58 protein-coding genes and 2 tRNA genes (2 of these 60 only partly in view) are annotated in these 54,431 nt (G+C 58.9%); 36 read left to right on the top strand and 24 right to left on the bottom strand.

The features are described from left to right. A protein-coding gene (gene fbp, locus ACSBQS_RS16140) for a class 1 fructose-bisphosphatase (RefSeq protein WP_004933587.1) crosses the window boundary here: on the bottom strand, positions 1 to 436 show its start. Its footprint begins 569 nt before the window's first position; the window shows 436 of its 1,005 coding nt (coding positions 1-436); it begins with the start codon at positions 434 to 436; its stop codon lies off the left edge, out of view. A 169-nt stretch (positions 437 to 605) separates the two neighbouring features. On the opposite strand from fbp, the gene mpl reads away from it, so the two are divergent. Beyond that, on the top strand, positions 606 to 1,985 hold the full coding sequence (gene mpl / locus ACSBQS_RS16135; protein ID WP_033651482.1) for a UDP-N-acetylmuramate:L-alanyl-gamma-D-glutamyl-meso-diaminopimelate ligase: 1,380 nt from the start codon (positions 606 to 608) through the stop codon (positions 1,983 to 1,985). A gap of 197 nt (positions 1,986 to 2,182) precedes the next feature. On the opposite strand, the gene yhcN (ACSBQS_RS16130) is transcribed toward mpl, so the two are convergent. The 3 genes from yhcN (ACSBQS_RS16130) to argR all read right to left on the bottom strand — a co-directional run bounded on the left by yhcN (ACSBQS_RS16130) (position 2,183) and on the right by argR (position 3,704). Then, positions 2,183 to 2,446, bottom strand: coding sequence for a peroxide/acid stress response protein YhcN (yhcN, locus tag ACSBQS_RS16130; RefSeq protein WP_025305042.1), 264 nt, complete (start codon positions 2,444 to 2,446; stop codon positions 2,183 to 2,185). A gap of 120 nt (positions 2,447 to 2,566) precedes the next feature. Continuing rightward, the gene (yhcN, locus tag ACSBQS_RS16125) at positions 2,567 to 2,830 is read right to left on the bottom strand and encodes a peroxide/acid stress response protein YhcN (protein WP_004933574.1); all 264 of its coding nucleotides are present in this window, start codon (positions 2,828 to 2,830) and stop codon (positions 2,567 to 2,569) included. Positions 2,831 to 3,233: 403 nt separating this feature from the next. After that, on the bottom strand, positions 3,234 to 3,704 hold the full coding sequence (gene argR, locus ACSBQS_RS16120) for a transcriptional regulator ArgR (RefSeq protein WP_016929335.1): 471 nt from the start codon (positions 3,702 to 3,704) through the stop codon (positions 3,234 to 3,236). A gap of 464 nt (positions 3,705 to 4,168) precedes the next feature. Between argR and mdh the strand changes: the two genes are divergently transcribed. Continuing rightward, positions 4,169 to 5,107: a malate dehydrogenase gene (gene mdh, locus ACSBQS_RS16115; protein WP_033636811.1), complete on the top strand. Its 939-nt coding sequence runs from the start codon at positions 4,169 to 4,171 to the stop codon at positions 5,105 to 5,107. 66 nt (positions 5,108 to 5,173) lie between these two features. On the opposite strand, the gene ACSBQS_RS16110 is transcribed toward mdh, so the two are convergent. Next, complete coding sequence (locus tag ACSBQS_RS16110; RefSeq protein ID WP_004933567.1) at positions 5,174 to 5,434, bottom strand: helix-turn-helix domain-containing protein; 261 nt, start codon at positions 5,432 to 5,434, stop codon at positions 5,174 to 5,176. A 180-nt stretch (positions 5,435 to 5,614) separates the two neighbouring features. Between ACSBQS_RS16110 and ACSBQS_RS16105 the strand changes: the two genes are divergently transcribed. Then, positions 5,615 to 5,971, top strand: coding sequence for a DNA-binding protein (locus ACSBQS_RS16105; protein ID WP_033651481.1), 357 nt, complete (start codon positions 5,615 to 5,617; stop codon positions 5,969 to 5,971). A gap of 50 nt (positions 5,972 to 6,021) precedes the next feature. Here ACSBQS_RS16105 and ispB read toward each other — a convergent pair whose 3' ends face one another. Next, positions 6,022 to 6,993 (bottom strand): octaprenyl diphosphate synthase, encoded by a 972-nt coding sequence (ispB, locus tag ACSBQS_RS16100; RefSeq protein WP_033641648.1) that lies wholly within the window; start codon positions 6,991 to 6,993, stop codon positions 6,022 to 6,024. A gap of 270 nt (positions 6,994 to 7,263) precedes the next feature. Here ispB and rplU point away from each other — a divergent pair, with 270 nt between their 5' ends. The 4 genes from rplU (at position 7,264) to cgtA (ending at position 10,116) form a co-directional block, all read left to right on the top strand. Then, positions 7,264 to 7,575, top strand: coding sequence for a 50S ribosomal protein L21 (gene rplU / locus ACSBQS_RS16095; RefSeq protein WP_004933561.1), 312 nt, complete (start codon positions 7,264 to 7,266; stop codon positions 7,573 to 7,575). Between the two features lie 17 nt (positions 7,576 to 7,592). Continuing rightward, a complete protein-coding gene (gene rpmA / locus ACSBQS_RS16090; RefSeq protein WP_004933559.1) occupies positions 7,593 to 7,850 on the top strand; it encodes a 50S ribosomal protein L27 in 258 nt (85 codons plus the stop codon). 105 nt (positions 7,851 to 7,955) lie between these two features. After that, positions 7,956 to 8,927 (top strand): DMT family transporter, encoded by a 972-nt coding sequence (locus ACSBQS_RS16085; protein ID WP_033651479.1) that lies wholly within the window; start codon positions 7,956 to 7,958, stop codon positions 8,925 to 8,927. A gap of 16 nt (positions 8,928 to 8,943) precedes the next feature. Further along, a complete protein-coding gene (gene cgtA / locus ACSBQS_RS16080; protein ID WP_033641651.1) occupies positions 8,944 to 10,116 on the top strand; it encodes an Obg family GTPase CgtA in 1,173 nt (390 codons plus the stop codon). A gap of 36 nt (positions 10,117 to 10,152) precedes the next feature. Here cgtA and pmrB read toward each other — a convergent pair whose 3' ends face one another. From pmrB to dacB, 3 genes are read right to left on the bottom strand one after another with little or no spacing between them, the layout of a single operon-like run. Further along, complete coding sequence (gene pmrB / locus ACSBQS_RS16075) at positions 10,153 to 11,214, bottom strand: two-component system sensor histidine kinase PmrB (RefSeq protein ID WP_033641653.1); 1,062 nt, start codon at positions 11,212 to 11,214, stop codon at positions 10,153 to 10,155. After that, entirely contained in the window at positions 11,211 to 11,873 is a 663-nt protein-coding gene (gene pmrA, locus ACSBQS_RS16070) for a two-component system response regulator PmrA (protein WP_033641655.1), read from the bottom strand. The genes pmrB and pmrA overlap by 4 nt, the downstream gene beginning before the upstream one ends. Positions 11,874 to 11,881: 8 nt before the next feature. After that, positions 11,882 to 13,315, bottom strand: a complete 1,434-nt coding sequence (gene dacB / locus ACSBQS_RS16065) for a serine-type D-Ala-D-Ala carboxypeptidase (protein WP_025159591.1) — start codon at positions 13,313 to 13,315, stop codon at positions 11,882 to 11,884. A gap of 256 nt (positions 13,316 to 13,571) precedes the next feature. Between dacB and greA the strand changes: the two genes are divergently transcribed. After that, complete coding sequence (gene greA, locus ACSBQS_RS16060; protein ID WP_004933539.1) at positions 13,572 to 14,048, top strand: transcription elongation factor GreA; 477 nt, start codon at positions 13,572 to 13,574, stop codon at positions 14,046 to 14,048. A gap of 112 nt (positions 14,049 to 14,160) precedes the next feature. On the opposite strand, the gene yhbY is transcribed toward greA, so the two are convergent. Further along, the gene (gene yhbY / locus ACSBQS_RS16055) at positions 14,161 to 14,454 is read right to left on the bottom strand and encodes a ribosome assembly RNA-binding protein YhbY (RefSeq protein WP_004933536.1); all 294 of its coding nucleotides are present in this window, start codon (positions 14,452 to 14,454) and stop codon (positions 14,161 to 14,163) included. Positions 14,455 to 14,597: 143 nt separating this feature from the next. Here yhbY and rlmE point away from each other — a divergent pair, with 143 nt between their 5' ends. The 19 genes from rlmE (at position 14,598) to yedF (ending at position 34,160) form a co-directional block, all read left to right on the top strand. After that, a complete protein-coding gene (gene rlmE, locus ACSBQS_RS16050) occupies positions 14,598 to 15,227 on the top strand; it encodes a 23S rRNA (uridine(2552)-2'-O)-methyltransferase RlmE (protein WP_004933533.1) in 630 nt (209 codons plus the stop codon). Between the two features lie 56 nt (positions 15,228 to 15,283). Then, positions 15,284 to 17,215 carry an ATP-dependent zinc metalloprotease FtsH gene (ftsH, locus tag ACSBQS_RS16045; RefSeq protein ID WP_004933529.1) on the top strand — a complete coding sequence of 644 codons (1,932 nt, stop codon included), beginning with the start codon at positions 15,284 to 15,286 and terminating at the stop codon, positions 17,213 to 17,215. 91 nt (positions 17,216 to 17,306) lie between these two features. Next, complete coding sequence (gene folP / locus ACSBQS_RS16040; protein WP_042783532.1) at positions 17,307 to 18,143, top strand: dihydropteroate synthase; 837 nt, start codon at positions 17,307 to 17,309, stop codon at positions 18,141 to 18,143. Positions 18,144 to 18,147: 4 nt separating this feature from the next. After that, positions 18,148 to 19,485, top strand: a complete 1,338-nt coding sequence (gene glmM, locus ACSBQS_RS16035; protein WP_033641659.1) for a phosphoglucosamine mutase — start codon at positions 18,148 to 18,150, stop codon at positions 19,483 to 19,485. Between the two features lie 220 nt (positions 19,486 to 19,705). After that, a complete protein-coding gene (gene secG, locus ACSBQS_RS16030; protein WP_004933519.1) occupies positions 19,706 to 20,041 on the top strand; it encodes a preprotein translocase subunit SecG in 336 nt (111 codons plus the stop codon). Positions 20,042 to 20,111: 70 nt separating this feature from the next. After that, a tRNA-Leu gene (locus ACSBQS_RS16025) sits at positions 20,112 to 20,198 on the top strand. A gap of 60 nt (positions 20,199 to 20,258) precedes the next feature. Beyond that, positions 20,259 to 20,335 (top strand) — tRNA-Met (locus ACSBQS_RS16020). A 217-nt stretch (positions 20,336 to 20,552) separates the two neighbouring features. Further along, positions 20,553 to 21,005 (top strand): ribosome maturation factor RimP, encoded by a 453-nt coding sequence (gene rimP / locus ACSBQS_RS16015; protein ID WP_033644179.1) that lies wholly within the window; start codon positions 20,553 to 20,555, stop codon positions 21,003 to 21,005. A gap of 21 nt (positions 21,006 to 21,026) precedes the next feature. Then, on the top strand, positions 21,027 to 22,535 hold the full coding sequence (gene nusA, locus ACSBQS_RS16010) for a transcription termination factor NusA (protein WP_004933514.1): 1,509 nt from the start codon (positions 21,027 to 21,029) through the stop codon (positions 22,533 to 22,535). A gap of 23 nt (positions 22,536 to 22,558) precedes the next feature. Further along, on the top strand, positions 22,559 to 25,249 hold the full coding sequence (infB, locus tag ACSBQS_RS16005; RefSeq protein WP_019453339.1) for a translation initiation factor IF-2: 2,691 nt from the start codon (positions 22,559 to 22,561) through the stop codon (positions 25,247 to 25,249). 70 nt (positions 25,250 to 25,319) lie between these two features. Continuing rightward, complete coding sequence (gene rbfA / locus ACSBQS_RS16000) at positions 25,320 to 25,730, top strand: 30S ribosome-binding factor RbfA (RefSeq protein ID WP_004933508.1); 411 nt, start codon at positions 25,320 to 25,322, stop codon at positions 25,728 to 25,730. Further along, entirely contained in the window at positions 25,730 to 26,674 is a 945-nt protein-coding gene (gene truB / locus ACSBQS_RS15995) for a tRNA pseudouridine(55) synthase TruB (RefSeq protein ID WP_033641660.1), read from the top strand. Before rbfA ends, truB begins: the two co-directional genes overlap by 1 nt. 124 nt (positions 26,675 to 26,798) lie before the next feature. After that, positions 26,799 to 27,068: a 30S ribosomal protein S15 gene (gene rpsO, locus ACSBQS_RS15990; protein WP_004933502.1), complete on the top strand. Its 270-nt coding sequence runs from the start codon at positions 26,799 to 26,801 to the stop codon at positions 27,066 to 27,068. A 256-nt stretch (positions 27,069 to 27,324) separates the two neighbouring features. After that, positions 27,325 to 29,442: a polyribonucleotide nucleotidyltransferase gene (gene pnp / locus ACSBQS_RS15985; protein ID WP_016929321.1), complete on the top strand. Its 2,118-nt coding sequence runs from the start codon at positions 27,325 to 27,327 to the stop codon at positions 29,440 to 29,442. 128 nt (positions 29,443 to 29,570) lie between these two features. Then, the gene (nlpI, locus tag ACSBQS_RS15980) at positions 29,571 to 30,455 is read left to right on the top strand and encodes a lipoprotein NlpI (protein ID WP_004933495.1); all 885 of its coding nucleotides are present in this window, start codon (positions 29,571 to 29,573) and stop codon (positions 30,453 to 30,455) included. Positions 30,456 to 30,571: 116 nt separating this feature from the next. After that, the gene (yrbN, locus tag ACSBQS_RS15975) at positions 30,572 to 30,652 is read left to right on the top strand and encodes a protein YrbN (protein WP_099032700.1); all 81 of its coding nucleotides are present in this window, start codon (positions 30,572 to 30,574) and stop codon (positions 30,650 to 30,652) included. Beyond that, positions 30,642 to 32,564 carry a DEAD/DEAH family ATP-dependent RNA helicase gene (locus ACSBQS_RS15970; RefSeq protein WP_170852973.1) on the top strand — a complete coding sequence of 641 codons (1,923 nt, stop codon included), beginning with the start codon at positions 30,642 to 30,644 and terminating at the stop codon, positions 32,562 to 32,564. Before yrbN ends, ACSBQS_RS15970 begins: the two co-directional genes overlap by 11 nt. A 145-nt stretch (positions 32,565 to 32,709) precedes the next feature. Next, positions 32,710 to 33,924 carry a selenium metabolism membrane protein YedE/FdhT gene (gene yedE, locus ACSBQS_RS15965; RefSeq protein WP_434991138.1) on the top strand — a complete coding sequence of 405 codons (1,215 nt, stop codon included), beginning with the start codon at positions 32,710 to 32,712 and terminating at the stop codon, positions 33,922 to 33,924. After that, entirely contained in the window at positions 33,921 to 34,160 is a 240-nt protein-coding gene (gene yedF, locus ACSBQS_RS15960; protein ID WP_033641662.1) for a sulfurtransferase-like selenium metabolism protein YedF, read from the top strand. The genes yedE and yedF overlap by 4 nt, the downstream gene beginning before the upstream one ends. Positions 34,161 to 34,197: 37 nt before the next feature. On the opposite strand, the gene ACSBQS_RS15955 is transcribed toward yedF, so the two are convergent. Then, positions 34,198 to 35,211: a luciferase-like monooxygenase gene (locus ACSBQS_RS15955; RefSeq protein ID WP_047575412.1), complete on the bottom strand. Its 1,014-nt coding sequence runs from the start codon at positions 35,209 to 35,211 to the stop codon at positions 34,198 to 34,200. Positions 35,212 to 35,443: 232 nt separating this feature from the next. Here ACSBQS_RS15955 and ACSBQS_RS15950 point away from each other — a divergent pair, with 232 nt between their 5' ends. The 5 genes from ACSBQS_RS15950 to ACSBQS_RS15930 all read left to right on the top strand — a co-directional run bounded on the left by ACSBQS_RS15950 (position 35,444) and on the right by ACSBQS_RS15930 (position 40,600). Then, positions 35,444 to 36,415 carry an HlyD family secretion protein gene (locus ACSBQS_RS15950; protein WP_033638900.1) on the top strand — a complete coding sequence of 324 codons (972 nt, stop codon included), beginning with the start codon at positions 35,444 to 35,446 and terminating at the stop codon, positions 36,413 to 36,415. Further along, positions 36,397 to 37,551: an ABC transporter permease gene (locus tag ACSBQS_RS15945; RefSeq protein ID WP_033651473.1), complete on the top strand. Its 1,155-nt coding sequence runs from the start codon at positions 36,397 to 36,399 to the stop codon at positions 37,549 to 37,551. The genes ACSBQS_RS15950 and ACSBQS_RS15945 overlap by 19 nt, the downstream gene beginning before the upstream one ends. Next, positions 37,548 to 38,687, top strand: coding sequence for an ABC transporter permease (locus ACSBQS_RS15940; protein ID WP_016929316.1), 1,140 nt, complete (start codon positions 37,548 to 37,550; stop codon positions 38,685 to 38,687). Before ACSBQS_RS15945 ends, ACSBQS_RS15940 begins: the two co-directional genes overlap by 4 nt. Before the next feature lie 568 nt (positions 38,688 to 39,255). Continuing rightward, on the top strand, positions 39,256 to 40,044 hold the full coding sequence (locus ACSBQS_RS15935; RefSeq protein ID WP_047025094.1) for an alpha/beta hydrolase: 789 nt from the start codon (positions 39,256 to 39,258) through the stop codon (positions 40,042 to 40,044). Between the two features lie 13 nt (positions 40,045 to 40,057). Then, a complete protein-coding gene (locus ACSBQS_RS15930) occupies positions 40,058 to 40,600 on the top strand; it encodes a chorismate mutase (RefSeq protein WP_033641664.1) in 543 nt (180 codons plus the stop codon). 128 nt (positions 40,601 to 40,728) lie between these two features. On the opposite strand, the gene ACSBQS_RS15925 is transcribed toward ACSBQS_RS15930, so the two are convergent. After that, positions 40,729 to 41,607 (bottom strand): U32 family peptidase, encoded by an 879-nt coding sequence (locus ACSBQS_RS15925; RefSeq protein ID WP_033641665.1) that lies wholly within the window; start codon positions 41,605 to 41,607, stop codon positions 40,729 to 40,731. Between the two features lie 11 nt (positions 41,608 to 41,618). Then, positions 41,619 to 42,614, bottom strand: coding sequence for a ubiquinone anaerobic biosynthesis protein UbiU (ubiU, locus tag ACSBQS_RS15920; protein ID WP_033641666.1), 996 nt, complete (start codon positions 42,612 to 42,614; stop codon positions 41,619 to 41,621). Positions 42,615 to 42,872: 258 nt separating this feature from the next. Here ubiU and ubiT point away from each other — a divergent pair, with 258 nt between their 5' ends. Together ubiT and ACSBQS_RS15910 are read left to right on the top strand one after the other, a co-directional pair. Then, positions 42,873 to 43,394, top strand: a complete 522-nt coding sequence (ubiT, locus tag ACSBQS_RS15915) for a ubiquinone anaerobic biosynthesis accessory factor UbiT (protein ID WP_033644181.1) — start codon at positions 42,873 to 42,875, stop codon at positions 43,392 to 43,394. Next, positions 43,388 to 43,891, top strand: coding sequence for a GNAT family N-acetyltransferase (locus ACSBQS_RS15910; protein ID WP_021504238.1), 504 nt, complete (start codon positions 43,388 to 43,390; stop codon positions 43,889 to 43,891). Before ubiT ends, ACSBQS_RS15910 begins: the two co-directional genes overlap by 7 nt. Here the strand turns inward: ACSBQS_RS15910 and ACSBQS_RS15905 are convergent. The 4 genes from ACSBQS_RS15905 to speFL form a co-directional block, all read right to left on the bottom strand. Continuing rightward, positions 43,878 to 44,183, bottom strand: a complete 306-nt coding sequence (locus ACSBQS_RS15905) for a GIY-YIG nuclease family protein (RefSeq protein ID WP_139120340.1) — start codon at positions 44,181 to 44,183, stop codon at positions 43,878 to 43,880. The genes ACSBQS_RS15910 and ACSBQS_RS15905 overlap by 14 nt on opposite strands. Before the next feature lie 86 nt (positions 44,184 to 44,269). After that, positions 44,270 to 45,586, bottom strand: coding sequence for a putrescine-ornithine antiporter (gene potE / locus ACSBQS_RS15900; protein ID WP_033648789.1), 1,317 nt, complete (start codon positions 45,584 to 45,586; stop codon positions 44,270 to 44,272). A gap of 62 nt (positions 45,587 to 45,648) precedes the next feature. Continuing rightward, positions 45,649 to 47,811 (bottom strand): ornithine decarboxylase SpeF, encoded by a 2,163-nt coding sequence (gene speF, locus ACSBQS_RS15895; protein ID WP_033651471.1) that lies wholly within the window; start codon positions 47,809 to 47,811, stop codon positions 45,649 to 45,651. Positions 47,812 to 48,086: 275 nt separating this feature from the next. Continuing rightward, positions 48,087 to 48,191 carry a leader peptide SpeFL gene (gene speFL / locus ACSBQS_RS15890; RefSeq protein ID WP_004933443.1) on the bottom strand — a complete coding sequence of 35 codons (105 nt, stop codon included), beginning with the start codon at positions 48,189 to 48,191 and terminating at the stop codon, positions 48,087 to 48,089. Between the two features lie 433 nt (positions 48,192 to 48,624). On the opposite strand from speFL, the gene ACSBQS_RS15885 reads away from it, so the two are divergent. After that, positions 48,625 to 49,065, top strand: a complete 441-nt coding sequence (locus ACSBQS_RS15885; protein WP_047025104.1) for a YhbP family protein — start codon at positions 48,625 to 48,627, stop codon at positions 49,063 to 49,065. 30 nt (positions 49,066 to 49,095) lie between these two features. Continuing rightward, positions 49,096 to 49,728, top strand: a complete 633-nt coding sequence (locus ACSBQS_RS15880) for an NAD(P)H-binding protein (protein WP_434991130.1) — start codon at positions 49,096 to 49,098, stop codon at positions 49,726 to 49,728. Here the strand turns inward: ACSBQS_RS15880 and phnP are convergent. The 7 genes in view from phnP to ACSBQS_RS15845 are tightly spaced (at most 16 nt apart) and all read right to left on the bottom strand, a layout consistent with a single transcriptional unit that may run on beyond the window. Beyond that, positions 49,685 to 50,467, bottom strand: coding sequence for a phosphonate metabolism protein PhnP (gene phnP / locus ACSBQS_RS15875; protein WP_434991127.1), 783 nt, complete (start codon positions 50,465 to 50,467; stop codon positions 49,685 to 49,687). The two genes, ACSBQS_RS15880 and phnP, sit on opposite strands and share 44 nt — an antisense overlap. Before the next feature lie 13 nt (positions 50,468 to 50,480). Beyond that, a complete protein-coding gene (locus ACSBQS_RS15870; RefSeq protein ID WP_015376431.1) occupies positions 50,481 to 51,083 on the bottom strand; it encodes a DapH/DapD/GlmU-related protein in 603 nt (200 codons plus the stop codon). Beyond that, positions 51,080 to 51,649 carry a ribose 1,5-bisphosphokinase gene (gene phnN / locus ACSBQS_RS15865; RefSeq protein WP_016929305.1) on the bottom strand — a complete coding sequence of 190 codons (570 nt, stop codon included), beginning with the start codon at positions 51,647 to 51,649 and terminating at the stop codon, positions 51,080 to 51,082. The genes ACSBQS_RS15870 and phnN overlap by 4 nt, the downstream gene beginning before the upstream one ends. Continuing rightward, the gene (phnM, locus tag ACSBQS_RS15860) at positions 51,649 to 52,785 is read right to left on the bottom strand and encodes an alpha-D-ribose 1-methylphosphonate 5-triphosphate diphosphatase (protein ID WP_434991123.1); all 1,137 of its coding nucleotides are present in this window, start codon (positions 52,783 to 52,785) and stop codon (positions 51,649 to 51,651) included. Before phnM ends, phnN begins: the two co-directional genes overlap by 1 nt. Further along, the gene (phnL, locus tag ACSBQS_RS15855; protein WP_033652772.1) at positions 52,785 to 53,489 is read right to left on the bottom strand and encodes a phosphonate C-P lyase system protein PhnL; all 705 of its coding nucleotides are present in this window, start codon (positions 53,487 to 53,489) and stop codon (positions 52,785 to 52,787) included. Before phnL ends, phnM begins: the two co-directional genes overlap by 1 nt. Positions 53,490 to 53,505: 16 nt before the next feature. Continuing rightward, positions 53,506 to 54,294 carry a phosphonate C-P lyase system protein PhnK gene (gene phnK / locus ACSBQS_RS15850; RefSeq protein WP_033651464.1) on the bottom strand — a complete coding sequence of 263 codons (789 nt, stop codon included), beginning with the start codon at positions 54,292 to 54,294 and terminating at the stop codon, positions 53,506 to 53,508. Continuing rightward, positions 54,294 to 54,431, bottom strand: partial view of an alpha-D-ribose 1-methylphosphonate 5-phosphate C-P-lyase PhnJ gene (locus ACSBQS_RS15845; RefSeq protein ID WP_004933420.1) — the 3' portion only. It continues 723 nt past the right edge of the window; 138 of the gene's 861 nt are visible here — the last part of the coding sequence; its start codon lies off the right edge, out of view — the gene reads right to left on this strand; it ends in the stop codon at positions 54,294 to 54,296. The genes phnK and ACSBQS_RS15845 overlap by 1 nt, the downstream gene beginning before the upstream one ends.

The raw sequence follows: 54,431 nt of genomic DNA, 5'->3' as shown, positions 1-54,431 counted from the left end.
CTTCGGTCACCGGCGTGCCGACCGGCGTGATGCGACGATAGATAGAGAAAATCGTACCGACCGAGACGTTGACATCAATGTTGGACGAACCGTCCAACGGATCCATCAATACGACATACTTGGCATTTTCAGCTCGCTCGCCGTCGAATATCACGATTTCATCTTCTTCTTCGGAAGCGATACCCGCAACTTCACCACGCGCTTTCAACGCCGCTTTCAGTTTTTCGTTCGCGTACAGGTCCAGTTTCATCTGAACTTCGCCCTGTACGTTGGACACCCCGCTGGTCCCCAGAATATCAACCAGGCCGGCCTTGTTGATGTCGCGGTGAATGATTTTGGCGCCCAGTTTAATGGCAGAAAGTAACGCGGTCAGCTCGCCGGTGGCGTGCGAGAAGTCGTGCTGTTTCTCGACGATAAATTCGCCTAACGTTTTCATGACACAATCCCTGAATCTACGGATGGATAGCGGCCTGTTAACAAACCGCCAACGTTTTCGCGAGCAGTGTAGCCCAAAGATGCGCGCCATTCATAGGCAAATCCATTTCTTCTGGACGATTCTGAGCGTTAGAATATGCCGACATTCGATGCACTCACATGAGAAACCTATGCGCATTCACATTCTTGGGATCTGTGGCACCTTTATGGGCGGGCTGGCGATGCTGGCGCGCTCACTGGGGCATGACGTCACCGGTTCGGACGCCAACGTCTATCCGCCGATGAGCACGCTGCTGGAGAACCAGGGGATCGATCTTATTCAGGGTTATGATCCGGCCCAGCTGGATCCGGCGCCGGATCTGGTGATCATCGGCAACGCCATGACGCGCGGCAACCCGTGCGTGGAGGCGGTGCTGGAGCGTGGTATCCCTTACGTTTCCGGCCCGCAGTGGCTGCACGACGCCGTGTTGCGCGATCGCTGGGTACTGGCGGTCGCCGGCACCCACGGCAAAACCACCACCGCCGGCATGGCGACCTGGATCCTCGAAGCCTGCGGCTACCAGCCGGGCTTCGTCATCGGCGGCGTGCCGGGCAACTTCGACGTCTCGGCTCGCCTCGGCGGCAGCCCGTTCTTCGTGATCGAGGCCGACGAGTATGACTGCGCGTTCTTCGACAAGCGCTCCAAGTTCGTGCACTACAGCCCGCGCACGCTGATCATGAACAACCTGGAGTTCGACCACGCCGATATCTTCGACGATCTGAAAGCCATTCAGAAACAATTCCACCACCTGGTGCGCCTGGTGCCGGGCAAAGGCAAGATCATCCTGCCGGACAACGACAGCCACCTGAAGCAGGTGATGGCGATGGGCTGCTGGAGCGAACAGGAGCTGGTGGGCGAAGAGGGCACCTGGCGCGCGCAGAAGCTGACGCCGGACGCCAGTCATTACGCGGTGTTCCTCGACGGCGAGCAGGTTGGCGAAGTGAACTGGGCGCTGGTGGGCGAGCACAACATGCATAACGGCCTGATGGCCATCGCGGCGACCCGTCACGTTGGCGTGCAGCCGGCGGACGCCTGCCGCGCCTTGGGCGACTTCATCAACGCCCGTCGCCGCCTGGAGCTGCGTGGCGAAGCCAACGGCGTCACGGTCTACGACGATTTCGCGCACCACCCGACGGCGATCCTGGCCACTCTGGCCGCGCTGCGCGGCAAGGTAGGCGGCACGGCGCGCATTCTGGCGGTGCTGGAGCCGCGATCCAACACCATGAAAATGGGCATCAGCAAAAACGATCTGGCGCCTTCGCTCGGCCGTGCCGATGAAGTGTTCCTGTTCCAGCCGCATCACATTCCGTGGCAGGTTGCGGAAGTGGCGGATGCCTGCGTGCAGCCGGCGCACTGGAGCGCGGATCTCGACACGCTGGTGGAGATGGTGGTGAAAACCGCACAGCCGGGCGACCACATTCTGGTGATGAGCAACGGCGGTTTCGGCGGCATTCACGATCGCCTGTTGGACGCGTTGGCGAAAAAGCAGGAACCGAAGGTGACCTACTGATTGTTCAGCCGCATAAGCCAACCTAAGGGCCGCATTCGCGGCCTTTTTTACGCCCATAAAAAAGCCCTCGCGAGCGAGGGCAACGGGGTTCGTCGGATAGGACGACGAGAGGGTCTCTGGGAAATCGGCGTTTGCGTCAGAACTCGGCAGTGGCAGTGACGAGGGTAATCAGCTCTGCAAAGCCGTTCCCAGAGTTGTTATTTGTAAATCTCGGCGGTGGCGTGGTAGTTGCCTTCGTTACGCGCTTCGATCACGCGGTAGGCGGTCGCGCCTTTAGCATCGGCTTTCTCCGACAGCGCCTGGCGAATGTCGGTCGGTGCGCCGTCGATACCGCTGACGGTAATGGTGCCGATAGATTGCAGATTGGCGGTCTGATCGTTAGTCACCAACTGGGCGGCAGACGCGCCAAAGGAGATGACAGACAGCAAACCGAGTGCAGCGAGAGTAGTTTTCATGTTCATGATAGCGATCCTTGGTCATAACAGCCTGGAAGGGCTTGGCAGCGATTTTTATTCTTGAAGGCCGTTATGACAGCGTTTGATTCCAGAGATGTATTGCCCGTTGCCGGGTAATGCCGGTACTTATTTGTAGATTTCAGCGGTCGCGTGGAAGTTGCCGTCGTTGCGCGCTTCGATCACGCGGTAAGCGGTCGCCCCTTTGGCGTCGGCTTTATCGGACAGCGCCTGACGAATGTCGGAAGGCGCAGCGGCGACGCCGCTCACGGTGATCACACCGGCGGGCTGCAGTTTTGCGGCCTGGGTTGCGTCAACAGATTGTGCTGCGAATGCGCCAAAGGAAAGCATGGACAGAACGCTCAGGGTTGCAACGGTAGCTTTAATTTTCATCATCTCACCTCATCTTATTCTTTTATCAGTTCCAACTAACTGTGATTCAGTTCACGAAAATGAGTATACAGCTAGTAACGCCAAAAATTAATAGTTCGCTAACAGTTGCTAGTGAAACTTTAAACCGATGAACCTTATTTTTTATAACTACAAGGAATAAAAAACGCTCATAAAACGATCTTTCGATGTTAAATTTATGTAATTTCAATAAGGTAAGTGCTTTTGACCAAAAGTGCGGAAGATCACAGTGGGTACTGCTGGTTACATGGATATGTCATGGAAATGTGTTGTTGCGGGATAAAAAAGCAGTGTTAAACGCGGTTGAAGGCCGGAAAGGTAACGCGAGGGTTAAAGAAGCGCTAACAAAATGCGGGCGGTAGCCGCACTTTGTTAGCGCCAGGTTTCACAGCTCTTGCTCGAACACGCCCAGGATCGCTTCATGCAGCTTCTGAGCGGTAAAGCCGCTGGACGGCGTGACGAAAATCGTGTCGTCGCCGGCGATAGTGCCGAGGATGCCCTGGGATTTGCCCAAGGAGTCAAGCAGGCGGGCGATCAGCTGTGCGGCGCCCGGACTGGTGTGGATCACCACGACGGCGTCGTTATGGTCGACGTCCAGCACCAGGTTCTTCAGCGGGCTGGTGGTGGTCGGCACGCCGAGTTCGGCAGGAAGGCAATACACCATTTCCATTTTGGCATTGCGCGTACGTACCGCACCGAACTTGGTCAGCATGCGCGATACTTTGGATTGGTTAATGTTTTCGAAGCCTTCTTCTTGCAGCGCCAAAACGATCTCGCCTTGAGAACTGAATTTTTCTTCTTTCAATAACGCTTTGAACGTCTTGATCAGATCTTCCTGTTTTGCGGGATTACGCATTTTGCACCGTGGAATGTTGATAATGGAAGTCATGATTATGCATATAGATGAATTTTTATGCAACAAAGGCCGACCCAAAGAAAATAAACATGACCGGGCGGCGAGGAAAGGGCGGCATTTTAACAAAATCCGGCCGTGATGAATATGCCCTTTTGACGTCGGAAAATCGGCCTGCGCTGGTAAATAAAATGTTATTAAAATGATGTTGTTCTGATGTTGCGTAAGGGTGTAATGTAACGGCCGGTTAACTTGCTCGTGAATAACCTCGCACTATTTTTGATTAGTGTGCGCTATGCCCTTCATGCGTAAGCGATTTAATCTAAAATGGGCGCGACAGCGGTCATTTTATTGCACCTGCAGGCAACAATTAGCTAATTTATTGTTTTTAAAGGTGTAATAATTTAAGGTCCGTCACCAACACATTCACGGCGCTTTATATATTTAAGACAATAAAGGAGTATAGGATGAAAGTTGCAGTTCTCGGTGCTGCTGGCGGTATCGGCCAGGCCCTCGCCCTTCTACTCAAAACCCAGCTTCCTTCAGGTTCTGAACTCTCTCTCTACGACATTGCCCCCGTTACCCCAGGCGTTGCCGTCGACTTAAGCCACATCCCAACCGCAGTTAAAATCAAAGGCTTCAGCGGCGAAGACGCGACCCCGGCTCTGCAGGGTGCGGACGTGGTGCTGATTTCCGCCGGCGTGGCCCGTAAGCCAGGCATGGATCGCTCTGACCTGTTCAACGTTAACGCCGGCATCGTGCGTAACCTGATTGAGCAAGTGGCGAAAACCTGCCCGAAAGCCTGCATCGGCATCATCACCAACCCGGTTAACACCACGGTCGCCATCGCGGCGGAAGTGTTGAAAAAAGCCGGCGTTTACGACAAGAACAAACTGTTCGGCGTGACTTCGCTGGATATCATCCGTTCCAACACCTTCGTGGCCGAGCTGAAAGGCAAGCAGCCGGAAGAGCTGAATGTGCCGGTCATCGGCGGCCACTCTGGCGTGACTATCCTGCCTCTGCTGTCGCAGATCCCTGGCGTGAGCTTCACCGATCAGGAAGTAGCGGATCTGACCAAACGCATTCAGAACGCCGGCACCGAAGTGGTGGAAGCCAAAGCCGGTGGCGGGTCTGCTACGCTGTCCATGGGCCAGGCGGCCGCGCGTTTCGGTCTGTCTCTGGTGCGCGCACTGCAGGGCGAGAAAGGCGTTGTGGAATGCGCTTACGTTGAAGGCGACGGCAAATACGCTCGCTTCTTCGCACAGCCGCTGGTGCTGGGTAAAAACGGCGTTGAAGAACGCAAGGATATCGGCACGCTAAGCGCCTTCGAACAGAAAGCGCTGAATGAGATGCTGGACGTGCTGCACAAAGATATCGAACTGGGCGAGAAGTTCATCAATAACTGATCGTCGCCGATAGTCAGCCGATAAACGCCGCCGGACGCTGTTCCGGCGGTTTTTTTTGCCCCGCGTTCACGATTTGATGCGGGCTTTTCGATCCAGCAGGCAATCGCTGTGCGGATCATAATAGCGGCTTGGCCAGATCTCCGATGGGTGGATGCCGATTGCTTCGGCGATCAGCCATTCCCCCTTCGGCCAGGGACGCGACAGCGCGTTGGCCAGCGTTGATGAGCTTAATCCGGCCTTGCGCGACACCGCCGCCAGCGTGGTGCCCTGTTTGCGTAACGCCGCGATGATATCTGCCGGATGCCAATCTGGGTTCCTTGAATTCATGTTTACATTCCTTTTCTGATTAGCCAAAGTTGCGTTAGTGGTATAACTAACGGATCAGGGTTAGGCGTTTGAACAACGTGAAACGCTTATTCGGAAACAAGAATACCATTAAATTTCCTAAAAAATACCCAAGTAATTTCCAAAAATGACTTTGCCCACTATTGCCCAGAGATGATGGCTATGAAAAACGAGTGGTTTGCCGCCAAGGAACTGACAGGCATCGCAGGATTACCTTCCTCACCACAGGGAATCAATCTGATGGCCCGGCGCGAAGGCTGGATAAGCCGCAGGCGTAAAGGCGTGCAGGGAAAAGCGTTGGAGTATCATATCGACAGCCTGCCGCCTGGCGCGCGCAACCTGCTGATGCTGAAAGAAGATGGGGCGGCGTATGACGTAGAACGCCAGGATCCGTTAGCGGTATGGATCGAGTATTACTACCATTTGACGGAGAGCGAGCGCGAGAAAATGGTGGCTTTCCTGATGCGGGAAGGGATAGGCGGCCTGCTGGCACGCATTGACGAAGAGAACAATACCTAGACAGGCCCGCATCAGCGGGCCTGATAAGAACGTTAAGAAATTTTTGTTTCTTAAAAGTCGCGTTGCACTGCCAGATGCGCCAGGCCTTCCAGCGCCGTGCGGTGCTCCGAGGCCGGCAAGACCTGCAGCGCGGCGATCGCCTTGTCGGCTTCTTCCTCGGCGCGTTGGCGAGTGTATTCCAGCGAACCGCATTGTTGCATCGCCTGCAATACCGGCTCCAGCAGATGACGACCGTTGCCTTGCTCAATCGCGCCGCGGATCATCTCACGCTGTGCGTCGTCGCCGTTGTGCATCGCGTGCAGCAGCGGCAGGGTCGGTTTCCCTTCATTCAGATCGTCACCGGTGTTTTTGCCCAGGGTGCTGCCGTCGGCGCTGTAGTCGAGCAGATCGTCGATCAGCTGGAAAGCGGTGCCGAGGTAGCGGCCATAATCTTGCAGCGCCTTCTCTTGCTCGGCGTTGGCGCCGGACAGGATCGCCGACGATTGCGCCGCCGCCTCAAACAGACGGGCGGTTTTGCTGTAGATCACCCGCATATAGCTTTCTTCGCTGATGTCAGGATCGTGCACATTCATCAACTGCAGCACTTCGCCTTCGGCGATGACGTTGACCGCCTCCGACATCAGCGCCAGCACGCGCAGCGATTCCAGGCTGGTCATCATCTGGAAGGCGCGGGTATAGATAAAGTCGCCGACCAGCACGCTGGCGGCGTTGCCGAACGCGGCGTTGGCGGTGGCTTTGCCGCGGCGCATGTCCGATTCGTCGACGACGTCGTCATGCAGCAGCGTGGCGGTATGGATGAATTCGATCAGGGCGGCGACGGTGACGTGCTTGTTGCCTTCATAGCCCAACGCTCGCGCCGCCAGGACGGCGATCATCGGCCGGATGCGTTTACCGCCACCGCTGATAATGTAATAGCCAAGCTGATTGATGAGCGTGACATCGGAATTCAGCTGTTCGAGAATTGTTGCGTTCACGGCCGCCATATCTTGCGCGGTTAACTCGGTAATTTGCTCTAGGTTCATTGTGTTTTTTTCAGCTGTGTTTCTCTTCACCGCGTTGAGATCGCTGCTCACATCGGTACATGGCGGTAACTGTCCCTATGATTGTACTTGAAAAACGGTTCAGATAAACGCCACGAAAGAAACTGTGTTTTTTTTCTTCTTTTTTGTACATCTGGTCTTATTCTGCTCTTGTCATGCGCCGCTTTTTTGCGTAGAATTCGCGCCCTATTGTGAATATTTATAGCGCGCTCTGAACTAACACAGTCGGGCACGCGGAAAGCGGAGTTTTATATGTACGCGGTTTTCCAAAGTGGTGGTAAACAACACCGAGTAAGCGAAGGTCAGACCGTTCGCTTGGAAAAGCTGGACATCGCAACTGGTGAAGCGGTTGAGTTTGACCAGATTCTGATGATCGCTAATGGCGAAGATATCAAAATCGGCGTTCCTTTCGTCGATGGCGGCAAGATCAAAGCTGAAGTCGTTGCTCACGGTCGTGGCGAGAAAATTAAAATTGTTAAGTTTCGTCGTCGTAAACACCACCGTAAGCAGCAGGGCCACCGTCAGTGGTTCACTGACGTTAAAATCACCGGCATCAGCGCTTAAGTTAGGAGAGCGGATTAATGGCACACAAAAAGGCTGGCGGCTCGACTCGTAACGGTCGCGATTCAGAAGCTAAACGTCTGGGCGTAAAACGCTTTGGCGGCGAAGCAGTACTGGCAGGCAGCATCATCGTTCGTCAGCGCGGCACCAAATTCCACGCTGGTACCAACGTGGGTTGCGGCAAAGACCACACTCTGTTTGCTTTGAAAGACGGTAAAGTCAAATTCGAAGTTAAAGGCCCGAGCAATCGTAAATTCATCAGCATCGAAGCTGAATAATTTTTCGAGCCTTACGAAATAGATGTAAGCCCCGCAATTCGTTGCGGGGCTTTTTACATTTATGGGTTGCCTGCGGGCAGCCCCGTCAGCGTTGGCGAAGGTAATATGGATACGAAGCAGCAGGTCGGCGTGGGTATTTCCCTGGCGTTAACCACGGCGGTTTGCTGGGGCGCGTTGCCGATCGCGATGAAAGAAGTGTTGGCGGTGATGGAGCCGTTTACCGTCGTTTGGTATCGCTTTACCATGGCCGCCATCGGTTTGGGCGTGATCCTCGCGGTGCGCGGCAAGCTGCCGCCGCTGAAGATGTTCCGTCAACCGCGTTGGCTGCTGCTGTTGGCGATCGCCACGGCGGGGCTGTTGGGCAACTTTGTGTTCTTCAGTTCCTCGCTGCAATACCTGAGCCCGACGGCGTCGCAGGTGATTGGCCAGCTGTCGCCGGTGGGCATGATGTTCGCCAGCGTGCTGATTTTAAAAGAGCGCATGCGCATCACCCAGGTCATTGGCGCCTTGATGCTGATTTGTGGACTGATGTTGTTTTTCAACGTCAGTCTGATAGAGATCTTTACCCGGCTGACGGACTACACGCTGGGCGTCATGCTGGGCGTGTGTGCGGCGATGGTCTGGGTGAGCTACGGCGTGGCGCAGAAGGTATTGCTGCGACGGCTGGCTTCGCCGCAGATCCTGGTTATGTTGTACACTTTATGTGCGATAGCGTTGTTCCCTCTGGCCAAACCCGAGGTGATTTTCCAGCTTAGCGGCTGGCAATTGGCGTGCCTGCTGTTTTGCGGCGCCAACACGTTGATCGGCTATGGCGCGCTGGCGGAAGCGATGGCGCGCTGGCAGGCGGCGCAGGTGAGTGCGTTGGTGACGCTGACCCCGCTGTTTACCCTGCTGTTTTCTGATTTATTGGCGCTGGCCTGGCCCCAGGCGTTCGCCGCGCCGACGTTAAATCTCGTCGGCTATGTTGGCGCGTTTGTGGTCGTGGCGGGCGCTATGTTTTCCGCAATTGGTCACCGGTGGTGGCCGCGACGGGCAGAACCCCCCCAGGTTGCTCCTTTGAAGCAGCCCGGTGAATGATTTACGGAGACGGTAAATGAAGTTTGTAGATGAAGCAGCGATTCTGGTCGTTGCAGGCGATGGCGGCAACGGATGCGTCAGCTTCCGCCGCGAAAAATATATCCCTAACGGTGGGCCTGACGGCGGCGACGGCGGCGACGGCGGTGACGTCTACCTGCTGGCGGACGAGAACCTCAATACCCTGATCGACTACCGCTTTGAGAAGTCTTTCCGCGCCGAGCGCGGTCAGAATGGCCAGAGCCGCGACTGTACCGGTAAACGCGGTAAAGACGTCATCATCAAGGTGCCGGTCGGCACGCGCGTGAAGGATCAGGGCACCGGCGAGATCCTCGGCGACATGACCCGTCACGAGCAGAAACTGATGGTCGCCAAAGGCGGCTGGCACGGTCTGGGCAACACCCGTTTCAAATCGTCGGTCAACCGTGCGCCGCGTCAGAAGACGCTGGGCACCGCCGGCGAAGCGCGCGATCTGTTGCTGGAGCTGTTGCTGCTGGCCGATGTGGGCATGCTGGGGCTGCCGAACGCCGGCAAATCGACCTTCATCCGCGCGGTGTCCGCCGCCAAGCCGAAGGTGGCCGATTATCCGTTTACCACGCTGGTGCCAAGCCTGGGCGTGGTGCGCATGGACCACGAGCAGAGCTTTGTGGTCGCCGACATTCCGGGGCTGATCGAGGGCGCCTCCGAAGGCGCGGGCCTGGGCATTCGCTTCCTGAAACACCTGGAGCGTTGCCGCGTGCTGCTGCACCTGGTGGACATTGCGCCGATCGACGAATCCGATCCGGTGGAAAACGCCAAAGTCATCATCAACGAGTTGAACCAATACAGCGAAAATCTGGCGCAGAAGCCACGCTGGCTGGTGTTCAACAAAATTGATGTGATTGGTGAGGAAGAAGCCGCCGAACGCGCCAAGGCGATTGTGGAAGGCATGGGCTGGGAAGGAAAGTACTACATGATCTCCGCCGCCAACCGCGAAGGCGTCAACGCGCTGTGCTGGGACGTGATGAACTTCATCAACACCCAGCCGAAAGCGATGGCGATCGAAGAAAGCGCGCCGGAAAAAGTCGAATTCATGTGGGACGACTATCACCGCGAACAGCTGGCGGAGATGGAATCGGAGGCGGATGACGACTGGGATGACGACTGGGACGAAGACGACGACGAAGGTGTCGAAATCATTTACCAGAAGTAATTCGATGATAAAGGGCTCAGCAACGCTGGGCCCTTATTATTTGAGCGCCTTTTCCGGCAGCCAACACTGGGCATTCAGGCCGCGCGCATCGCGGCGGTTTTCCAGCGTCAAGCGCCCCTGGTGCAGCTGCACGATGCGGATCACGATATTCAAGCCCAGTCCGCTGCCGCCATAGCGTTGATCCATGCGGCGAAACGCCTGCGTCAGCTCCCCGACCATCTCTTCCTTGATCCCCGGGCCATCGTCGATGACCTGCAGCAGATAACCGCGGTCCTGCGGCGTTAACCGCACCTGTATCGCGCCGCCTTCCGGGCCGTATCGGTGGGCGTTTTCGACCAGGTTGCGCAGCAGCAGCCGCAGCAGCACCGGATCGCCGTTCACCGCGGCGGCGGCCGGCAATTGCCAGGCCAGCGTTTGCCCGCGTTGGGCGGTCATTTCGTCGAGTTCTTCACGCAGCGGCTGGATCACATCGGCTACCCAATCGAAATGCTGGTAATGGCCGCTGGCAAAGTCTTGCCCGGCGCGCGACAGCATCAGCAACTGCTCGACGGTGTGCATCAGTTGATCGATGCGGGCGATCAGCGCCTGGCTGCCCTTGACGCCCTGTTTTTCCATCAGTTCCAGATGCAGGCGGATGCCGGCCAGCGGCGTGCGCAGCTCGTGGGCGGCGTCGGCGGTGAACAGGCGTTCCTGCTGAATGGTGTTGTCCAGCCGTGAGAACAGCTGATTGAGCGCATTGGTGACCGCCACCATTTCCTGGCTGTCGCTGGTGATCGGCAGCGGCGTCAGGTTATCGGCAGAGCGCTTTTCCAGCCGCTGCTGCAATTGGTTGAGCGGGCGGGTGATCCAGCTGATGGCCCAGAAAGACGCCAGCAGGGTCACGATCATCATGATCAGCGAAGGCGCCAACAGCGAGGCGATGGCTTCGGCGATCTCGGTATCGACGCGCTCGCTGCGCACTTTGGCGGACAGGGTTTCGTCCACCAGGAAGCTGATCTGTTCCTGGCTTTCGTGCCACAGCCAGAAGGCGCTGATGAGCTGCGTGACCAATAGGATCAGCGCCAACATCAGCAGCAGGCGGCGGCGCATGCTGATCATGAGGAAGGTTCCAGGCGGTAGCCGATGCCGCGCACGGTGCGGATGCGATCCTTGCCCAGTTTGCGACGCAGGTTGTGGATGTGCACTTCCAGCGTGTTGGAGCCCAGATCGTCTTGCCAGGTGTAGAGATCTTGTTGCAGGAGTTCACGGTTGACCGTCTGCCCGGCACGCATGATCAGGCGCGACAGAATGGCGAACTCTTTTGGCGTGACTTCCACCGGCTGTTGCTGCAGGTAGACCTGCTGGCTGGAGAGGTTCAGCTGCAGGTCATCCACCTGCATCAGATTGTCGCTGTGGCCCTGGTAGCGCCGCAGGAGGGCGCGCACGCGCGCCTGCAGCTCAACCAGCGCGAAGGGTTTGACCAGGTAGTCGTCGGCGCCGGCGTCCAGCCCGTCGACGCGATCTTCCAGGGCGTCGCGGGCGGTCAGGATCAGCACCGGCAGATCGATCTGCTGGCGGCGCCACTGCCGCAGCAGCGCCGCGCCGTCCATATCCGGCAGGCCGAGATCCAGGATCACCATGCTGTATTGGCTGGTGATGAGCAGGCTGTTGGCCTCCGCTGCCGTGGCGGCGCAGTCGCAGACGTAACCCTCGCCGGTCAGCGCCAACGCCAGCCCCTGTTGCAGCAGTTCATCATCTTCAACGACCAGCAGCTTCATGACGACCCTCAGTTGTTTTGGTAAATATCCCGATACAGGCGGCTTTCGAAGCGCACCAGCGGCGCGCGGCGCTGTTTCTGATCTTCCGGCGGCACGGCGTAGCCGGAGAGATACTGCACGAAGGCCATGCGCTGGCCGCTGGCGGTCGTGATGAAGCCCGCCAGGTTGTAGACGCCCTGCAGCGCGCCGGTCTTGGCCGACACCTTGCCGTCGACGCCGGCTTCATGCAGGCCGCCGCGGTAGCGCAGGGTGCCGTCATAGCCGGACAGCGGCAGCATCGAGATAAAGTTCAGCTCGTTGTCGTGCTGCGCGATGTACTGCAGCGCCTGCATCATGGTCGCCGGGGCCAGCAGGTTGTGGCGCGACAGGCCGGAACCGTCGGCGATGATGGTATTGCCCAGATCGATGCCGGCCTTTTGGCGCAGCACCTGGCGCACCGCATCGGAGCCCGCTCGCCAGGTGCCCGGCACGCCGAAGCGCTCATGGCCGATGGTGCGGAAGACGGTATCGGCAATCATGTTGTCCGACTTTTTCAGCATGATCTTCAACAGATCGTGCAGCGGTGCCGACTGGGTTTGCGCGATCACCGTGCCGGTAATGCCGGGACGCGTCTGGCGTTTCAAATGCCCGTCGATCTGGATGCCGGCCTGCGTCAGCTCGTCTTTCAAGATGGCGCCCGCATAGCTGGCGCCGTCCTGGATGGCGAAGGCCAGCGGCAACGGCTCGCTGCGCTGCGTCAGGCAGCCGGTCAGGGTAAAGCGGTTCAGCTCGCCCGGCACCACGTCCAGCTCGCAGTACTGCGCGTCTGCCGAGCCGCGCGCCAGGGTGCGCACCTGGCTAAACATATTAACCGGATAATAGGAGGCGACGCGGATAAACGCCATGTCGCCCGGATTCGGCGCGCTGTACAGCGAGACCGAGAAACAGTTGCGATCGACGATGGCGGCGGCCGGCGGCGCGCTGAAGCACTGCGTCAGATCGTTCCACGGCCAACCGGGCGCTTTGTCATGGCTGGCGAAGACCGAGGTATCGACCAGCACATCGCCGCTGATTTGGCGCACGCCTTGCTTTTTCAGGACGGCCACCATATTGCGCAGGCTCTGGCGTTTGAAGGTCGGATCGCCGCTGAAGCGAGCGATCAGGTTGCCGCGCAGCACGCCGTCGCGGATATCGCCCTGGCTCTCCAGCGTGGTGGTGAAACGGTAATCGGGCCCGAGTTGCAGCAATGCCGCCAGCGCCGTCAGCACTTTTTGGGTACTGGCCGGCAGCGCCATTTGCTGAGAGTGGTAATCGATCGTCGGCGAGCCGGCGCCGATCTTCTGAACGACCAGGGCAAGGTTGGCCCCATCAGGCAGATATTGTGTGTACTCTTCAACCGGGGCCGCATTCGCATTCAGAACAAATGCGCAAGCCAATGCACTGACAATTCGTGAAAAACGCATAATCTCGGGATAACAGCTGGATAACGTGCCGTCATACTACGGTGCAATCAGGGAAAAAGTAAACGATGACCCTCAAGGAACTCTAGGCTAAAATGCGTATCAAAATGCAAAACCGATCTTGGCTTGGGCTCCGTTCCGAGTCAGGTTTCTTTTGTTTGTCGCCTGGAGGCGGGGGGCGGTATGCCAACCGTGTTTTCATACGAATACGTCAGGATGACGGTTATTTGAACAGGAAAGATTTAGAGGTATTTATACGATGAACCAAATTCCGATGACCTTGTTTGGCGCTGAAAAACTGCGCGAAGAGCTCGAATATCTGAAAAGCGTGCGCCGCCCGAAAATCATTGCGGATATCGCTGAAGCGCGTGAACACGGCGACCTGAAAGAAAATGCCGAGTACCATGCCGCCCGCGAACAGCAGGGTTTCTGTGAAGGCCGCATTCAGGAAATCGAAGCCAAGCTGTCCAATGCTCAGGTGATCGACATCACCAAGATGCCGAACACCGGTCGGGTGATCTTCGGCGCCACCGTATCGGTGATGAATCTGGACAGCGAAGAAGAAGTGACTTACCGCATCGTTGGCGACGATGAGGCCGATTTCAAGAAAAATCTGATTTCGGTAAACTCGCCGATGGCGCGCGGCCTGATCGGCAAAGAGCAAGACGATGTGGTGGTGATCAAAACCCCAGGCGGCGACGTGGAATACGAGATCCTGAAGGTCGAGTATCTCTGATCGGGACCGTTGGTCATTAATGCGCCAACGTTTTGTAAAGATAGGAAAAAGGCCGCAAGCGGCCTTTTATCTTGGTCAGGCGCATGGCACCTTTTCGTTAACCTGATGGTTATTAACGCGGTAGACTGATCTTGCGCTCTTTCGACGGGCGGTAAAGAATAAGCGTACTGCCGATAACTTGCACATTGCAGGCGCCCGTTTCACGCACGATAGCGTCGGCGATCAGGGTCTTGGTTTCGCGATCTTCAGCGGCGATTTTTACCTTGATCAGCTCATGATGCTCCAGAGCCTGTTCAATTTCAGCCAGCACCCCTTCGGTAAGACCGTTATTGCCCAGCATCACCACCGGTTTTAACGGATGCGCCAGGCCTTTCAGGTGCTGTTTTTGTTTATTATTCAGATTCATTGTCTTTTTTGCTTAAGTTGGGATTGAAAACGGTACATTCTACCGCCATCTCATGTATATCACCAAATCGGTCTTCACCGGTGTGAGTCTACGTGAGCAGCGACCCTGACATAAGACTCTTTTTATGATAGTTGGAAAACGAGATGGCTAATAAAAAGCGTTCGGCTAGCTCCAGTCGCTGGTTACAAGAACACTTTAGCGATAAATATGTACAGCAGGCGCAGAAAAAGGGACTGCGTTCCCGTGCCTGGTTTAAACTTGATGAAATACAGCAGAGCGACAAACTGTTCAAACCGGGCATGACCGTGGTTGACTTGGGCGCCGCACCGGGCGGCTGGTCGCAGTATGTGGTCACCCAAATCGGCGGTACCGGGCGCATCATCGCCTGTGATATTTTGCCAATGGATCCTATCGTTGGCGTCGATTTCCTTCAGGGCGATTTTCGTGATGAACTGGTGCTGAAGGCACTGTTGGAACGAGTAGGCGAGAGTAAGGTTCAGGTGGTCATGTCCGATATGGCCCCGAATATGAGTGGCACCCCGGCGGTCGATATTCCAAGGTCGATGTATCTGGTGGAGTTGGCGCTGGATATGTGTCGTGATGTCCTCGCACCAGGCGGAAGTTTCCTGGTGAAGGTGTTCCAGGGAGATGGCTTTGACGAGTACCTACGGGAAATTCGCTCCCTGTTTACGAAGGTTAAGATTCGTAAGCCAGACGCTTCCCGCGCCCGTTCGCGCGAAGTGTACATTGTAGCGACAGGGCGCAAACTGTAGTACCCTAACGCTGTTTGTTAACACAGTTGTAAGATGAGGTTAATCCCTTGAGTGACATGGCGAAAAACCTAATTCTCTGGTTAGTCATCGCGGTAGTGTTGATGTCTGTATTCCAGAGCTTTGGGCCCAGCGAGTCGAATGGCCGTAGGGTGGATTACTCTACCTTCATGTCCGAACTGACCCAGGACCAGGTTCGCGAAGCGCGAATCAACGGACGTGAAATTAACGTTACCAAGAAAGACAGTAACAAATACACGACCTACATCCCTGTCAACGATCCTAAGTTGCTGGATACGTTGTTAACGAAGAATGTGAAAGTTGTCGGCGAGCCGCCTGAAGAGCCGAGCCTGCTGGCTTCTATCTTTATCTCTTGGTTCCCGATGCTGTTGCTGATCGGGGTCTGGATCTTCTTTATGCGGCAAATGCAGGGCGGCGGCGGCAAGGGCGCGATGTCCTTCGGCAAGAGCAAGGCCCGCATGCTGACGGAAGACCAGATCAAGACCACTTTCGCCGATGTCGCCGGGTGTGACGAAGCGAAAGAAGAGGTGAGCGAACTGGTGGAATACCTGCGCGAACCGAGCCGTTTCCAGAAGCTGGGCGGCAAGATCCCGAAAGGCGTGCTGATGGTTGGCCCGCCGGGGACCGGTAAAACGCTGTTGGCGAAAGCGATCGCCGGCGAAGCGAAGGTACCGTTCTTCACCATTTCCGGTTCCGACTTCGTCGAAATGTTCGTCGGCGTGGGTGCATCCCGCGTGCGCGACATGTTCGAACAAGCGAAGAAAGCCGCGCCGTGCATCATCTTCATCGATGAAATCGACGCCGTCGGTCGCCAGCGTGGCGCCGGCCTGGGTGGCGGTCACGATGAGCGCGAGCAGACCCTGAACCAGATGCTGGTTGAGATGGACGGTTTCGAAGGCAACGAGGGCATCATCGTCATCGCGGCGACCAACCGTCCGGACGTGCTTGACCCCGCGCTGCTGCGCCCGGGCCGTTTCGACCGTCAGGTCGTGGTCGGGCTGCCGGATGTGCGTGGCCGTGAGCAGATCCTGAAGGTGCACATGCGCCGCGTGCCGTTGGCGGCCGACATCGACGCCTCCGTCATTGCGCGCGGCACGCCGGGCTTCTCCGGTGCCGATCTGGCCAACCTGGTCAACGAAGCGGCGCTGTTCGCAGCCCGCGGCAACAAGCGCGTGGTGTCGATGGTGGAGTTCGAGAAAGCCAAAGACAAGATCATGATGGGTGCGGAACGCCGCTCCATGGTGATGACTGAAGCGCAGAAAGAGTCGACCGCGTATCACGAAGCGGGCCATGCCATCATTGGCCGCCTGGTTCCTGAACACGATCCGGTGCACAAGGTCACCATCATTCCTCGTGGCCGGGCGCTCGGCGTGACCTTCTTCCTGCCGGAAGGGGATGCGATCAGCGCCAGCCGTCAGAAGCTGGAGAGCCAAATCTCCACCCTGTACGGCGGTCGTCTGGCGGAAGAGATCATCTACGGGCCGGAAAAAGTCTCTACCGGTGCGTCGAACGATATCAAAGTGGCGACCTCCATCGCCCGCAACATGGTGACCCAATGGGGCTTCTCCGAGAAGCTGGGGCCGCTGCTGTATGCGGAAGAAGAGGGCGAAGTGTTCCTGGGCCGTTCCGTGGCCAAGGCGAAGCACATGTCGGATGAAACCGCGCGTATCATCGACCAGGAAGTGAAGTCGCTGATCGAACGCAACTACACGCGTGCTCGCTCGCTGCTGATGGAAAACATGGACATCCTGCACTCGATGAAGGATGCGTTGATGAAGTATGAAACCATCGATGCGCCGCAGATCGATGATCTGATGAATCGCAAAGACGTGCGTCCGCCGGCGGGCTGGGACGATGCGAACAAAGGCAACAGCTCCGACAACGGCGGCACGCCAAAAGCCCCGACGCCGGTAGATGAGCCGCGCACCCCAACGCCGGGCAACACCATGTCCGAACAGCTCGACAAGTAACAGCGGCTGTGTAATAACATCAAACCCCGGCATGCCGGGGTTTTTTTTGCCCGGCGGGCAGTGAACCAGGCAACAGTAAGGTGGACCAACCATGCAGTTAACCGTGCGCGACATGACGCTCAATCTCTCCCATCCTCAGGTGATGGGCATCCTCAACGTGACGCCGGATTCGTTTTCCGACGGCGGCCGCCACAACACCCTGAACCAGGCGCTGGTGCATGCGCACGCGCTGATTTCGGCCGGCGCCACGATGATTGATATCGGCGGCGAATCGACAAGACCGGGGGCGGCGGAAGTGAGCGAAGAGGAGGAGCTTGAGCGGGTCGTGCCGGTGGTGGAAGCGCTGGCGCAGCGTTTTGAAGTCTTTATCTCGGTCGATACCTCGAAAGCGGGTGTGATCCGCGAATCGGCGCACGCCGGCGCACATTTGATCAACGACATCCGTTCGCTGCAGGAGCCGGGCGCCCTGGCGGCGGCGGCGGAAAGCGGTTTGCCGGTCTGCCTGATGCACATGCAGGGGCAGCCGCGCACCATGCAGCAGGCGCCCCACTACGACGATCTGATCGCCGACGTTCAGACGTTTTTCGAGCACCATATCCGGCGCTGTAACGAGGCGGGGATAACAAATCAGAAATTGCTGCTCGACCCAGGCTTCGGTTTCGGTAAAAATTTGGCGCACAACTATCAGCTTCTGGCCCGGTTGTCGGAATTTCATCGTTTCGGTTTGCCGCTGTTGGTCGGCATGTCGCGCAAATCGATGATTGGACAACTGCTGAACGTGCCGCCGGATCAACGGGTTATCGGCAGCGTGGCCTGCGCGGTGATCGCGGCGATGCAGGGGGCGCAGATTGTCAGAGTGCATGACGTTAAAGAAACCGTCGAGGCGATGCGTGTCGTCGAGGCAACACTTTCAGCTAAAGGACAGTAGAGACATGAGCGAGCGCAAATATTTTGGCACCGACGGCATCCGAGGCAAGGTCGGGGACAGCCCCATCACGCCGGACTTCGTGCTGAAACTGGGCTGGGCGGCCGGTAAAGTGCTGGCGCGTCACGGTTCCCGCAAGATCATCATCGGTAAGGATACGCGCATCTCCGGATATATGCTGGAGTCCGCTCTGGAAGCCGGCCTGGCGGCCGCCGGATTGTCCGCCTCCTTCACCGGGCCGATGCCCACGCCGGCGGTGGCCTACCTGACGCGCACCTTCCGCGCGGAAGCGGGCATTGTCATCTCCGCTTCGCACAACCCGTTCTATGACAACGGCATCAAGTTCTTCTCGATCGACGGCGCCAAATTGCCGGACAACGTCGAAGAGGCGATCGAAGCCGAAATGGAAAAACCGCTGACCTGCGTGGAGTCCGCCGAGCTGGGTAAAGCCAGCCGTATCATCGATGCCGCCGGCCGCTATATCGAATTCTGCAAAGGCACCTTCCCGAGCGAGCTGAGCCTGAAGGGGCTGAAAATCGTGGTTGACTGCGCCAACGGCGCGACTTACCACATCGCGCCGAGCGTGCTGCGCGAGCTGGGCGCCACGGTGCTCGCCATCGGCGTTGAGCCGGACGGGATGAACATCAACGAAAAATGCGGCGCTACCGATGTGCGTCAGCTGCAGGAGCGCGTGTTGCAGGAAAAAGCGCACGTCGGCCTGGCGTTCGACGGCGACGGTGACCGCGTGATGATGGTGGATCACCTGGGCAACAAGGTGGACGGCGACCAGATCCTTTACATCATCGCCCGTGAAGGCCTGCGTCAGGGCCAGCTGCGCGGCGGCGCGGTCGGCACCCTGATGAGCAATATGGGGCTGGAGCTGGCGCTGAAACAGCTGGGCATTCCGTTCGCTCGCGCCAAAGTGGGCGACCGCTACGTGCTGGAGAAGCTGCAGGAGTTGGGCTGGCGTATCGGCGCGGAAAACTCCGGCCATGTGATCCTGCTGGACAAAACCACCACCGGCGACGGTATCGTGGCCGGGCTGCAGGTGCTGACCGCCATGGTGCGCAACCACATGAGCCTGCATGACCTGTGTAGCGGTATGAAGCTGCTGCCGCAGATCCTGGTCAACGTGCGCTTCGCCGGCGAGCACAATCCGCTGGAGTCTGATGCGGTGCGCAAAGTCACCGAGCAGGTGGAGGCCGAGCTGGCCGGCCGCGGCCGGGTACTGCTGCGCAAATCGGGCACCGAGCCGCTGATCCGTGTGATGGTGGAAGGTGAAGACGAGCAGCAGGTGACCGCGCTGGCGCATCGCATCGCCGACGCGGTGAAATCCGCAGGTTAAAACAGACAGTTAGCCGCCGGGCTTGGCATCGCTGAGCCCGAACAGGCGATTGTTGGCGTTTTTTTCCGCAAACGCGCCGGCGGCTGCAAATTGCCCTTGCGCGGGTTGGCGGCTTTGGTTAGTATTCACACCCGCTTCAGTAGGCAGTTTATAAAAACGCCTGCTTGATGAGTGTGAAGCATTTGGCATGCGGTAAGGCCGCAAGGATACGGGTACTACTATGTACGAAGCTCTTCTGGTAATTTTCCTGCTGATCTCAATCGGGCTGGTTGCTCTGATTATGTTGCAGCAAGGTAAAGGCGCTGATATGGGAGCCTCTTTCGGAGCAGGTGCATCAGGCACATTGTTCGGTTCGAGTGGTTCCGGTAACTTTATGACCCGCATGACTGCTGTGCTGGCGACGCTGTTCTTCGTCATCAGCCTGATTCTGGGCAACCTCAGCAGCAACCAGAGCAAGAAAGGCAGCGAGTGGGAAAACCTGGGTCAGCCAGTGAAAACTGAGCAGACGACCGCGCCGGCGGCACCAGCCAAGCCGAGCAGCGATATCCCGCAGTAAGCCGCAACAAAGTTTGAAAACGGTGGTTGTGAACTCGAAAGAACAACGGCCGTTAGCAGTAAGAATCAGTACCGAGGTGGTGGAATTGGTAGACACGCTACCTTGAGGTGGTAGTGCCCTAACGGGCTTGTGGGTTCGAGTCCCATCCTCGGTACCAAATCCCAGAGATAACTTGCAATTTTGCGATTATCGGCGTAGTATTTGCCACGTTTTCGGACGCGGGGTGGAGCAGCCTGGTAGCTCGTCGGGCTCATAACCCGAAGGTCGTCGGTTCAAATCCGGCCCCCGCAACCACTTTCCTTTAAGTGTTTATTTTCAAATACACTTTTCGATTGAAACCCGCTTTTCTCGATCAACATTTGAAAATGACACTTGCTCGAAAGTTGTACCGAGGCCGCCTAGCGGCAAACAGGGTCCAGTTGCATAAAGCCCCGATTTTTCGGGGTTTTTTGTTATTTGGCAACAGAATCACTGGGCTATTTAGCCCTTTTTTTATGTCTTGGGGGTGGGCTTGTCCACATTAGAGCAAAAGTTAACAGAGATGCTTTCGGCACCGGTAGAAGCGTTGGGCTTTGAGCTTGTAGGCATCGAATTCATTCGTGCGCGCCAATCGACGCTCCGCATCTATATTGATAGTGATAACGGCATCAATGTTGATGATTGCGCTGATGTCAGCCACCAGGTCAGCGCTGTATTGGACGTCGAAGATCCAATCACGGTCGCTTACAACTTGGAAGTCTCCTCTCCTGGCCTTGATCGCCCGATGTTCACCGCAGAACACTATACGCGTTACCTCGGTGAAGAAGTCAGCCTGGTCCTGCGCATGGCGGTACAGAACCGTCGCAAGTGGCAGGGTATTATCAAGTCTGTCGAAGGCGAGATGATCACGGTTACTGTGGAAGGGAAAGATGAAGTGTTCGCGCTGAGCAACATCCAGAAAGCGAACCTGGTACCCCACTTTTAAAGTTTGGAAGAGGCAACTAGGATGAACAAAGAGATTCTGGCTGTTGTTGAAGCAGTTTCCAATGAAAAATCCCTTCCGCGCGAGAAGATTTTCGAAGCGCTGGAAACTGCATTAGCCACCGCAACCAAGAAAAAATACGAGCAGGAAATCGACGTGCGCGTCAGCATTGACCGCAGAACCGGCGATTTCGATACCTTCCGCCGTTGGGTCGCCGTAGACGAAGTGACTCAGCCGACGCGTGAAATCACGCTGGAAGCCGCTCAGTTTGAAGATCCGAGCATCGAGCTCGGCGGATACGTCGAAGATCAGATCGAATCCGTGACCTTCGACCGCATCACCACCCAAACCGCCAAGCAGGTTATCGTGCAGAAAGTGCGCGAGGCCGAGCGCGCGATGGTGGTCGACGCTTTCCGTGAACACGAAGGTGAGATCGTCACCGGCGTGGTGAAGAAAGTGAACCGTGACAGCATCGCGCTGGATCTGGGCAACAACGCCGAAGCGGTCATTGGCCGTGAAGACATGCTGCCGCGCGAAAACTTCCGTCCGGGCGACCGCATTCGCGGCGTATTGTATGCCGTACGTCCCGAAGCTCGCGGCGCGCAGCTGTTCGTCAGCCGTTCCAGCCCGGAAATGCTGAAAGAGCTGTTCCGCATCGAAGTGCCGGAAATCGGCGAAGAAGTGATCGAGATTAAAGCGGCAGCCCGCGATCCAGGCTCCCGTGCGAAAATTGCAGTGAAAACCAACGACAAGCGTATCGATCCGGTCGGCGCCTGCGTAGGTATGCGCGGTGCGCGCGTTCAGGCCGTGTCGAGCGAGCTCGGCGGCGAACGCATCGATATCATCCTGTGGGATGATAACCCAGCGCAATTCGTCATCAACGCCATGGCGCCGGCCGACGTCGCGTCGATCGTGGTAGACGAAGATAACTGCACCATGGATATCGCCGTTGAAGCCAGCAACCTGGCGCAGGCGATCGGCCGTAACGGCCAAAACGTGCGTTTGGCTTCCCAGCTGCTGAAACAACACCGCGGCGACGATCGTTGGGAACTGAACGTGATGACGGCGGACGACCTGCAGGCCAAGCACCAGGCCGAGGCTCATGCCGCTATTGATACCTTCACCAAGTATCTTGATATCGACGAAGATTTCGCCACCGTACTGGTTGAAGAAGGCTTCTCCACGCTGGAAGAGCTGGCCTACGTGCCGATCAAAGAGCTGTTGGAAATCGACGGTCTGGATGAAGATACGGTTGAAGCATTGCGCGAACGCGCCAAAGCTGCATTGACCACGCTGGCCCTGGCACAAGAAGAAAGCCTGGGCGACAACAAACCGGCCGACGATTTGCTCAACCTGCCGGGTCTTGAGCGCAGCATGGCCTTTAAACTGGCCGCGCGTGGGGTTTGTACGCTGGAAGATCTTGCCGAGCAGGGTGTTGACGATCTGGCTGATATTGAAGGGCTTAGCGATGAGCAAGCCGGCGAGCTGATCATGGCTGCACGCAATATCTGTTGGTTTGGCGACAACGCGTAATAACTGTAGCAGGAAGGAACAGCATGACGACAGATGTAACCGTAAAATCGCTGGCAGCAGAGATTCAGACTCCGGTTGATCGCCTGGTACAGCAGTTTGCTGATGCAGGGATCAACAAGTCCGAGTCGGACTCTGTTACCCAGCAAGAAAAAGAAACATTACTGGCGCACCTGAACCGTGAACACGGCAGCGCGCCGGGTAAACTCACTTTGCAGCGCAAAACGCGCAGCACCTTGAATATCCCGAGCACCGGCGGTAAAAGTAAATCGGTGCAAATTGAGGTCCGCAAGAAACGCACTTATGTAAATCGCGATACGCAGGAAGCCCAGTTGGCTGAAGCGGCAGAGCAGGCACAGCGTGAAGCGGAAGAGCAGGCACGGCGCGAAGCGGAAGAGCTCGCAAAACGCGAAGCGGAAGCGAAGCGCGCAGCCGAAGAGCAAGCCAAACGTGAGGCCGCGGAGATTGCTAAGCGTAATTCAGCGGAAAAAGAAAAAGTGACCAATCAACATACCGACGAAATGACCAAGCCAGCTCAGGCGGAAAAAGCACGCCGTGAAGCCGAAGCCGCTGAACTGAAACGTAAAGCGGAAGAGGAAGTGCGCCGCAAGGTTGAAGAGGAAGCCAAGCGCGTGGCGGAAGAAGCCCGTCGCATGGCCGAAGAGAACGGCGAGAAGTGGGCCCAGGCCGACGCGGCTAGCGCTGCGGTTGAAAGCGCCGACTATCACGTGACCACCTCTCAGCACGCCCGTGCCGCTGAAGACGAAAACGACGCCAAAGTTGAAGGCGATCGCCGCAGCCGCACCCGCGGCGGCAAAGCCACCAAGCAGAAGAAAGGCAACAAGCTGTCCGAATCCAAAGCGGATCGCGAAGAAGCGCGTGCCGTTACCCGTGGCGGCAAAGGCGGCAAACGCAAGCCTAGCGCTCTGCAGCAGGGCTTCAACAAGCCGGCGCAGGTGGTTAACCGTGACGTGGTGATCGGTGAAACCATCACCGTGGCCGAGCTGGCCAACAAGATGGCGGTCAAAGGTTCTCAGGTCATCAAAGTGATGATGAAACTGGGCGCCATGGCCACCATCAACCAGGTTATCGACCAGGAAACCGCACAGCTGGTTGCCGAAGAGATGGGCCACAAAGTTATCCTGCGTCGTGAAAACGAGCTGGAAGAAGCGCTGATGAGCGACCGTGATACGGGCGCTGCGGCCGAGCCGCGCGCGCCGGTCGTGACCATCATGGGCCACGTTGACCACGGTAAAACCTCTCTGCTGGACTACATCCGCTCCACCAAAGTGGCGGCGGGCGAAGCCGGCGGCATTACCCAGCACATCGGTGCCTACCACGTAGAAACCGAGAACGGCATGATCACCTTCCTGGACACCCCGGGCCACGCCGCGTTTACCTCGATGCGTGCTCGCGGTGCTCAGGCGACTGACATCGTGGTTCTGGTGGTGGCGGCCGACGACGGCGTGATGCCACAAACCATCGAAGCTATCCAGCACGCGAAAGCGGCGCAGGTGCCATTGGTGGTTGCGGTGAACAAAATCGACAAACCGGAAGCCGATCCGGACCGCGTTAAGCAGGAACTGTCTCAGTACGGCGTTATGCCGGAAGAGTGGGGCGGCGAAGCGCAGTTCGTTCACGTGTCCGCGAAAGCCGGTACCGGTATCGACGAGCTGCTGCAGGCCATCCTGCTGCAGGCCGAAGTGCTGGAGCTGAAAGCGGTTCGCAGCGGCATGGCGAGCGGCGTAGTGATCGAGTCCTTCCTGGATAAAGGCCGTGGCCCGGTTGCTACCGTGCTGGTTCAGGAAGGTACGCTGAACAAGGGCGATATCGTCCTGTGCGGCTTCGAATACGGCCGCGTGCGTGCGATGCGTGACGAGCTGGGTCGTGAAGTGACCTCCGCCGGTCCGTCTATCCCTGTGGAAATCCTGGGTCTGTCCAGCGTGCCTGCAGCGGGTGACGAAGCGACCGTGGTGCGTGACGAGAAGAAAGCGCGTGAAGTGGCGCTGTACCGTCAGGGCAAGTTCCGCGAAGTCAAACTGGCGCGTCAGCAGAAGTCCAAGCTGGAAAACATGTTCGCCAACATGACCGACGGCGAAGTGTCCGAGCTGAACATCGTACTGAAATCCGACGTACAGGGTTCTTGCGAAGCGATCAGCGACTCGCTGCTGAAACTCTCCACCGACGAAGTGAAGGTGAAGATTGTCGGCTCCGGCGTAGGTGGGATCACCGAAACCGACGCGACGCTGGCTGCGGCTTCCAACGCCATCATCCTGGGCTTCAACGTGCGTGCCGACGCTTCTGCGCGCCGCGTGATCGAAGCGGAAAGCCTGGATCTGCGTTACTACTCCGTGATCTATAACCTGATCGACGAAGTGAAGCAGGCGATGAGCGGTATGCTGGCGCCGGAATACAAGCAGCAGATCATCGGCCTGGCCGAAGTGCGCGACGTGTTCAAATCACCTAAGTTCGGCGCTATCGCCGGCTGTATGGTTACCGAAGGGACCATCAAGCGTCACAACCCAATCCGCGTACTGCGCGACAACGTGGTTATCTATGAAGGCGAGCTGGAATCCCTGCGTCGCTTCAAAGATGACGTTAACGAAGTCCGTAACGGCATGGAATGTGGTATCGGCGTTAAGAACTATAACGACGTGCGCGTCGGCGACATGATCGAAGTGTTCGAAATCATTGAGATCCAACGCACCATCGCTTAACGATTGCACATCTGCTTATATCTGTTTACGGGGGGCCTTTGTGCCCCCCGATTTGTCTGGAGAATCCAAAATGGCAAAAGAATTCAGCCGCGGTCAACGCGTGGCGCAAGAGATGCAGAAAGAGATTGCGATCATTCTGCAGCGTGAAGTGAAAGATCCGCGCGTCGGCATGGCGACCGTTTCCGGCGTGGAAGTGTCCCGCGACCTGGCGTATGCCAAGGTTTACGTCACCTTCCTGAACGTGCTGACCGAGAACCATGATCCGGATCTGGTCACCAACGGCATCAAAGCGTTGCAGGACGCTTCCGGCTATATCCGCACCCTGCTGGGCAAAGCGATGCGCCTGCGCGTGGTGCCGGAGCTGACCTTCGCTTACGACAACTCCCTGGTGGAAGGCATGCGCATGTCCAACCTGGTGACCAACGTGGTGAAGAACGACGCAGAGCGCCGTTCCGCCTCAGGCGATGACAAGGAGGATTAATGAGTCGCCCTCGTCGCCGCGGCCGTGACATCCACGGCGTGCTGTTGCTGGACAAGCCGCAGGGGTTGTCGTCCAACGATGCGCTGCAAAAAGTAAAACGTCTGTACAACGCCAACCGAGCGGGCCATACCGGCGCGCTCGATCCGTTGGCGACCGGCATGTTGCCTATCTGTCTGGGCGAAGCGACCAAGTTTTCGCAATACCTGCTCGATTCCGACAAGCGCTATCGAGTGATCGCCAAGCTGGGGCAGCGTACCGATACCTCCGACGCCGACGGGCAGATCGTGCAGGAGCGCCCGGTGAACTTCACCCAGGCGCAGCTCGACGCGGCGCTGGACACCTTCCGCGGCGATATCCAGCAGGTGCCGTCGATGTATTCGGCGTTGAAATACCAGGGCAAGAAACTCTACGAGTATGCGCGCCAGGGCATCGAAGTGCCGCGCGAAGCGCGCAGCATTACGGTGTACGAGCTGCAGTTTATCCGCTGGGAAGGGGATGAACTCGAGCTGGAGATTCACTGCTCGAAAGGCACCTACATCCGCACCATCACCGACGATCTCGGCGAGCTGCTGGGCTGCGGCGCGCACGTGATCTATCTGCGCCGCCTGCAGGTGGCGACTTATCCCATCGCGCGCATGGTGACGCTGGAACAGCTGAACGCCTTGGTGGCGCAGGCGCAGGAACAAGCGATCGCGCCCGGCGAGCTGCTCGATCCGCTGCTGATGCCGATGGACAGCCCGGTTGAGAACTATCCGGAAGTGAATTTGCTGCCGGTGGTGGCGGGTTACGTCAAGCAGGGGCAACCGGTGCAAGTGGCCGGCGCGCCGGCATCTGGCCTGGTGCGCATCACCGAGGGTGAAGAGCGGAAATTCATCGGCGTTGGCGACATCGCCGAGGATGGTCGCGTGGCGCCGCGCCGCCTGGTGGTCGAGCATTTCGACTGACGGCGGGGCACTGCGTCGCCTTGCGATCGCACTGCGCTAAGAGTAGAATGGCGCAGCTTATGCATTGGGTTGCTGAATTAGAGATCGGCGCCTGTTTTTATTATCTATAATCTGGAGTATTACAATGTCTCTAAGTGTTGAAGCTAAAGCTCAAATCGTAGCTGATTTCGGTCGTGGTACTAACGACAGCGGTTCTACCGAAGTTCAGGTTGCCCTGCTGACTGCGCAGATCAACCATCTGCAAGGCCACTTCTCCGAGCACAAAAAAGATCACCACAGCCGTCGTGGTCTGCTGCGTATGGTTTCTCAGCGTCGTAAGCTGCTGGACTACCTGAAGCGTAAAGATGTAGCACGTTACACCAGCCTGATCGAGCGTCTGGGTCTGCGTCGCTAATCTAGCAAGTTTCAGTGGAAAGGGGCCTATTTTGGCCCCTTTCTTCTAGGAAGCATAAGCAAATCAGGTTAATGTATTACTGATGTTTCCAAACAGGTTCTTCCGTTACAGAGGTTCGCGCGGCTAATGAGAGGCTTTATCTCCCGCCTGAGATAAGGATTGTCATTAGTCGCGAGGATGTAGTGAGAAGGCAAATCGAGTCACAGGCGTGTCGAGTCGTCAATGCGATTGCGCGCCGTTAATCAAGGATATAATTTTGCTGACACCGATCATTCGCAAATTCCAGTATGGCCAGCATACCGTCACCATCGAAACCGGTATGATGGCGCGTCAGGCCACCGCCGCCGTTATGGTGAGCATGGATGACACCGCCGTATTCGTTACCGTCGTTGGCCAGAAAAAAGCCAAGCCGGGCCAGAGCTTCTTCCCGCTGACCGTTAACTACCAAGAGCGTACCTACGCCGCCGGCCGCATCCCGGGCAGCTTCTTCCGCCGCGAAGGCCGTCCGAGCGAAGGCGAGACGCTGACTTCCCGTCTGATCGACCGTCCGATCCGTCCACTGTTCCCGGACAGCTTCCTGAACGAAGTTCAGGTGATCGCGACCGTAGTTTCCGTTAACCCGCAGGTGAACCCGGACATCGTTGCGATGATCGGCGCCTCTGCCGCCCTGAGCCTGTCCGGTATTCCGTTCAACGGCCCAATCGGCGCTGCGCGCGTAGGTTACATCAACGATCAGTACGTACTGAACCCGACGACCGACGAACTGAAAGAAAGCCGTCTGGATCTGGTGGTTGCCGGTACCGCCGGCGCGGTGCTGATGGTGGAATCCGAAGCTGACGTGCTGAGCGAAGATCAGATGCTGGGCGCCGTGGTGTTCGGCCATGACCAGCAGCAAGTGGTTATCGAAAACATCAACGCGCTGGTTGCCGAAGCCGGCAAGCCGAAGTGGGATTGGCAGGCGCCTGCGGTCAACGAAGCGCTGCACGCGCGCGTGGCTGAACTGGCTGAAGCTCGCCTGGGCGACGCTTACCACATTACCGAAAAACAAGAGCGTTACGCTCAGGTTGACGCGATCAAAGACAGCGTGGTTGAAACCCTGCTGGCGCAGGACGAAACGCTGGACGCCGGCGAAATCCAGGACATCCTGGGCACCGTCGAGAAGAACGTGGTGCGCAGCCGCGTACTGCGTGGCGAGCCGCGTATCGACGGCCGTGAAAAAGACATGATCCGTGGCCTGGATGTGCGCACCGGCGTACTGCCGCGCACCCACGGTTCCGCGCTGTTCACCCGTGGCGAAACTCAGGCGCTGGTTACCGCGACCCTGGGCACCGCGCGCGACGCACAGAACCTGGACGAGCTGATGGGCGAGAAGACCGACAGCTTCCTGTTCCACTACAACTTCCCTCCGTACTCCGTAGGCGAAACCGGCATGGTCGGTTCTCCTAAGCGTCGTGAAATCGGTCACGGTCGCCTGGCGAAACGCGGCGTATTGGCTATGATGCCTAAACCGGAAGATTTCCCGTACACGGTTCGCGTGGTGTCTGAAATCACCGAGTCCAACGGTTCTTCTTCCATGGCTTCCGTGTGCGGCGCGTCTCTGGCGCTGATGGACGCCGGCGTGCCAATCAAGGCTGCCGTTGCGGGTATCGCGATGGGCCTGGTGAAAGAAGCCGACAACTATGTGGTTCTGTCCGACATTCTGGGTGACGAAGATCACCTGGGCGACATGGACTTCAAAGTGGCCGGTAGCCGCGACGGTATCACCGCGCTGCAGATGGACATCAAAATCGAAGGCATCACCCGCGAAATCATGCAGGTGGCTCTGAACCAGGCCAAGGGCGCGCGTCTGCACATCCTGGGCGTAATGGAACAGGCTATCAGCACTCCGCGCGGCGATATCTCCGAATTCGCACCGCGTATTCATACTATCCGCATCAACCCGGATAAAATCAAAGACGTGATCGGTAAGGGCGGTTCCGTTATCCGCGCGCTGACCGAAGAGACTGGCACTACCATCGAAATTGAAGATGATGGTACAGTTAAAATCGCTGCGACCGACGGTGAGAAAGCGAAATTCGCTATTCGTCGCATCGAAGAGATCACGGCAGAGATCGAAGTGGGCCGTATCTACCAGGGTAAAGTGACCCGTATCGTTGATTTCGGCGCATTCGTCGCTATCGGCGGTGGTAAAGAAGGCCTGGTGCACATTTCTCAGATCGCCGACAAGCGCGTTGAGAAAGTGACCGACTATCTGCAGATGGGTCAGGAAGTGCCGGTTAAGGTACTGGAAGTTGACCGTCAGGGCCGCGTGCGTCTGAGCATCAAAGAAGCGATGGCGCCGGAAGCAGGTTCACCTGCGCCTGAAGCAGAATAATTGTATAGATAGTTTTACAGCTCCCCGCCACGGGGTTGGGAGCTGTTCGTATCGCGCGGGTAGGATGCCCGCGTTTTAGCAAACGGAGGACAGGACGTTCATCCAATGTTTGTCTTCGGGAGTGGGAAATGAAGCCTTTCTTGCGCTGGTGTTACGTTGCGACAGCACTCATGCTGGCAGGATGCAGCAACCATGATTGGCGTAAAGACGAAGTTTTGGCAATCCCGTTGCAGCCTACGTTGCAGCAGGAAGTGATCCTGGCGCGCATGGAACAAATTCTTGCCAGCCGGGCACTGACGGATGACGAACGCGCACAGCTTTTATATGAGCGCGGTGTGCTGTATGATAGCCTCGGGTTACGTGCATTAGCGCGCAATGATTTCTCGCAGGCGCTGGCGATACGTCCCGACATGCCGGAAGTTTTCAACTACCTGGGCATTTACTTAACGCAGGCAGGCAATTTTGATGCTGCCTATGAAGCGTTTGATTCTGTACTAGAGCTTGATCCAACTTACAATTACGCGCGTTTAAACCGGGGCATCGCACTGTACTATGGCGGCCGCTTCCCGTTGGCGCAGGATGATCTGCAGGCGTTTTATCAAGACGACCCAAACGATCCCTTCCGTTCGTTATGGCTGTATCTGGTGGAGCGAGAAATCGATCCCAAGAAGGCCGAAGTAGCGCTTCAGCAGCGCTATGACAAAGCGGACAGAGGGCAATGGGGATGGAATATTGTCGAATTCTACCTGGGCAAGATCAGCGAAAAAACGCTGATGGAACGCCTCAAGGCAGATGCAACGGATAACACTTCGCTCGCTGAGCATCTCAGTGAAACTGACTTCTATTTGGGTAAACACTACCTGAGTCTGGGGGACAAGGACACCGCTTCGGCGCTGTTCAAACTGACGGTGTCTAACAACGTTCACAACTTCGTTGAGCACCGCTATGCATTGTTGGAATTGGCGCTTTTGGGCCAAGAGCAAGACGACCTATCGGAATCGGACCAGCAATAGCTGACGAACACCTATCAGCCTGATGAACATTGGTTTTTAACCAAAGTTATCGCCTTAACGGGCGAGGGCTTTTTTGTTCGTTTTATAATCTAATTTGAGCCGGTTCACACTTTTCAATGAAAATGACTGAAAATTTTCTCGACGAGTTATGTAGACTGGCTGCCATTATTAATGAGGCACGTGTACATGACGACTGAGTTTGAAACCTCTTTTGCTGATCTGGGGCTGTCTGCTCCAATCATTTCCGCCCTGAACGATCTGGGCTATGAAAAACCATCTCCGATCCAGGCTGAGTGTATTCCTCACCTGTTGAACGGCCGCGACGTGCTGGGCATGGCACAGACCGGTAGTGGTAAAACTGCAGCGTTCTCGCTGCCGCTGCTGCACAACCTGCAGGCAGACCTGAAAGCACCTCAGATCCTGGTGCTGGCACCAACCCGCGAACTGGCGGTTCAGGTTGCCGAAGCGATGACCGATTTCTCCAAACACATGAACGGCGTTAACGTGGTAGCCCTGTACGGCGGCCAGCGTTACGACGTGCAGCTGCGCGCTCTGCGCCAGGGCCCGCAAATCGTTGTGGGTACCCCAGGCCGCCTGCTGGACCACCTGAAGCGCGGCACCCTGAACCTCTCCAACCTGAGCGGTCTGGTGCTGGATGAAGCCGACGAAATGCTGCGCATGGGCTTTATCGAAGACGTAGAAACCATCATGGCTGAGATCCCGGCTGAACATCAGACCGCGCTGTTCTCCGCTACCATGCCGGAAGCGATCCGTCGCATTACCCGCCGCTTCATGAAAGAGCCGCAGGAAGTGCGCATCCAGTCCAGCGTCACCACCCGTCCGGACATCAGCCAGAGCTACTGGTCGGTTTACGGCATGCGTAAAAACGAAGCGCTGGTGCGTTTCCTGGAAGCCGAAGACTTTGACGCGGCGATCATCTTCGTTCGTACCAAGAACGCGACCCTGGAAGTGGCCGAAGCGCTGGAGCGCAGCGGTTACAGCAGCGCCGCGCTGAACGGCGACATGAACCAGGCGCTGCGTGAGCAGACCCTGGAGCGCCTGAAAGACGGTCGTCTGGATATCCTGATCGCCACCGACGTTGCGGCCCGTGGCCTGGACGTTGAGCGCATCAGCCTGGTTGTCAACTATGACATCCCGATGGACTCCGAGTCTTACGTTCACCGTATTGGCCGTACCGGTCGTGCGGGCCGCGCCGGCCGCGCGCTGCTGTTCGTGGAAAACCGCGAACGCCGCCTGCTGCGCAACATCGAACGCACCATGAAGCTGACCATCCCGGAAGTGGAGCTGCCGAACGCAGAACTGCTGGGCGAGCGTCGTCTGGCCAAGTTCGCCGCGAAAGTTCAGCAGCAGCTGGAAAGCAGCGATCTGGATCTGTACCGCGCGCTGCTGACCAAACTGCAGCCGGAAGAAGAGCTGGATATGGAAACCCTGGCCGCAGCGCTGCTGAAAATGGCTCAGGGCGAACGTCCGCTGATCCTGCCACCGGATCCGGTCTTCAAGCCGCGTCAGCGTCGTGAGTTCAACGACCGTGACGATCGCCGCGGCGACCGTCGTGACAGCCGCGACAACCGTGACGGCGATCGTCCGCGTCGCGAACGTCGTGACGTTGGCGAAATGCAGCTGTACCGCATCGAAGTGGGCCGTGACGATGGCGTAGAAGTCCGTCATATCGTTGGCGCTATCGCTAACGAAGGCGACATCAGCAGCCGTTACATCGGCAACATCAAGCTGTTCGCTTCCCACTCCACCATCGAGCTGCCAAAAGGCATGCCGGGCGAGATCCTGAATCACTTCACTCGCACTCGCATCCTGAACAAGCCGATGAACATGCAGCTGCTGGGCGATGCACAGCCGTTCGAACGTCGCGAGCGTCGTGACGGCGGCAACGGCGGCGAGCGTCGCGGCAACGGTCGTCCGTTCAACGGCGAACGTCGCGAAGGCGGCCCACGTCGTTCCTTCGGCGAACGTCGTGAAGGCGGTAACGGCGGTGAGCGTCGTGGCGGTAACTACAACCGTGACGGCAAGCCGGCGCCACGCCGTGATGACGGCGCCCCGGCGGCACCACGTCGTCGTTTCGGCGACGCGTAATCGCCGATTCACCGTTCGCGGTGAGCGCTCTGAAAAACCAGCCTGCGGGCTGGTTTTTTTATGCCTGAAAATTGCCGTCAAACGCCCCTGAATGGCGTATCATTCATAAGGTTTTTTCTTACGGATGATATGCACGGGAGATGCCATGAGTTGGCAGCAGTTTAAATCTCAATACCTGGTGCGCTTTTGGGCACCGCTGCCGGCGGTGATCGCCGCCGGGATCCTCTCTACCTACTACTTCGGCATGACCGGCACCTTCTGGGCAGTGACCGGCGAATTCACGCGCTGGGGCGGCCTTGTGCTGCAGTGGTTCGGTCTGCACCCTGAACAGTGGGGCTATTTCAAGGTGATCGGTTTGCAGGGCACGCCGCTGGAGCGCATCGACGGGCGCATGATCATCGGCATGTTCGCCGGCTGCATCGCCGCCGCGTTGTGGGCCAACAACATCAAGCTGCGTCAACCGCAGCATCGCATTCGCATCGTCCAGGCGCTGCTGGGCGGCATCATCGCCGGTTTCGGCGCGCGCCTGGCGATGGGGTGCAACCTGGCGGCCTTCTTCACCGGCATTCCTCAGTTCTCGTTGCACGCCTGGTTTTTCGCGCTGGCGACCGCCGCCGGCTCTTACTTCGGCGCCAAATTCACGCTGCTGCCGATGTTCCGCATCCCGGTCAAATTGCAAAAGGTGAAGGCCGCCGCGCCGCTGACGCAGAAGCCTGAGCAGGCGCGCCGCCGCTTCCGGCTGGGCATGGCCGTCTTCGGCCTGGCGGTGGCCTGGTCGCTGTGGACACTGTTCGATGCGCCGAAGCTCGGCATCGCCATGCTGTTCGGCATCGGCTTTGGCCTGCTGATCGAGCGCGCGCAGATCTGCTTCACTTCGGCGTTCCGCGATCTGTGGATCACCGGCCGCACCCACATGGCGAAAGCCATCATCATCGGCATGGCGGTGAGCGCCATCGGCATCTTCAGCTATGTGCAGCTCGGCGTGGCGCCGAAGATCATGTGGGCCGGCCCGAATGCGGTGCTGGGCGGTTTGCTGTTCGGCTTCGGCATCGTGCTGGCCGGCGGCTGCGAGACCGGTTGGATGTACCGCGCCGTGGAAGGGCAGGTGCACTACTGGTGGGTGGGGCTGGGCAACATCATCGGCGCTACGCTGCTGGCCTGTTACTGGGACGACCTGGCGCCGGCGCTGGCAACCGACTACGACAAGATCAACCTGCTCGATACCTTCGGCCCGATCGGCGGCCTGCTGGTGACTTACCTGCTGCTGGCGCTGGCCTTCGCCGCCATGCTGTGGTGGGAGAAACGCTTTTTCCGCGCCCGGCCTGAGGCGCAGGTGGTGAATTTGAGGAGCATGCCATGAAAGCAACAACGATAGTGCCGGACTACCGGCTGGACATGCTGGGCGAGCCTTGCCCGTACCCGGCGGTGGCGACGCTGGAGGCGATGCCGCAGCTGAAGCCGGGGGAGATCCTGGAGGTGATCAGCGATTGCCCGCAGTCGATCAACAACATCCCGCTCGATGCGCGCAACCACGGCTACAAGGTGCTGGATATCCAGCAGGACGGGCCGACCATTCGCTACCTGATCCAGCGTTAACGCCAAGGCGGTGGGGATCCCACCGCCTCTTCGCTTTTTAGCCCTTCACGATGTCGCCCTTCACGCCGGCGACGATCTCGAACGAACGCAGCCGCGCCTGATGATCGAAAATCTGGCCGTTGACCATGATCTCGTCGGCATCGGTTTCACGCAGCAGTGTTTGCAGCCCGTGGCGCACCGTTTTTTCATCGCCGACGATCGACATCCGCAGCGCCTGCTCGACGCCGTATTGCTCGCCGGCGGTCCACAACGCGTGAATGTTATCCACCGGCGGCGGCAGCGGGCCGGGCGAACCGCGACGCAGATTGATGAACTGCTGCTGCATCGAGCTGAACAGGAAGCGCGCATCGCGGTCGCTGTCGGCGGCGATCACGTTGACGCAGACCATGGCGTGCGGCTGCGCCAGCTGTTTGGACGGTTTGAAGTTCTCGCGGTACAGCTGCAGCGCCTGGAACAGCATATCCGGGGCGAAGTGCGAAGCGAAGGCGAACGGCAGGCCGAGCTGCGCCGCCAGCTGTGCGCTGTAGAGGCTGGAACCGAGCAGCCAGAGCGGCACATGCAGCCCCTGGCCCGGCACCGCCTGCACCGGTTGCCCGGGCTGCGCGTCGCAGAAGTAGTTTTGCAGTTCCTGCACGTCGCGCGGGAAAGTATCCACGTCGCTGGACAGGTGGCGGCGCAGCGCCATCATGGTGCGCTGATCGGTGCCGGGCGCGCGGCCCAACCCCAAATCGATGCGCCCCGGGTAGAGCGACTCCAGCGTGCCGAATTGTTCGGCGATCACCAGCGGCGCATGGTTCGGCAGCATCACGCCGCCGGAGCCGAGGCGAATGCTCTGGGTGCCGGCGGCCAGATAGCCCAGCAGCACCGAGGTGGCGGCGCTGCCGATGCCGGTCATGTTGTGGTGCTCGGCCAGCCAGTAACGCTGGTAACCCCAGCGTTCGGCGTGCTGCGCCAGATCCAGCGAACAGTGGAAAGCGTCGCGCGCCTTGGCCCCTTGCGGGATTGGCGATAAATCCAGTACCGAAAGCGGTACGGCAGTGTGTTCAGTCATGACATCGTCCATCAGAGAGTGGATCGCTTAAAGGGCGATTGCAGGAGTCTGCATACTAAAAGGCCGAAAAAAAGATGCTTTTTAGTGTTAAAAGCATAATCCAATTTATAGTTATAAAAGAGGAGATATGTGCTTGTGATATCCTCATGAGTGCAATGGTGTTTTTTGGAGCAATTTGAGACATGGAAATGATGATCCCCGCCCGCCGCTTACCGTTCCGGGAGCTGACATAATGAAAAAAAAGACGCTGTTTACCCTGTTGCTGATGTTGGCGGCGATCGCATTGGCGATCCTGTTCCGCGCGCACAATCAGGATCTGTTACTGCAGGGTGAAGTGGATGCCCCCGAAGTGATCGTCGCATCCAAGGCGAAAGGCCGAGTCGTTGAACGCCTGATCGAACGCGGCGACGACGTGAAAAGCGGCCAACTGATCATCCAACTCGACAGCCCCGAACTGATGGCGCAGCTGCGTTCCGCGCAGGCGACGCGCGACGAGGCCAAGGCGCAGCTCGAGCTATCGCTGCACGGCACCCGTGAAGAGAGCATCCGCAACCTGCGCGCCAACCTGGCGCAGGCCGAGGCGCAGTATCGCAATGCGCAAAACGACTATAACCGTAACCTGAGCGTGGCCGGCAAGGGCTATATCTCGAAGTCCGAGCTGGACGCTTCGCGCCGGTCGCGCGACACCGCCTTCCAGCAGGTGCAGGCCGCCAAGGCCAACCTGGATGAAGGCATCAACGGCGACCGCGTCGAGCAGCGGCAGCAATATGCGGCGGCGCTGCGGGCGGCGGAAGAGAACCTGCTGCAGATCCAGGCGCAGAGCGACGATCTGCAGGTGAAAGCGCCGGTAGACGGCGAAGTGGGGCCGATCCCGGCCGAAGTGGGCGAATTGTTGAACGCCGGCAGCCCGCTGGTGACGTTGATCCGGGTGCCGGACGCCTACTTCGTGTTTAACCTGCGTGAAGACATCCTGGCCCACGTGCGCAAAGGCGACAAGGTCAAGCTGAGGGTGCCGGCGCTGAAGGACAAAATGATCGACACCGAGGTGCGCTACATCGCGCCGCTGGGGGATTACGCCACCAAACGCGCCACCCGCGCCACCGGCGACTTCGACCTGAAAACCTTCGAAGTGCGCCTGTATCCGTCACAGCCGGTGGACGGCCTGCGTCCGGGGATGAGCACCTTATGGCAATGGAAAGAGTAAGGGCCGGCTGGCGCTGCTTCAGTCACGCGTTCGACAAAGAGTGTCGCGTCGCCTTTCGCAGCCCGGTGGTGCACTGGCTGAGCTGGATCTTTCCGCTGATCCTGTTTGCGCTGATCAGCAGCAACTTCTCCGAAGGCACGCTGCTCGATCTGCCGGTCTCGGTGGTGGACAGCGATCACAGCCCGCTGTCCAAATCGCTGACGCGGCGGCTGGACGCCGGTTCGCACGCCCACGTCGAGGCTTACGGCGGCGGGTTGCCGGAGTCGCTGAGCCGCCTGCGCAGCGCGCAGGATTACGCGTTGCTGTATATCCCGCCGGATCTTGAGGCCAACGCGCTGTCGGGCAAACAGCCGAGCGTGGTGATGTACTACAATGCGTTGTTCTACGGCGCCGGGCTGTACTCCACCCAGGACTTTGGCGGCCTGATGAACGAAATCAACGCCAGCACCCGCAGCATCATCGCCACCGAGATGGGCAAGACGCTGCCGCCGTTGGCGGACGTGACGCTCTCCTACGGCAGCCTGTTCAACGCCAGCGGCAGCTATATCTATTACCAGCAGTTCGCCGCCACCATCCATCTGCTGCAGCTGTTCGCGGTGACCTGCATGATCTACGTGCTGGCGCGCAGCAAGTCGCTGCTGCAGGCCAAGCCGTTCAGCCTGGCGCTGCTCGGCAAGCTGGCGCCGTACACGCTGTGTTTCACCACCCTGCTGATGGTCGAGATCGCGGCGCTGGTGGGCATCTTTGACGCCCGCGTCAGCGGCAATCCTCTGTTTATGCTGATGATCGGCCTGTTCTACGTGATGGCGGCGCAGAGCATCGGCCTGCTGCTGTACACCTTTACCGGCAGTACCATCACCGCGTACAGCCTGATCGGTATTTTGGTCAGTATCGCGATGACCTTCTCCGGCATGGCGGTGCCTGAGCTGTCGATGCCGCTGCCGGCGCGCATCATTTCCAACATCGAACCGCTGACCCACGCGCTGTACGCGATGTTTGACGTGTTCCTGCGGCAGGTGCACGCCAGCGCCATCTTCAGCGTGTGCGCGCTGCTGGCGGTCTATCCGCTGGTGGCCGCGCTGCTGGTGCGCAATCGCCTGCCGGCGCGGCTGGAAAAAGAGGGGAACGCCGGATGAAGCTCTATTGGCAAACCTTCGTTAAAGTGCTGCTCGGCATGCTGGAGCGGCCGGTGTGGCTGATGCTGATCCTGTCGCTGTGCATCATGAGCCTGGTGTACGCCAACCGCACGGTCTGGGATCTGCCGGTGGGAGTGGTCGATCAGGATCACAGCACCGCCAGCCGGCAGCTGATCCGCCAGCTGGACGCAACCTCCAAGATAGCGATTGAAACCTACGACAGCCTGGAACAGGCGCAGCGCGATCTCAGCTGGCGCAAGCTGTTTGCGGTGATCATCATGCCGGTGGATCTGGAGAAGAAGATCCTCAGCGGGCAGAACATCGTGGTGCCGGTCTACGGCGACGCCACCAACCGCCTGGCTAACGGCCAGATCCAACAAGACGTGGTGGCGGCCTATCAGCAACTGCTGACGGAGTACAACAACGGGCTGCTGCTGCGCAGCGGCTTCAGCGAACGGCAGGCGCAGATACTGCTGACGCCGATACTGGGACAAACGCTGGACGTGTTCAACCCCGGCATCAGCTTTGCGGCGATCATCTTCCCCGGGCTGTTAGTGATGCTGTTGCAGCACTCGTTGCTGATCGCCTGTATCCGCGTCAATATCGCCATGAAAAGCATGCCCGGCGGCAAAGCGCCGCTGGCGGCGCACCTCGGCGGGCTGACGGCGCTGCTGCCGATCTGGCTGTTCCTGTCGATCGTGCTGTTCGTGCTGTGGCCGTGGGTATTGGGCTATAGGCAGACGGCGAACATCGCCGAACTGCTGCTGCTGACCTTCCCGTTCCTGCTGGCGGTATTGGGGCTGGGCAAGCTGGTGACCGAGTGCCTGCGCAGCGTCGAGATGATCTACCTGACGCTGGCGTTCATCACTACGCCGGTCTTCTACCTGTCCGGCACCATCTGGCCGCTGCAGTCGATGCCGGCCTGGGTGCGCGCCATCTCGTACAGCATTCCCTCCACCTGGGGCACCAAGGCGATCGCCGGCGTTAACCAGATGGGGCTGTCGCTGAATGAAGTGTGGGGCGACGTGGTGATGATGCTGATACTCGGCGTGGTCTACACCCTGCTGGGCTTCGGCGTGGCCTTCTTGCGCAACAGCGTGGCGCTGCGCGGGATGTTCAGGAAGCGGCGGGCGTAAGGGGAGGCATTGATGCCTTTCCCGGTGACGTCAAAAGATAATTAATCCAATGGGTTATTGCGTTATTCCCGCGGCCGGCGGGGATAACGCAAAGCGACCACAACCCGGCAATCGGGTTTCGGCCGCGCATAAACTCTCCTCGCTAACGGCACGCAGCAACCCCTTCTTGAAATTCGGTCTGGCCCGCCGACAATCACGCACGCCTTCAATCACGCCTGTTTGTGTTGCAGTGTTATGTTCTCTTTTTGATAAGGCTATTCCTAATTCTTTCAACCTTATCATCCCTAAAAAATAACCCTTCGACTATTTAGCCAAAAGTGATATTTGCCGGGATAGAACATTGCTTATCCAATTTTAATTGTTATATTTCTATTTCGCTCAAAATGATTAGATTTTCTTAATTGTTGATGTGTGTGATGAACTCCTCGGGATTTACGATCTTAGCGTGCGGAAATCATTAATTGTAGGGTAATTAAATGGATTGCTCGCTCATAGTCATGAGATTGGTCTGTAAACGGGATGTTTCAGATAGGTGCCGTTATGTAATAAATATGAAGGAGCATGATGTATGACGGGTAAGTTAAGCGTTCAAACGGTTCTGTTTGAATATCATGGACAAAAATATAAGGTCTTCCTGGCATGCGATAAACGGCATGTTGGGTGCAACGAATTAAATCCGTTGTATTTTTTAGATGCCAACAGACACTTTGAGACCCTAATTAAGGCGGGTTATCACGGTGATGATGTATCCCCTGTGCTTTATATTGGAATCGGTTATCAGGAGGGGGTCGATATTAAGGCGGCTCGCACATTCGACTATACGGTGAGCGATGGCAGCGAGCGCTTTAAAGACGGGGGCGGAGCGGAGCAATTTTATCGATTTATTCAGGATGTCGTCAAACCGTGGGTCGAATGTCGTTTTAAGGTCAATAAGCAAATGCAAACGCTGGCGGGGCATTCGTTTGGCGGGCATTTCACCTTATACGTGGCGTTTCATCATCAAACGGCTTTTCAGCGCTATGTTGCCGCCAGTCCCGCGCTCTGGTGGGCGAATGGCGCAGTGCTGCCCGAAGGCGACGTTAAGCTTGCCGCAAGCATTGATTGGTTATCGCTGCTCTTAGGCAGCCGCGAGGAGCGGGCGGAGCCGGACAGTACCGATCTTGAGAAAGAGATCTTCCAGCGCATAGGGGATAACCCAAGGTTGAAGGTCAGGAATCTGGCGTCGCAGTTAGTGAAAGACGGCGAGCGCTGCAGCTTCGAGTTTCTTCCCGGGCGCAAACATCCGGCGGTGGCAAAAGATTATGCACGCATAGCGAATTTCGTTGCGAGCCAAAAACCACTGCCAACAGGGCTGTGACAGGAGAGGTTAAATGGATTTTAAAGTGACGAGAGGGTTGCTGCTTTTGGCTGGATTATTTTTCTCTATCACGGCGGTGGCAAAGCCTATTCAAACCGACGAGACCGCCTCATTGATTAACCAGCGATTGTCTTACATGAAAGACGTTGCCGGGTATAAGGCAAACAACCATCTGGCCATTGAGGATTTGCCTCAGGAGGCCAACGTATTGGCCAACTCAGTCCGCGAGGCGGAAGCATTGGGATTGGATGGCAAGTCGGTGGCTCCTTTTATACAGGCGCAAATGGATGCGGCCAAAGCGATTCAGTATCGCTACCGGGCAGACTGGCTGTCGGCGCCGGAAAACGGCTGGCAGCCTGAATCGCTGGACAGTGTGAGAGCGAAAATCAGCCGGCTGAATACCCAGATTTTGACCAGCGTCAGCAATAAATTGAAGAAAGGCGAGCGCTTTAATGACAGGTTTGTTTTTATGAAATCCCTGGAACAAACCCACCTGAAAGTTGGCGATAAAGAACGCCTGTGGCAGTCATTAAAGCGAATTGCGTTGAAAGGGTAATCGCCTGCCGTTGTTCTGGCTGAATGCGCCCGATGTGTGGTTTCGGGCGCATTCTCCTCGCGGGCGGCCAGCCGAATAATGGCGTTGAAAGGGCCCTCAGGCGAGGGAAAGCCCGGCGCCGGCCTCCATCATCCCACCAACGCCAACCCGGCCACGCGGCGCCAGTAGCCGTTGCAGTCGGCGTGGTCGGTCAAGGCCAGCGGCTGCTCGCCGCGCTCGTTGGCGCGGAAGGCATCGATCTGCGCCAGCGTCTCGGCGCCCTGCGGCGACAGCCGCACGATGTCCACCAGCCCTTGCATGTTCGGCAGCTCGTTGCCGAGGTTATAGCAGTAACCGCTCATCGTCTGGATGCCGTTGAGTACGAACACCTGCTGTTGTTCCTGCGAACGCATCATGCGGCCCTGCGGGTACTTGATGCAGCAGGTTTCGCACTCGTCCTTGCCGCGGTTCTCCGAGCGGGCGGTGAAGCAGCGCGCGGAATAGGCCAGCGGCAGATGGCCGTAGCTCAGCACCTCCACCTCGAAGTCGTGGCGGAAGCCCAGCTCGTCGCACTGCGTCAGCAGATTGGCCAGCCAGTCGCGCGACAGCTCGACCGGCATGCACCAGCGGATCATGCCCTGGCGGCGCAGCAGGCGCAGGGTATAGGCGTTGTAGCAGTTCAGCGCATGGCCGGCGACGAACGGCAGGCCGCGCTCCGCCGCCATGTTCACCGCGCCCAGATCGTTGGCTTCAAACAGGAACTCGCCGTTTTCCACATAGCGTTTCAGCTCATTCAGTTCGGACGGCGCCTGCAGCAGCGCCAGCGTGGAGATCACCACCTGTTTACCGCTGCGGGCGATTTCGCGAGCCAGCGCCAGCCAGTCACCGACCTTCATCTCGCGGCGCTTGGCGCAGACGCTCTCGCCGAGATAAATGATGTCGGCGCTGCTGTCCGCCGCCTGTTGATAGAACGTTGCGATGTCGTTTTTCGGCCAGTAGTAGAGTACCGGCCCCAGTGCGTATTTCATGTTTCCTCCGGCTACTGCCATTTGCGGTGATAGGCGCCCAGCGTGGTTTGGGTGCCTTCGGACATCGCGCCCAGCGTCTCCATCCAGGCTGCGTCGGCGCGGTAGGCGGCCGGATCGGCCTGGCAACGGTCGATCGCCTGGCGCCAGACGCGCGCCACCTGGCTGACGTAAGCCGGGCTGCGCTGGCGGCCTTCGATCTTCACCGAAGCGATGTTGGCGGCCAGCAGCTCCGGCAGCAGCTCCAGGGTATTGAGGCTGGTGGGCTCTTCCAGCGCGTGGTAGCGCACGTCGTCCACCAGATAGCGGCCCTTGCACAGCGTCGGGTAACCGGCGTTTTCGTGGTCCTGATAGCGGTCGATCAGCACGTCGTTCAGGCGCGACTCCATGCCCTGTGCGGTTTGCTGCCAGCGCACGAAACGCGCCGGCGAACAGGCGCCGACGGTGTTCGGCGACTCGCCGGTCAGGTAGGAGGAGAGGTAGCAGCGCCCCTCGGCCATGATGCACAGGCTGCCGAAAGCGAACACTTCCAGCGGCACCGGGCTGGTGCGCGCCAGCTGTTTCACCTGGTGCATCGACAGCACCCGCGGCAGCACCACCCGGCCGACCTCGAAGTTGCGCTGGTAGAAACGGATCGCCTCCTCATTGGTGGCGGAAGCCTGTACCGAAACGTGGCGCTCCAGCTGCGGGTAGCGTTGGGCGGCGTATTCCAGCATCGCCAGATCCGCCAGAATCAACGCGTCGGCGCCCAGTTGGGCGGCCATATCCACCGCGCGCTGCCAGCGGGCGTAGCCGTCGGGATGGGCGAAGGTGTTGATGGCGATATGCAGTTTGCGGCCGTGGCGATGCACGTAATCGACCGCTTCCTGCAGCTTTTTCTCGGTGAAGTTGAGGCCGGCGAAGTGGCGCGCGTTGGTATCGTCTTTCAGCCCGATGTAAACGGCATCGGCGCCGTTATCCACCGCGGCCTTCAGGGCCGGCAGGTTGCCGGCGGGACAAAGCAGCTCCATAGATTTATCCTGGCTTAGCCGTACGCCCGGCCGGGCGCACGCTGTCTTTAAAGGTTGCCGACGACGGTGTTCCGCCGGCAAACGCGAATCGGGGAGGCCATTTTAGGCAAAGGGGCGCGCACGGGTTTTGATTTGAGGCAGCTTATGGCGTATTGATAAACATGGCGGTGAAATGCACTATTTGTTGATATAGACCGCTGAAGCCGCGCGTCAGTGTGGCAAAATAGCGGTAGTCCGTATTGAAAGGAGTGGATGACCGTGTTGGAACAACTACGAGCACGTCTTGTGCGCCAGGGGCCGTCGCTGCTGCGCATCCCGCTGAAATTCACGCCGTTCGCTCTGCAGCGCCAACTGCTGCAACAGGTGCTGAGCTGGCAGTTCCGCCAGGCGTTGGCGGATGGCGATCTGGAATTTCTCGAATCGCGCTGGTTAAAGATCGAAGTTCGCGATCTGGCGCTACAATGGTTTATGACGGTAGAAAACGACAAACTGGTGGTCAGCCAGCACGCCGAAGCGGACGTCAGCTTCAGCGGCGACGCCAACGATCTGATCCTGATCGCGGCGCGTAAGCAAGATCCGGATACGCTGTTCTTTCAGCGTCGGCTGCAGATTGAAGGGGATACCGAATTGGGCCTGTATGTGAAAAATTTGATGGACGCCATTGAGCTGGAAAGCATGCCTGCGCCGCTGCGTATGGGGCTGTTGCAGTTGGCTGATTTTGTCGAAGCAGGGCTGCAGGAGGGCACGGCGTCGGCTTCCCGTGTGGCGGCATCATGCTGATCCGCGTAGAGATACCGGTAGACGCGGCGGGTATCGATGCCTTGCTGCGCCGCGCCTTTGGCCGCGACGACGAAGCCGACCTGGTGCAGCAGCTGCGCGAAGACGGCCTGCTGACGCTGGGCGTGGTCGCCACTGACGACGAAGGCGGCGTAGTGGGTTATGCCGCGTTCAGCCCGGTGGATGTGGCCGGCGAAGATCGCCAATGGGTGGCGCTGGCGCCGCTGGCGGTAGATGAAAGCCTGCGCCGTCAGGGGCTGGCTGAAAAGCTGGTGTACGAGGGGTTGGATTCGCTGAACGAATTCAGCTACGCCGCGGTGGTGGTGCTGGGCGATCCGGCCTATTACGGCCGCTTCGGTTTCAAACCGGCCGCCGCCTATGGTCTGAATTGTCGCTGGCCGGACACGGAAAGCGCATTCCAGGTGTATCCGCTGGCGCAAGACGCTCTGAATGGCGTCAGCGGCGAAGTGGCTTTTTCGGCGCCGTTTAATCGCTTTTAACGACCGGCAATAGAGACTCCAACGACAGCGGCGGGTGATTCACCAGCCGCTCTTTTTGTATTTTGCTCAGCTGTTTGACGCGGTATTCCAGCTTCAGCGCCGTTGAGCGATCCCCCACCTGGCAGTGAAACGCCAGCGTCAGCTCCCCTTTACCGCGCAGCGCCTTGGCGCCTTTGCCGGCTTGATGTTGCGCCAGGCGGCGCGCCACGTCGGTGGTGATGCCGGTATACAGCATGCCGCTCGGTAAACGCAGCATGTAGAGGTGCCAGGGAGTGGGGGTAGTGTCGGTCATCGTACGCCGTTTCGGTGGCCAGGGTCGGCGTATGATGGCATGTTCGCCGTCACAATCCCATCCCCGGCCGCCGGAGCCTTACCGCTTTACCCCTTTTTTCCCGCCAGCTCGAAGCGCGGCGAGACGATGCCGTACAGCGTCCAGCCGAGGAAGGTGGCGATGGCGCCCCACATCATCGCTTCCTCACCGGAGCTGTAAAGCGCATAGAAGCTGTACAGCGCGCCGATGCCGGCGATGATATTGGCGATGCGCGCCTTGTTGTCCGGCACCTTCGCCACTTTCTGAATAATGACCAGCGCCGCCATCGACAGGATGTAAGGGATGATGTTGGTCACCACCGCCAGGTTCACCAGCACGTTGAACTGCTTGTTCAGCGACGGGCTGATGGTCATCAGAGACAAACCGCTCTGGATGACGACGATGGTCAGCATGCCTTTGACCGGCGCGTCGGCCTTGCTCAGCTTGGAGAAGATTTTCGGGAAGAAGCCGCTGTCGGCGGAGGATTTGAACACCTGGGCGATGGTGAACTGCCAACCGAGCAGCGAGCCGACGCAGGACATCACCATCAACGCCATGATGATCTTGCCGACCGTCGGATTGAACATGTGGGAGAACGCCAGCCCGAACGGGGCGGTGGAGTTGGCCAGATCCATGTTCGGCACGATGCCGGCGATCACGTTGGTCGAAACGATATAGATCACCGCCGCGCTGAGTGTGCCGCCCAGTACGGCGATCGGCACGTTGCGCTCCGGATTTTCCACCACGTCGGTGTTGGCGCAAGCGGATTCCAGCCCCAGGAACGCCCACAGGGTCATTGAGATCGAGGCGCCAATGGCTTCGAAGGTCGGCACCTGATGCGGGTTCCAGGCGGCGACGTAGGCGCTGCCGCTGAACCAGTACCAGCCGATGACCGAGATGCCCACCACCGGAATGATCACGCCCCAGACGGTGATGCCGCTGATTTTGCCGGTGATGCGCGCGCCGCCGAAGTTAGCGACGGTCGCCAGCCACAGCACGCCGATGGTGGCGATACAGATCCCGAGCGGGCTGAGCGTGGTGTCGAACAGCTCGGTGCCGTAGCCGACGGCGGAAATGGCGATGGCGATATTGGCGATCAGCAGCGAAACGCCGTAGGTGTAGTTCGCCATGAAGTTGCCTGATTTACCGAAGGCGTATTCGGCGTAGCCGCCCATGCCGCCGGATTTACGGCTGAACATGCCGCATTTGGCGAACGCGTAGGCCAGCGCCATCGAGCCGACGGCGGTCACCAGCCAGGAAACGATCGAAATCGTGCCCACTTCGGCCAGCTTGGTCGGCAGCATAATTATGCCGGAACCCATCATATTCACGGCGGTCAGGATCGTTAATTGCACGACCCCCATTTTATTGTTGGACTTACTCATGATCATTTTCTCTTTTAGGATGCGATCCGGGCGGCGAGAATAATCGCCGCCCCGTAAGGTGATTAATTTTTCATGACGTAGCCGTAAGCGCGGTTCCAGCCGTCCTCATCCTGTTGGATATAAACGCCCTGCAATTCCGGCGCGAATCCCGGCAATAAGTTGATGCCTTCTTCCAATGCCAGGAAATAACGCTGCGCGGCGCCGCCCCAAATTTCACCGGGCACCACGCACAGCACGCCAGGAGGGTAAGGCAGGGCGCCTTCGGCGGCGATGCGCCCCTCGGCCTTGGCCAGCGAGACCAATTCCACGTTGCCGCGTACAAACTCGGTATTGGCGTCCTGCGGATTCATCACCACGCGCGGGAAATAACTTTTGCGGAACATCTCTTTTTGCAGTTCTTTAACGTCGTAGCTGACGTAAAGGTCGTGCATTTCCTGGCACAGCTGGCGGATGGTGTAGTTTTTGTAGCGCTGCTGGTGGTTTTTATAGACCGCAGGCAGCACCTCGCTGAGCAGGGAGTTTTGCTCGATGTGCTTCTCGAAGCGGGCGATCAGGGCCACCAGGTGTTGCATCTTGGCGATGTCTTCCGCCGGCGTCAGCAGGAACAGGATCGAGTTGAGATCGCATTTTTCCGGCACGATGCCGTTTTCGCGCAGGTAGTTGGCCAGAATGGTCGCCGGGATGCCGAACTCGCTGTAGCTGCCGGTCGCGGTATCGATGCCCGGCGTGGTGAGCAGCAGTTTGCACGGATCGACGAAGTACTGCGATTCGGCATAGCCCTCAAAAGCGTGCCATTTTTCGCCGGGCACGAAGTTGAAGAAGCGCAGATCGTTGGCCATCGCCGCGGTGTCATAGGCTTGCCACGGCTTGCCGTCGATCTGATCCGGCACGAACGGTTTGATCATCGTGCAGGTATCCAGCAGCATTTTGCGCGCTTCGATGCCCACGCGCACACATTCTTGCCACAGGCGCTGGCCGCTCTTGCCCTCGTGCATCTTGGCGTTGACGTCCAGCGCGGCGAACAGCGGATAGAACGGGCTGGTGGAGGCGTGCAGCATAAAGGCGTTGTTGAAGCGCTTGTGGTTGCAGTAGCGGCTCTGCCCCTTGATATGCTTATCTTTTTTGTGGATCTGCGAGGTTTGCGAGAAGCCGGCCTGCTGTTTGTGCACCGACTGGGTGACGATGATGCCGGGATCGTTCTCGTTCAGCTCCAGCAGCAGCGGCGAGCAGTCTTTCATCATCGGAATGAACTGCTCATAGCCCACCCAGGCGGAGTCGAACAGGATGTAATCGCACAGGTGGCCAATCTTGTCGACCACCTGACGGGCGTTGTAGATAGTGCCGTCGTAGGTGCCGAGCTGGATGATCGCGAGGCGGAACGGGCGGGCTTCGTTGGCGCGTTCCGGCGCCACTTCGCGGATCTGCTGGCGCAGGTAGCGCTCGTCGAAGCAGTGCGCGTCGATGCCGCCGATAAAGCCGAACGGGTTGCGCGCGGTTTCCAGATAAACCGGCGTGGCGCCGGCCTGGATCAACGCGCCGTGGTGGTTGGATTTATGGTTGTTGCGGTCAAACAGCACCAGATCGCCGCGCGTCAGCAGGGCGTTGGTCGCCACCTTGTTCGAGGCCGAGGTGCCGTTGAGCACGAAGTAGGTCTTGTCGGCGTTGAACACCTTGGCGGCGTGCTGCTGCGCCGCGCAAGGCGCGCCTTCGTGGATCAACAGATCGCCCAGTTTGACGTCGGCGTTACACATGTCCGAACGGAAAAGCGTTTCGCCGTAGAAGTCGAAGAACTGGCGGCCCGCCGGATGTTTGCGGAAGAACTCGCCGCCCTGGTGGCCGGGGCAGGCGAAAGTGGCGTTGCCCATTTCTACGTATTGCGTCAGCGTGTTGAAGAACGGCGGCAGCAGCTCGCTTTCATACTTGGCGGCGGCGGCCTCCAGCTGTTTGCCGTAGAACTGGGTATTCTTGCCGCACAGCTCAAACACACCGTGCAGCGCCGGCAATACGGCGTTATCCAGCTCTTCTTCGCAGCAGACGGCGACGAACAGCGGAATGTTCAGGCCGTGCTCTTCGATGCGCGCCACCATGCCTTGCGCAACGTCTTCTACCGACAGCACGATGGCGGCGACGTCATTGAAATCGCTGTGATGCACATCGACGATGTCGCGTTCGGTTTCAAAGCAGCCGAGGGTGTGGGTGTTGGCGGCAATTTTTAATTTTTTCATTTTTCTCATTCTTCAGGCAAAGGCATTACGCCGGCAAATAATTCCATTTGCCGCTAACGCCTTCACGAAAATAAAGGTGTACGAGAACCCAGTGATGCCTTAAGGCATTAACTGTGTTCTTTGTTTTATTTTTCTTGGAGGCTCTTTTACGGTATTAAAAATGTATTGCGCGCCCTTCCCGGTTTGCGGGGGAAAGACATTATCACCGGAGTGCGGAGAATAAATTGAAACGCAAAGACACTCTTAACAACGGCGTAAGAGCGAGGGGGTGAGGGTTATCTGTAGTTGAAGAATGCGAAACTAAAGCAGCTGCGATGAGCCATCATCATAATATGGGTTGTGCGCCTGATGTGCGCCATTTTTCGGTTATTGTTTTCCATTTTCTAATCCACCTTGCTGAGTGAAAAGATGGCGCTATTTTAACGCAAGATGGGCAGAAAATCGTGATTTCCATCACATAAATGCCGGTGTTTATAAATAACTATTCATTGATTATGCAGTGAGTTGCATAAACCGCGGCCAGGCAGACAAATGAGCATGTAAATAAATTGCTAATCGGCGCCGGGCAGACGCGCTAAATTTGCGTGCCGTCAGGATGGGAATAAAAGAATGGCGCAATTAATCGGTTGCCTAACGATCAAATAAATCCGGTTTGTTTTTTTTATGTTATAAACCCGCCTGATGCTGAAATGAGTAAAAATACAGATATTGTGATTTTATATTCGCATGGGATTTTTGGTGATTATCGTTATTTGTGACTCGCTTCAACAACGCAGGGTAAGATGAAGTGAGTGAACCGGGAGGTGAGTAACCTTGAATACCCCAGAACAACGGCAACAGATTGCGGATTTCATCGGCAAGCAACATGTCTTAACGCTGTGCGCCGGCGACGGCCTCGACATGTGGTGCGCCAACTGTTTTTACGTGTTCGACGCCGCGACGATGGCGCTGTGGCTGATGACCGAACCGCACACCCGCCACGGCGGGCTGATGCTGAACAACAGCCGGGTGGTCGGCACCATCGCGCCGAAACCGAAAAGCATCGCGCTGATCCGCGGCGTGCAGTACCGCGCCGAGGCGGTGCAGCTGAGCGGCGAAGAGGCCGAGGCGGCGCGCGCGCGTTACTGCAAGCGCTTCCCGATCGCCAGGGCGATGAAGGCCTCGGTATGGCGGCTGGATCTGCACGAGGTGAAGATGACCGACAACACCCTCGGCTTCGGCAAGAAGCTGCATTGGGCGCGGTCTATACTTTAAGTCGACCTATTGATTACAACGGGAGATTGCATGGCGCGAGCACTGTTAGTCGGCGCAACCGGGCTGGTGGGGCGCGAGTTGCTGCAGCTATTGCAAAGCGATCCGCAGATAACGGCTATCGTGGCGCCGACGCGCACGCCGCTGCCGCCGCACGGCAAGCTGACCAACCCGGTCGGCGATGCGCTGTTCGAGCTGCTGAGCGGCCTGCAGCAGCCGGTCGATCTGGTGTTCTGCTGCCTGGGCACCACCCGCCAGGCGGCGGGCAGCGCCGATGCCTTCCGCTACGTCGATTACCAACTGGTGGTGGAGAGCGCGCTGACCGGCCGCCGGTTGGGGGCGCAGCACTGTCTGGTGGTGAGCGCGTTGGGCGCCAACGCGCATTCCACCTTCCTGTATAACCGCACCAAAGGCGAGATGGAGCAGGCGCTGCGCGAACAGCGCTGGCCGCGCCTGACGCTGGTGCGGCCTTCCATGCTGGTGGGGGATCGCCCTGCGCCGCGCCTGATGGAGCGCCTCTCGCTGACGTTGTTCAGGCTGCTGCCCGGCAAATGGCGCGCCGTCTCCGCCAAAGACGTGGCGCAAACGCTGCTGCAGCAGGCGTTCACGCCGGGCGAAGGGGTCAGGATGCTGGAGTCGGATCGGCTGCACTGCTACCGAGGCTGACGCTGAGGTGGTCGAACGCCAGCTCCAGCCCGGCGGGCAGTTCATTGTCCAGCAGCCACAGATCGAGATGATGGCTGATGTGCGTCAGCAGCGTGCGTTTGGGCTGCAGCAACCGCTGCGTCTCCTGCGCGCGGGTCAGGTCGTTGTGGTTGCGCGGCGCCTGCGGCTGAGGCGGCAGGCTGCAGTCGAGCACCAGCAGATCCAGCGGCACGTTCTGCAGATAGTCGGCGGTGGCCGGCGGCAGGCCGACGGTGTCGGTCAGGTAGGCCAGCGCAGCGCCCGCCGCCTGGATCAGATAGCCGTGGGTCAGTTTGGAGTGTTGCAGCGGCAGCGGGGTGATGCGCATGCCGCCCAGCTCGACGGTGGCGAAGGGCGCTAACGGCGGCTGAAACGCCAGAATGCCGGGGTGTTTGAACAGGTCGTCGCAGCCCTGTTCATCCGGCGGGCCATACACCGGAATGGAATTTCCGCACCCCCAACGCAAAGGAAATAACCCCTGAACGTGATCCATGTGGTAATGTGTCAGTAAAAAACGTTGAATTTGCCCCGCCGAAAATCGCCGCTCCAAAGCCGGCAATCCTGCATCCAATAAGGTCGTTTCCCCCTGATAGTTGAGCATGGCGCTGCACGCTCGCCGCCGAAATGCCGGCTCGCGCCGCGCCCGTTGGCAGATCAGGCAGTCGCAGCCGAACACCGGCACCTGCTGCGCGCCGCCGGTGCCGAGAAAGGTCAGTTGCATCGCTCCCCCTCCGTTAAAGGTACTTCTGCGCAAAGCGGTTGATGTCGCGAAAATCCGCCAGCCGCGCCTGCAGCGTGGCGTGATCCCAGTGCCACCACTGGCTGCGTTCGATACGCTCTATCAGCGCATCGTCGAAGCGCATGCCGATCTTTTTGGCCGCCACGCCGGCGACGATGCTGTAAGGCTCCACGTCCTTGGTGACCACCGCCGCGCTGCCGATCACCGCGCCGTTGCCGACGCTGACGCCCGGCATCAGGATGGCGTTATGGCCGATCCACACGTCGTGGCCGACGGTAACGTGGTGCTCGCGCCGCCAGTCGAAGAACGCCGCGTCGTCTTCCCCCAGCCCGTATTCGGAAGCGCGGTAGGTGAAGTGATGCTGCGCGATGCGCTGGTAGGTCGGGTGGTTGCCGGGATTGATGCGCGCATAGGAGGCGATGGAAACGAACTTGCCGATGGTGGCGTAAAAGATCTGGTTGTGCCCGGCGGTGTAGGAGTAGTCCCCCATCTCCACCTCTTCCAGGATCGCATCGTCGGCCAGATGCACATACTGGCCGAGCCGGGTGCGGTTAAGGGTCACGTTGTCGCCGATTTTCGGCTGGGCAAAGTCGTTCATGGCGTCGCATCCTGAGCTTGTCGGGTGGCGGTTGGCAGCAGCGCCAACAGCGCCGCCAGGGTATCGTCGAGTGGGCCGTCGTTGTGCAGCACCCGGCAGCCGGCGGGCAGACTCTGCTGATATTCCGCCGCCCGCGCCAGCCGCTGCTCGATCTGTTCAGCGCTTTCCCGTCCGCGATCCTGCAGGCGCCGGCGCAGGATCGCGGCGTTGACCTGCAGGCATACCGGCAGCAGCTGCGCACCGTAGCGCTGCTGCGCCTGCGGCAGGTGGGCGCGCGAACCGTTAACCGCTACGTCGATCCCCTGCAGCAGCCAAAGATCCACTTCGATCCCGAACGCGTAGCGCTGCTGGTGGGCCTGCCAGTCGAGCGCGAACAGCCCCTTGGCGCGGCGGCGCAGAAATTCGGGTTCGCTCAGCGCGATGTGATTCTCGCAGCCGGCGTCCGCCGGCCGGGTGATGTAACGGTGCGCCACCAGCGGCGCGCGGTCGGCGTCGGCCCGCAGCGCGGCCAGCAGGCTGTCCTTGCCTGCGCCGGAAGGCCCCATCAGATAGATGAGCCGCGCCATCAGAACACCTGCCTGCCCTGGCGCCACACGTTCTGCACGTAAACGTGCTCGCCGTGCGGCCGCGCCAGCACCAGATCCGCCCGCAATCCTTCGGCGATGGCGCCGCGATCCTGCAGATCCAGCGCCCGCGCCGGGTTGCGGGTGATCATGCGCACCGCCTGGGGCAGATCGTAGGCGTTGCGCTCGTCCGCCGCGAGGCGAAACGCCGCGTCCAGCAGGCTGGCCGGGTAATAATCGGAAGAGAGAATATCCAGCACCCCCAGCGCCGCCAGGTGGTGCGCCGCCACGTTGCCGGAGTGGGAGCCGCCACGCACGATGTTCGGCGCGCCCATCAGCACCTGCAGGCCCTGCTGGTGCGAAGCGCGGGCGGCCGCCTCGGTGGTGGGGAACTCGGCGATGGCGCTGCCCAGCGCGCAGGATTCGGCCACGTGTGCGGCGGTGGCGTCGTCATGGCTGGCCAGCGAGATGCGGCGCGCGCGGCAGTGGGCGGCGATCGCCTCGCGGTTCGGCGCGGCCCAGCGGGCGGACAGGGCGACCTGCTCTTCCTCGTACTCGCTCATCTGCTGATCGTTGAGGTGGTATTTGCCCTGATAATATTCGCGGTACTTTTCGCGTGAGGCGAACTGGCGCTGGCCCGGCGAATGGTCCATCAGCGACACCAGCGACACGCCCGGTTTGTCCATCAGCTGTTCGAACAGCGGCAGGGTGCTCTCGTGCGGCAGCTCGCAGCGCAGGTGCAGCCGGTGCTCGGCGCGGTTCACCCCGGCGCGCTGGCTGTGGATCACCGCGTCGATCATCTTCTGCAGGTTTTCCAGCCGGTGGCCGCCGTCGCGCACGTCGCCGATCGCCACCGCGTCCAGCACCGTGGTGATGCCGTTGGCCACCATCAGCGCATCGTGGCTGCTCATCGCCGAATGGGCCGGCCAGTCGACGTTCGGGCGCGGGGTGAAAAACTTATCCAGGTTGTCGGTGTGCAGCTCGATCAGCCCCGGCAGCAGCCAGCCGCCGTTGCCGTCCAGCGCCTGCGGCAGCCGGCTCGGGCCGTCGGCGAAGCTGCGGATCATGCCGTCCTGCATCTCCAGCGAGCCTTGCACCACCTGGTCATCCAGCACCAGTTTAACGTTATTGACGATCATCAGAGGGCCTCCAGCGCCTGTGGCGCCTGCATGTCATAAAGCCGGTCGGCGACCTGTTGGCGGACGCCTTCATCATGGAAAATGCCGACGATCGCCGCGCCGCGCGCCTTGGCGCGTTCGATAAGCTGCACCACCGCCGCGCTGTTGCGGCTGTCGAGCGAGGCGGTCGGTTCATCCAGCAATAGAATGGGGTAATCGACGATAAAGCCGCGCGCGATGTTCACCCGCTGCTGCTCGCCGCCGGAGAAGGTGGACGGCGCCAGCGGCCACAGACGCTGCGGCACGTTCAGCGCGGCGAGCAGCGCTTCGGCGCGGTCGCGGCATTCGGCGCGCTCGACGCCCTGTTCCAGCAGCGGCTGCATCACCACCTCCAGCGCGCTGATGCGCGGGATCACCCGCAGGAACTGGCTGACCCAACCCAGCGTATGGCGGCGCACCGCCAGAATTTGGCGCGCATCGGCGCTGACCATGTCCAGCCAGTCGCCCTGGTGGTTGATCCAGATATGGCCGCTGTCCGGCAGGTAGTTGGCGTACAGCGAGCGCAGCAGGGTGGACTTGCCGCTGCCGGAGTGGCCGTGCAGCACCACGCATTCGCCGCCGTGGACCGTCAGGTTGGCGTCGTGCAGCACCGGCAGCCGGGTGCCGTACTGCTGATGCAGCACAAAGGTTTTACTGAGATGTTCAACTCGGATTTGCATAGTCATCTGTTATCGCCTTGGGTTACGACAGCACCGAAGAAACCAGCAGCTGGGTGTAAGGATGGTGCGGATCGTCGAGCACCCGATCGGTCAGGCCGCTCTCCACCACTTCGCCCTGTTTCATCACCAGCAGGCGGTGGGCCAGCAGCCGCGCCACGCCGAGATCGTGGGTGACGATCACCGCCGCCAGCTGCATTTCCACCACCAGATTGCGCAGCAGATCGAGCAGGCGCGCCTGCACCGACACGTCCAGCCCGCCGGTCGGCTCGTCCATAAACACCAGCTTGGGGTGGGTGACCAGATTGCGGGCGATCTGCAGCCGCTGCTGCATGCCGCCGGAGAAGGTGGTCGGCAGATCGTCGAGGCGCGACAGCGGGATTTCGACGTCTTCCAGCCACTGGCCGGCCTGGCGGCGAATGTCGCCATAGTGGCGCTGGCCGATGGCCATCAGCCGCTCGCCGATGTTGCCGCCGGCGGAGACCTGCGGCCGCAGCCCGTCGAGCGGGTGCTGGTGCACCACGCCCCAGTCGGTGCGCAGCAGGCGGCGGCGATCGCTCTCCGCCATGGCGTACAGATCGTGTTCCCGGTCCGCCTGCGGGCGGTAAAGGATCTGCCCGCGCTGCGGCGCCAGCCGCGCCGAGATCGACTTCAGCAGCGTGGTTTTGCCGGAGCCGGATTCGCCGACGATACCCAGCACTTCACCGGGGTAGATATCGAACGACACGTCGCTGAAGCCCTTGCCGGGGGCGTACAGGTGGGTGAGCCGGTTCACCGACAGCAGCGGGGTGGTGCTCAAAGGGGTGGAAGTCATCAGTGCTGCGCCTCTTGCGAAGATTGCGCCAGCTGCTGCCGGCAGTAGTCGGTGTCCGAACAGACGAACATGCGGTTGCCCCGATCGTCGAGCACCACCTCGTCCAGGTAGCTGTGGCGCGAGCCGCATAGCGCGCA

Source organism: Serratia sp. H402Y, from assembly GCF_051172415.1.
GTDB lineage: Bacteria > Pseudomonadota > Gammaproteobacteria > Enterobacterales > Enterobacteriaceae > Serratia > Serratia ureilytica.
Note: the sequence above shows the minus strand (reverse complement) of the source record. Positions and strands in the feature narration are given on the sequence as shown.

What these genes read in the sequence shown, in the direction of transcription:
- rplU (WP_004933561.1), top strand. Translation starts at nt 7,264, where the DNA reads ATGTACGCGGTTTTCCAAAGTGGTGGTAAACAACACCGAGTAAGCGAA.
- ACSBQS_RS16085 (WP_033651479.1), top strand. Translation starts at nt 7,956, where the DNA reads ATGGATACGAAGCAGCAGGTCGGCGTGGGTATTTCCCTGGCGTTAACC.
- ACSBQS_RS15950 (WP_033638900.1), top strand. Translation starts at nt 35,444, where the DNA reads ATGAAAAAAAAGACGCTGTTTACCCTGTTGCTGATGTTGGCGGCGATC.
- greA (WP_004933539.1), top strand. Translation starts at nt 13,572, where the DNA reads ATGAACCAAATTCCGATGACCTTGTTTGGCGCTGAAAAACTGCGCGAA.
- rpsO (WP_004933502.1), top strand. Translation starts at nt 26,799, where the DNA reads ATGTCTCTAAGTGTTGAAGCTAAAGCTCAAATCGTAGCTGATTTCGGT.
- yedF (WP_033641662.1), top strand. Translation starts at nt 33,921, where the DNA reads ATGAAAGCAACAACGATAGTGCCGGACTACCGGCTGGACATGCTGGGC.
- ACSBQS_RS15970 (WP_170852973.1), top strand. Translation starts at nt 30,642, where the DNA reads ATGACGACTGAGTTTGAAACCTCTTTTGCTGATCTGGGGCTGTCTGCT.
- phnN (WP_016929305.1), bottom strand. Translation starts at nt 51,649, where the DNA reads ATGGCGCGGCTCATCTATCTGATGGGGCCTTCCGGCGCAGGCAAGGAC.
- yedE (WP_434991138.1), top strand. Translation starts at nt 32,710, where the DNA reads ATGAGTTGGCAGCAGTTTAAATCTCAATACCTGGTGCGCTTTTGGGCA.
- ACSBQS_RS15880 (WP_434991130.1), top strand. Translation starts at nt 49,096, where the DNA reads ATGGCGCGAGCACTGTTAGTCGGCGCAACCGGGCTGGTGGGGCGCGAG.
- mdh (WP_033636811.1), top strand. Translation starts at nt 4,169, where the DNA reads ATGAAAGTTGCAGTTCTCGGTGCTGCTGGCGGTATCGGCCAGGCCCTC.
- ACSBQS_RS15935 (WP_047025094.1), top strand. Translation starts at nt 39,256, where the DNA reads ATGACGGGTAAGTTAAGCGTTCAAACGGTTCTGTTTGAATATCATGGA.
- ACSBQS_RS15925 (WP_033641665.1), bottom strand. Translation starts at nt 41,607, where the DNA reads ATGAAATACGCACTGGGGCCGGTACTCTACTACTGGCCGAAAAACGAC.
- ACSBQS_RS16110 (WP_004933567.1), bottom strand. Translation starts at nt 5,434, where the DNA reads ATGAATTCAAGGAACCCAGATTGGCATCCGGCAGATATCATCGCGGCG.
- ispB (WP_033641648.1), bottom strand. Translation starts at nt 6,993, where the DNA reads ATGAACCTAGAGCAAATTACCGAGTTAACCGCGCAAGATATGGCGGCC.
- speF (WP_033651471.1), bottom strand. Translation starts at nt 47,811, where the DNA reads ATGAAAAAATTAAAAATTGCCGCCAACACCCACACCCTCGGCTGCTTT.
- glmM (WP_033641659.1), top strand. Translation starts at nt 18,148, where the DNA reads ATGAGCGAGCGCAAATATTTTGGCACCGACGGCATCCGAGGCAAGGTC.
- pmrB (WP_033641653.1), bottom strand. Translation starts at nt 11,214, where the DNA reads ATGATCAGCATGCGCCGCCGCCTGCTGCTGATGTTGGCGCTGATCCTA.
- yhbY (WP_004933536.1), bottom strand. Translation starts at nt 14,454, where the DNA reads ATGAATCTGAATAATAAACAAAAACAGCACCTGAAAGGCCTGGCGCAT.
- yhcN (WP_004933574.1), bottom strand. Translation starts at nt 2,830, where the DNA reads ATGAAAATTAAAGCTACCGTTGCAACCCTGAGCGTTCTGTCCATGCTT.
- yhcN (WP_025305042.1), bottom strand. Translation starts at nt 2,446, where the DNA reads ATGAACATGAAAACTACTCTCGCTGCACTCGGTTTGCTGTCTGTCATC.
- ACSBQS_RS15910 (WP_021504238.1), top strand. Translation starts at nt 43,388, where the DNA reads ATGCTGATCCGCGTAGAGATACCGGTAGACGCGGCGGGTATCGATGCC.
- phnM (WP_434991123.1), bottom strand. Translation starts at nt 52,785, where the DNA reads ATGATCGTCAATAACGTTAAACTGGTGCTGGATGACCAGGTGGTGCAA.
- secG (WP_004933519.1), top strand. Translation starts at nt 19,706, where the DNA reads ATGTACGAAGCTCTTCTGGTAATTTTCCTGCTGATCTCAATCGGGCTG.
- ACSBQS_RS15930 (WP_033641664.1), top strand. Translation starts at nt 40,058, where the DNA reads ATGGATTTTAAAGTGACGAGAGGGTTGCTGCTTTTGGCTGGATTATTT.
- dacB (WP_025159591.1), bottom strand. Translation starts at nt 13,315, where the DNA reads ATGCGTTTTTCACGAATTGTCAGTGCATTGGCTTGCGCATTTGTTCTG.
- phnL (WP_033652772.1), bottom strand. Translation starts at nt 53,489, where the DNA reads ATGACTATGCAAATCCGAGTTGAACATCTCAGTAAAACCTTTGTGCTG.
- phnK (WP_033651464.1), bottom strand. Translation starts at nt 54,294, where the DNA reads ATGACTTCCACCCCTTTGAGCACCACCCCGCTGCTGTCGGTGAACCGG.
- nlpI (WP_004933495.1), top strand. Translation starts at nt 29,571, where the DNA reads ATGAAGCCTTTCTTGCGCTGGTGTTACGTTGCGACAGCACTCATGCTG.
- pmrA (WP_033641655.1), bottom strand. Translation starts at nt 11,873, where the DNA reads ATGAAGCTGCTGGTCGTTGAAGATGATGAACTGCTGCAACAGGGGCTG.
- yrbN (WP_099032700.1), top strand. Translation starts at nt 30,572, where the DNA reads ATGAAAATGACTGAAAATTTTCTCGACGAGTTATGTAGACTGGCTGCC.
- truB (WP_033641660.1), top strand. Translation starts at nt 25,730, where the DNA reads ATGAGTCGCCCTCGTCGCCGCGGCCGTGACATCCACGGCGTGCTGTTG.
- speFL (WP_004933443.1), bottom strand. Translation starts at nt 48,191, where the DNA reads ATGGAAAACAATAACCGAAAAATGGCGCACATCAGGCGCACAACCCAT.
- ACSBQS_RS15940 (WP_016929316.1), top strand. Translation starts at nt 37,548, where the DNA reads ATGAAGCTCTATTGGCAAACCTTCGTTAAAGTGCTGCTCGGCATGCTG.
- mpl (WP_033651482.1), top strand. Translation starts at nt 606, where the DNA reads ATGCGCATTCACATTCTTGGGATCTGTGGCACCTTTATGGGCGGGCTG.
- ACSBQS_RS15905 (WP_139120340.1), bottom strand. Translation starts at nt 44,183, where the DNA reads ATGACCGACACTACCCCCACTCCCTGGCACCTCTACATGCTGCGTTTA.
- rbfA (WP_004933508.1), top strand. Translation starts at nt 25,320, where the DNA reads ATGGCAAAAGAATTCAGCCGCGGTCAACGCGTGGCGCAAGAGATGCAG.
- ACSBQS_RS15945 (WP_033651473.1), top strand. Translation starts at nt 36,397, where the DNA reads ATGGCAATGGAAAGAGTAAGGGCCGGCTGGCGCTGCTTCAGTCACGCG.
- ftsH (WP_004933529.1), top strand. Translation starts at nt 15,284, where the DNA reads ATGGCGAAAAACCTAATTCTCTGGTTAGTCATCGCGGTAGTGTTGATG.
- potE (WP_033648789.1), bottom strand. Translation starts at nt 45,586, where the DNA reads ATGAGTAAGTCCAACAATAAAATGGGGGTCGTGCAATTAACGATCCTG.
- rpmA (WP_004933559.1), top strand. Translation starts at nt 7,593, where the DNA reads ATGGCACACAAAAAGGCTGGCGGCTCGACTCGTAACGGTCGCGATTCA.
- nusA (WP_004933514.1), top strand. Translation starts at nt 21,027, where the DNA reads ATGAACAAAGAGATTCTGGCTGTTGTTGAAGCAGTTTCCAATGAAAAA.
- ACSBQS_RS15870 (WP_015376431.1), bottom strand. Translation starts at nt 51,083, where the DNA reads ATGAACGACTTTGCCCAGCCGAAAATCGGCGACAACGTGACCCTTAAC.
- phnP (WP_434991127.1), bottom strand. Translation starts at nt 50,467, where the DNA reads ATGCAACTGACCTTTCTCGGCACCGGCGGCGCGCAGCAGGTGCCGGTG.
- infB (WP_019453339.1), top strand. Translation starts at nt 22,559, where the DNA reads ATGACGACAGATGTAACCGTAAAATCGCTGGCAGCAGAGATTCAGACT.
- ACSBQS_RS16105 (WP_033651481.1), top strand. Translation starts at nt 5,615, where the DNA reads ATGAAAAACGAGTGGTTTGCCGCCAAGGAACTGACAGGCATCGCAGGA.
- ubiU (WP_033641666.1), bottom strand. Translation starts at nt 42,614, where the DNA reads ATGGAGCTGCTTTGTCCCGCCGGCAACCTGCCGGCCCTGAAGGCCGCG.
- argR (WP_016929335.1), bottom strand. Translation starts at nt 3,704, where the DNA reads ATGCGTAATCCCGCAAAACAGGAAGATCTGATCAAGACGTTCAAAGCG.
- rlmE (WP_004933533.1), top strand. Translation starts at nt 14,598, where the DNA reads ATGGCTAATAAAAAGCGTTCGGCTAGCTCCAGTCGCTGGTTACAAGAA.
- ACSBQS_RS15955 (WP_047575412.1), bottom strand. Translation starts at nt 35,211, where the DNA reads ATGACTGAACACACTGCCGTACCGCTTTCGGTACTGGATTTATCGCCA.
- folP (WP_042783532.1), top strand. Translation starts at nt 17,307, where the DNA reads ATGCAGTTAACCGTGCGCGACATGACGCTCAATCTCTCCCATCCTCAG.
- cgtA (WP_033641651.1), top strand. Translation starts at nt 8,944, where the DNA reads ATGAAGTTTGTAGATGAAGCAGCGATTCTGGTCGTTGCAGGCGATGGC.